At 54.7% G+C, this 57,671-nt stretch carries 47 protein-coding genes and 1 pseudogene (2 of these 48 cut by a window edge); 11 read left to right on the forward strand and 37 right to left on the reverse strand.

Features of this window, described 5'->3' with window-relative positions; all coding sequences use genetic code 11:
• The 6 genes in view from AB5Z02_RS14220 to AB5Z02_RS14245 are tightly spaced (at most 41 nt apart) and all read right to left on the reverse strand, a layout consistent with a single transcriptional unit that may run on beyond the window.
• A protein-coding gene (locus AB5Z02_RS14220) for an efflux RND transporter periplasmic adaptor subunit (RefSeq protein WP_368216233.1) crosses the window boundary here: on the reverse strand, positions 1-725 show its 5' portion. Its footprint begins 415 nt before the window's first position; only the first 725 of its 1,140 coding nucleotides appear in the window; it begins with the start codon at positions 723-725; the stop codon falls past the left edge of the window.
• Between the two features lie 27 nt (positions 726-752).
• Positions 753-3,917 carry an efflux RND transporter permease subunit gene (locus AB5Z02_RS14225; protein WP_368216234.1) on the reverse strand — a complete coding sequence of 1,055 codons (3,165 nt, stop codon included), beginning with the start codon at positions 3,915-3,917 and terminating at the stop codon, positions 753-755.
• Complete coding sequence (locus AB5Z02_RS14230; protein ID WP_368216331.1) at positions 3,910-4,947, reverse strand: efflux RND transporter periplasmic adaptor subunit; 1,038 nt, start codon at positions 4,945-4,947, stop codon at positions 3,910-3,912. The genes AB5Z02_RS14225 and AB5Z02_RS14230 overlap by 8 nt, the downstream gene beginning before the upstream one ends.
• Before the next feature lie 41 nt (positions 4,948-4,988).
• Positions 4,989-5,459, reverse strand: a complete 471-nt coding sequence (locus tag AB5Z02_RS14235; protein ID WP_163128095.1) for a YeeE/YedE family protein — start codon at positions 5,457-5,459, stop codon at positions 4,989-4,991.
• Between the two features lie 13 nt (positions 5,460-5,472).
• Positions 5,473-5,886 carry a YeeE/YedE family protein gene (locus AB5Z02_RS14240; protein ID WP_041202268.1) on the reverse strand — a complete coding sequence of 138 codons (414 nt, stop codon included), beginning with the start codon at positions 5,884-5,886 and terminating at the stop codon, positions 5,473-5,475.
• Positions 5,886-6,200, reverse strand: a complete 315-nt coding sequence (locus AB5Z02_RS14245; protein ID WP_005338008.1) for a helix-turn-helix transcriptional regulator — start codon at positions 6,198-6,200, stop codon at positions 5,886-5,888. Before AB5Z02_RS14245 ends, AB5Z02_RS14240 begins: the two co-directional genes overlap by 1 nt.
• An 88-nt stretch (positions 6,201-6,288) precedes the next feature.
• Between AB5Z02_RS14245 and AB5Z02_RS14250 the strand changes: the two genes are divergently transcribed.
• The 4 genes from AB5Z02_RS14250 to AB5Z02_RS14265 all read left to right on the forward strand — a co-directional run bounded on the left by AB5Z02_RS14250 (position 6,289) and on the right by AB5Z02_RS14265 (position 9,563).
• Positions 6,289-6,474, forward strand: a complete 186-nt coding sequence (locus AB5Z02_RS14250) for a DUF2892 domain-containing protein (protein WP_005338011.1) — start codon at positions 6,289-6,291, stop codon at positions 6,472-6,474.
• An 84-nt stretch (positions 6,475-6,558) separates the two neighbouring features.
• Positions 6,559-7,830, forward strand: a complete 1,272-nt coding sequence (locus AB5Z02_RS14255; protein WP_368216236.1) for an NAD(P)/FAD-dependent oxidoreductase — start codon at positions 6,559-6,561, stop codon at positions 7,828-7,830.
• Positions 7,831-8,212: 382 nt separating this feature from the next.
• Positions 8,213-8,617 (forward strand): hypothetical protein, encoded by a 405-nt coding sequence (locus AB5Z02_RS14260; protein ID WP_058055967.1) that lies wholly within the window; start codon positions 8,213-8,215, stop codon positions 8,615-8,617.
• Between the two features lie 217 nt (positions 8,618-8,834).
• Complete coding sequence (locus AB5Z02_RS14265; RefSeq protein ID WP_005350335.1) at positions 8,835-9,563, forward strand: MgtC/SapB family protein; 729 nt, start codon at positions 8,835-8,837, stop codon at positions 9,561-9,563.
• 90 nt (positions 9,564-9,653) lie between these two features.
• Here the strand turns inward: AB5Z02_RS14265 and AB5Z02_RS14270 are convergent, their stop codons facing one another.
• The 8 genes from AB5Z02_RS14270 to grpE form a co-directional block, all read right to left on the reverse strand.
• Positions 9,654-10,664, reverse strand: a complete 1,011-nt coding sequence (locus tag AB5Z02_RS14270) for a LacI family DNA-binding transcriptional regulator (protein ID WP_058055966.1) — start codon at positions 10,662-10,664, stop codon at positions 9,654-9,656.
• A gap of 27 nt (positions 10,665-10,691) precedes the next feature.
• A complete protein-coding gene (locus AB5Z02_RS14275; protein ID WP_368216238.1) occupies positions 10,692-12,107 on the reverse strand; it encodes a glycoside hydrolase family 32 protein in 1,416 nt (471 codons plus the stop codon).
• Positions 12,107-13,471, reverse strand: a complete 1,365-nt coding sequence (locus tag AB5Z02_RS14280) for a sucrose-specific PTS transporter subunit IIBC (RefSeq protein WP_042657031.1) — start codon at positions 13,469-13,471, stop codon at positions 12,107-12,109. The genes AB5Z02_RS14275 and AB5Z02_RS14280 overlap by 1 nt, the downstream gene beginning before the upstream one ends.
• 83 nt (positions 13,472-13,554) lie before the next feature.
• The gene (locus AB5Z02_RS14285; protein ID WP_335851575.1) at positions 13,555-14,511 is read right to left on the reverse strand and encodes an aminoimidazole riboside kinase; all 957 of its coding nucleotides are present in this window, start codon (positions 14,509-14,511) and stop codon (positions 13,555-13,557) included.
• Positions 14,512-14,626: 115 nt separating this feature from the next.
• Positions 14,627-16,132 (reverse strand): carbohydrate porin, encoded by a 1,506-nt coding sequence (locus AB5Z02_RS14290; RefSeq protein ID WP_368216239.1) that lies wholly within the window; start codon positions 16,130-16,132, stop codon positions 14,627-14,629.
• Between the two features lie 264 nt (positions 16,133-16,396).
• The gene (gene dnaJ, locus AB5Z02_RS14295) at positions 16,397-17,539 is read right to left on the reverse strand and encodes a molecular chaperone DnaJ (RefSeq protein WP_005338032.1); all 1,143 of its coding nucleotides are present in this window, start codon (positions 17,537-17,539) and stop codon (positions 16,397-16,399) included.
• A gap of 101 nt (positions 17,540-17,640) precedes the next feature.
• Positions 17,641-19,569 (reverse strand): molecular chaperone DnaK, encoded by a 1,929-nt coding sequence (gene dnaK / locus AB5Z02_RS14300; protein WP_042053028.1) that lies wholly within the window; start codon positions 19,567-19,569, stop codon positions 17,641-17,643.
• 298 nt (positions 19,570-19,867) lie between these two features.
• A complete protein-coding gene (grpE, locus tag AB5Z02_RS14305; RefSeq protein ID WP_005338036.1) occupies positions 19,868-20,443 on the reverse strand; it encodes a nucleotide exchange factor GrpE in 576 nt (191 codons plus the stop codon).
• Between the two features lie 291 nt (positions 20,444-20,734).
• On the opposite strand from grpE, the gene nadK reads away from it, so the two are divergent.
• The 6 genes from nadK (at position 20,735) to AB5Z02_RS14335 (ending at position 29,473) form a co-directional block, all read left to right on the forward strand.
• A complete protein-coding gene (gene nadK, locus AB5Z02_RS14310; RefSeq protein WP_005338038.1) occupies positions 20,735-21,619 on the forward strand; it encodes an NAD(+) kinase in 885 nt (294 codons plus the stop codon).
• A 232-nt stretch (positions 21,620-21,851) separates the two neighbouring features.
• Positions 21,852-23,516 (forward strand): DNA repair protein RecN, encoded by a 1,665-nt coding sequence (recN, locus tag AB5Z02_RS14315; RefSeq protein ID WP_368216240.1) that lies wholly within the window; start codon positions 21,852-21,854, stop codon positions 23,514-23,516.
• Between the two features lie 315 nt (positions 23,517-23,831).
• The gene (locus AB5Z02_RS14320) at positions 23,832-24,722 is read left to right on the forward strand and encodes a manganese-dependent inorganic pyrophosphatase (protein WP_040065992.1); all 891 of its coding nucleotides are present in this window, start codon (positions 23,832-23,834) and stop codon (positions 24,720-24,722) included.
• Between the two features lie 250 nt (positions 24,723-24,972).
• Entirely contained in the window at positions 24,973-26,136 is a 1,164-nt protein-coding gene (gene macA, locus AB5Z02_RS14325) for a macrolide transporter subunit MacA (RefSeq protein WP_368216242.1), read from the forward strand.
• The gene (locus tag AB5Z02_RS14330) at positions 26,133-28,106 is read left to right on the forward strand and encodes a MacB family efflux pump subunit (protein WP_368216243.1); all 1,974 of its coding nucleotides are present in this window, start codon (positions 26,133-26,135) and stop codon (positions 28,104-28,106) included. The genes macA and AB5Z02_RS14330 overlap by 4 nt, the downstream gene beginning before the upstream one ends.
• Positions 28,107-28,108: 2 nt before the next feature.
• Entirely contained in the window at positions 28,109-29,473 is a 1,365-nt protein-coding gene (locus AB5Z02_RS14335; RefSeq protein WP_368216245.1) for an efflux transporter outer membrane subunit, read from the forward strand.
• Between the two features lie 535 nt (positions 29,474-30,008).
• On the opposite strand, the gene AB5Z02_RS14340 is transcribed toward AB5Z02_RS14335, so the two are convergent.
• From AB5Z02_RS14340 to AB5Z02_RS14410, 15 genes are all read right to left on the reverse strand, one after another.
• Positions 30,009-30,419 (reverse strand): H-NS family nucleoid-associated regulatory protein, encoded by a 411-nt coding sequence (locus tag AB5Z02_RS14340; protein ID WP_005344269.1) that lies wholly within the window; start codon positions 30,417-30,419, stop codon positions 30,009-30,011.
• Positions 30,420-30,976: 557 nt separating this feature from the next.
• Positions 30,977-32,632 (reverse strand): Wzy polymerase domain-containing protein, encoded by a 1,656-nt coding sequence (locus AB5Z02_RS14345; RefSeq protein WP_368216246.1) that lies wholly within the window; start codon positions 32,630-32,632, stop codon positions 30,977-30,979.
• A gap of 178 nt (positions 32,633-32,810) precedes the next feature.
• On the reverse strand, positions 32,811-34,922 hold the full coding sequence (locus tag AB5Z02_RS14350) for a YjbH domain-containing protein (RefSeq protein WP_368216247.1): 2,112 nt from the start codon (positions 34,920-34,922) through the stop codon (positions 32,811-32,813).
• A complete protein-coding gene (locus AB5Z02_RS14355; protein WP_368216249.1) occupies positions 34,922-35,668 on the reverse strand; it encodes a capsule biosynthesis GfcC family protein in 747 nt (248 codons plus the stop codon). The genes AB5Z02_RS14350 and AB5Z02_RS14355 overlap by 1 nt, the downstream gene beginning before the upstream one ends.
• Complete coding sequence (locus tag AB5Z02_RS14360) at positions 35,665-36,309, reverse strand: YjbF family lipoprotein (RefSeq protein WP_100654156.1); 645 nt, start codon at positions 36,307-36,309, stop codon at positions 35,665-35,667. Before AB5Z02_RS14360 ends, AB5Z02_RS14355 begins: the two co-directional genes overlap by 4 nt.
• A gap of 57 nt (positions 36,310-36,366) precedes the next feature.
• Entirely contained in the window at positions 36,367-36,630 is a 264-nt protein-coding gene (locus tag AB5Z02_RS14365; protein WP_042080343.1) for a hypothetical protein, read from the reverse strand.
• Between the two features lie 280 nt (positions 36,631-36,910).
• Positions 36,911-39,085, reverse strand: coding sequence for a polysaccharide biosynthesis tyrosine autokinase (locus AB5Z02_RS14370; protein ID WP_368216250.1), 2,175 nt, complete (start codon positions 39,083-39,085; stop codon positions 36,911-36,913).
• Between the two features lie 62 nt (positions 39,086-39,147).
• Entirely contained in the window at positions 39,148-39,576 is a 429-nt protein-coding gene (locus tag AB5Z02_RS14375) for a protein-tyrosine-phosphatase (RefSeq protein ID WP_042018640.1), read from the reverse strand.
• Positions 39,577-39,811: 235 nt separating this feature from the next.
• Positions 39,812-40,927 (reverse strand): polysaccharide export protein, encoded by a 1,116-nt coding sequence (locus AB5Z02_RS14380; RefSeq protein WP_335827598.1) that lies wholly within the window; start codon positions 40,925-40,927, stop codon positions 39,812-39,814.
• Positions 40,928-41,118: 191 nt separating this feature from the next.
• Positions 41,119-42,297: a glycosyltransferase family 4 protein gene (locus AB5Z02_RS14385; protein ID WP_368216251.1), complete on the reverse strand. Its 1,179-nt coding sequence runs from the start codon at positions 42,295-42,297 to the stop codon at positions 41,119-41,121.
• Positions 42,298-42,331: 34 nt separating this feature from the next.
• Positions 42,332-43,417: a glycosyltransferase gene (locus tag AB5Z02_RS14390; RefSeq protein ID WP_368216253.1), complete on the reverse strand. Its 1,086-nt coding sequence runs from the start codon at positions 43,415-43,417 to the stop codon at positions 42,332-42,334.
• A 1-nt stretch (position 43,418) separates the two neighbouring features.
• The gene (locus AB5Z02_RS14395) at positions 43,419-44,591 is read right to left on the reverse strand and encodes a hypothetical protein (RefSeq protein ID WP_368216254.1); all 1,173 of its coding nucleotides are present in this window, start codon (positions 44,589-44,591) and stop codon (positions 43,419-43,421) included.
• A 39-nt stretch (positions 44,592-44,630) separates the two neighbouring features.
• Positions 44,631-45,710, reverse strand: a complete 1,080-nt coding sequence (locus tag AB5Z02_RS14400; protein ID WP_368216255.1) for a glycosyltransferase family 4 protein — start codon at positions 45,708-45,710, stop codon at positions 44,631-44,633.
• Between the two features lies 1 nt (position 45,711).
• Positions 45,712-46,536 (reverse strand): glycosyltransferase family A protein, encoded by an 825-nt coding sequence (locus AB5Z02_RS14405; RefSeq protein WP_368216257.1) that lies wholly within the window; start codon positions 46,534-46,536, stop codon positions 45,712-45,714.
• Positions 46,537-46,538: 2 nt separating this feature from the next.
• Positions 46,539-47,780: a hypothetical protein gene (locus tag AB5Z02_RS14410; RefSeq protein ID WP_368216258.1), complete on the reverse strand. Its 1,242-nt coding sequence runs from the start codon at positions 47,778-47,780 to the stop codon at positions 46,539-46,541.
• Positions 47,781-48,088: 308 nt separating this feature from the next.
• Between AB5Z02_RS14410 and AB5Z02_RS14415 the strand changes: the two genes are divergently transcribed.
• Positions 48,089-48,890, forward strand: a protein-coding gene (locus tag AB5Z02_RS14415; protein WP_368216259.1) for an IS5 family transposase whose coding sequence is annotated in 2 segments (ribosomal slippage) — positions 48,089-48,420 and positions 48,419-48,890 — 804 coding nt in all. Because the reading frame shifts where the segments join, the coding sequence is not laid out codon by codon here.
• 165 nt (positions 48,891-49,055) lie between these two features.
• Here AB5Z02_RS14415 and AB5Z02_RS14420 read toward each other — a convergent pair.
• The 8 genes and pseudogenes from AB5Z02_RS14420 to AB5Z02_RS14455 all read right to left on the reverse strand — a co-directional run.
• Positions 49,056-49,979 (reverse strand): annotated as a pseudogene (locus tag AB5Z02_RS14420) (IS5 family transposase).
• 107 nt (positions 49,980-50,086) lie between these two features.
• A complete protein-coding gene (locus AB5Z02_RS14425; RefSeq protein WP_368216260.1) occupies positions 50,087-51,109 on the reverse strand; it encodes an exopolysaccharide biosynthesis polyprenyl glycosylphosphotransferase in 1,023 nt (340 codons plus the stop codon).
• A gap of 770 nt (positions 51,110-51,879) precedes the next feature.
• Positions 51,880-53,865, reverse strand: coding sequence for a polysaccharide biosynthesis protein (locus AB5Z02_RS14430; protein ID WP_368216262.1), 1,986 nt, complete (start codon positions 53,863-53,865; stop codon positions 51,880-51,882).
• Complete coding sequence (locus AB5Z02_RS14435; RefSeq protein ID WP_368216263.1) at positions 53,862-54,887, reverse strand: glycosyltransferase family 4 protein; 1,026 nt, start codon at positions 54,885-54,887, stop codon at positions 53,862-53,864. The genes AB5Z02_RS14430 and AB5Z02_RS14435 overlap by 4 nt, the downstream gene beginning before the upstream one ends.
• Positions 54,887-55,843, reverse strand: a complete 957-nt coding sequence (locus AB5Z02_RS14440) for an NAD-dependent epimerase/dehydratase family protein (protein ID WP_368216265.1) — start codon at positions 55,841-55,843, stop codon at positions 54,887-54,889. The genes AB5Z02_RS14435 and AB5Z02_RS14440 overlap by 1 nt, the downstream gene beginning before the upstream one ends.
• Positions 55,843-56,649, reverse strand: coding sequence for a glycosyltransferase family 2 protein (locus AB5Z02_RS14445; RefSeq protein WP_155395856.1), 807 nt, complete (start codon positions 56,647-56,649; stop codon positions 55,843-55,845). The genes AB5Z02_RS14440 and AB5Z02_RS14445 overlap by 1 nt, the downstream gene beginning before the upstream one ends.
• Before the next feature lie 30 nt (positions 56,650-56,679).
• On the reverse strand, positions 56,680-57,585 hold the full coding sequence (locus AB5Z02_RS14450) for a glycosyltransferase family 2 protein (protein WP_368216266.1): 906 nt from the start codon (positions 57,583-57,585) through the stop codon (positions 56,680-56,682).
• Between the two features lie 21 nt (positions 57,586-57,606).
• Positions 57,607-57,671: the final stretch of a 3-oxoacyl-ACP reductase gene (locus tag AB5Z02_RS14455; protein WP_080768620.1), read on the reverse strand. It continues 646 nt past the right edge of the window; 65 of the gene's 711 nt are visible here — the last part of the coding sequence; its start codon lies off the right edge, out of view; the stop codon is at positions 57,607-57,609.

Here is a 57,671-nt window from a genome sequence, read left to right on the forward strand (position 1 = left end):
GCAGACTGGCCCACCTTGAGGCGGGCGGCATCCACCTCATCGATGGGGGCTGAAACATAGAGACAGCGATCGTCGATCAGATCGATCACCGGAGGCATGGCTACTCCGGGCGGTGAGGGGGTCATGTATTCACCCAACTTGCTGTTGACCTCAGCCACCACTCCGGCAAACGGCGCCAGCAGGCGGCGCTCGCTCAAGCGGGCCTCTACCTGGGCGACCTGCGCCTCGTCGACCCGCTCCTGCTGACGGGATGCCTGGCAGACATAGCGGCGGGTATCGGCCAGATTCTGGGCCTGCTCGGCGAGGGTGCGGGAGGTGAGGTTTTTGGCCAGCAAGGTGGCCAGCCGGTTGGCCTCCCGCTCGTAGTAGGCCGCCTCGCTGCAACGCTCCTCGCGCTGGGTCTTGCCGAGCGCCTGCTGGGCGCGGGCACGGGCAAGATCGGCGTGAATATCGTCACTCCAGAGGGTCAGCAGCAGATCTCCCTGGGCTACCCGCTCCCCGGCCTTGACGGCGATCTGCTCCACCACGCCGCCACCGGGCAGACTGAGTCCGGCCCGCTGACACGACTTGATGGTGCCGGCCCGGGTGTTGACCACGGTGACCAGCACATCCCCCCGCCCGACCTCAGCCAGCCTGATCGGCGTCGGCTGCGGTTGCCACCACCATGCCACAGCAGCCACCGCTACCACAGCACCACTTCCCCACCACAACCAACCTCTCTTCATCGCGCATCCTTTCGCTAGTGACTCCCGTCATGTGCGTCGGGAGAGCAGGGCATAATAGAGCAAGGGTATCACCACCAGGGTGAGCAAAGTGGAGACCAGGATCCCGAAAATCAGGCTGATGGCCAGTCCGTTGAAGATGGGGTCATCGAGGATAAACAGGGCTCCGATCATCGCCGCCAGCGCCGTCAGCATGATGGGTTTGGCCCGCACCTGCGCCGCTTCGATCACCGCCTGTTCGAACGCCACTCCGGCGCTGCGCTGCTGCTCGATAAAGTCCACCAGCAGGATGCTGTTGCGTACGATGATCCCGGCCAAGGCGATCATCCCGATCATCGAGGTAGCGGTAAACTGGGCTCCCAGCAGGGCGTGGCCCGGCATCACCCCTATGATGGTGAGCGGAATGGGAGCCATGATGATGAGTGGCACCAGATAGGAACGGAACTGCGCCACCACCAGCAGATAGATGAGAATCATCCCAACTCCGTAGGCGATACCCATGTCGCGGAAGGTCTCGTAGGTGATCTTCCACTCCCCGTCCCACAACAGCGCCACCTCCCCCAGCTTGTCGGGCTGCTGCACGTAATATTGGGGCAGGTCGATATCAGCACCGGCTGCAAACATGCCGTAGAGCGGGCTGTCGGTATGGCCACCCATGTCGGCCACCACCATCACCATGGGCTGCATGTTCTTGTGCATGATATAGCTGGGGGCCACCTCATCACGGCGACTCACCAGCTCGGAGACCCGCACCAGCTGGCCGCTCTGGCTGCGCACCTTGAGGGCCAGTACGCCCGCCAGATCCCGTTTGTCACCGGGTGCCAGTTCGATGCGGATCGGCACCGGATACTTGGCGCCGTGACCCTGCAGCCAGCTGGCATCCTGATAACCCACCCCGCCATTGAGGGTGTTCACCAGATCCCCGAGATCGACCCCGAGCAGGGCCGCCTTGCTGCGATCCACCACCAGCCGCCACTTGGGCTGCGGGTCGGTCAGATAGATATCCACATCCACCAGATCCGCCGTAGCCACAAAACGTGCCTGTACGGCGCGAGCGGCCGCTTCGCGGGCGGCCTGAGTCGGGCCATAGATCTCGGCAACGATGGGGGACCAGACCGGCGGGCCGGGCGGCACCTCAACGACTTTCAGGTTGCCCCCTGCCGCACTGGCGATGGCCTGCAGCGGCTCCCGAACCGACTGGGCAATCTGGTGACTGCTGCGATCCCGCTCATGCTTGTCTACCAGATTGACCTGAATATCCCCCACGTTGGCGCCGCTGCGGATAAAGTAGTGGCGCACCAGCCCGTTGAAATTGATGGGGGCGGCGGTGCCGGCATAGATCTGGTAATCCTTCACCTCCTCCACCTTGGCAAGCTCCCGCCCGACCGCCAGCAGGGTGCGCTCGGTCTGCTCCAGGGTCGCCCCCTCCGGCATATCGAGCACCAGCTGAAATTCCGACTTGTTGTCAAAGGGGAGCATCTTGAGCACCACCCACTGCACCACCGGCATGGCGGTAGCCGCCCCGACCAGCAGCAACACCACCAGCCAGAGCTTGCGTCTGGCCTTCTTGGCGCCATCACCGATCAGAAAAGGGGTCATCAGCCGGTGAAAGAGACCAGCCTTGGCTTCACCGTGGGCACCGTGCACCTCACCCTTGAGCAAATGGCTCGCCAGCCAGGGGGAGAAGATAAAGGCCACCAGCAGGGAGATAAGCATCCCCATGCTGGCATTGATGGGGATGGGGCTCATATAAGGGCCCATCAGCCCGCTGACAAAGGCCATCGGCAGCAGGGCCGCGATGACGGTCAGGGTCGCCAGTATGGTCGGCCCCCCCACCTCGTCCACCGCCCCCGGAATCAGATCCTTGAGCGCCCCCTTGCCCAAACCGCGATGGCGGTGGATGTTCTCCACCACCACGATAGCGTCATCCACCAGAATGCCGATGGAGAAGATCAGCGCAAACAGCGACACCCGGTTGAGGGTAAAGCCCCAGGCCCAGCTGGCGAAGAGAGTCAGCGCCAGGGTGATGACGATGGCAACGCCAACTACCAGCGCCTCGCGCCAACCCATGCTCACCAGTACCAGCAGCACCACCGCCGTGGTGGCAAAAATGAGCTTGCCGATCAGGGTGTTGGATTTGGTCTCGGCGGTGACGCCGTAGTCCCGGGTCACCGTCACCTCGACCCCGGCCGGAATAAGCCGATTCTTGAGACTCTCGACCCGCGCCTCCACCCGCTTGGCCACATCGACCGCGTTCTGGCCCGGCTGCTTGCCGATGGCCAGGGTCACCGCCGGATAACTGGCCTGTCCCAATCCCACCCAGCTGCGTTTGGTCGGAGTCTCCTGACCCAGAGAGACCCTGGCCACCGCCCCCAGATAGACCGGCTTGCCGTCGTGCAGCCCCACCACCAGCTCTCTAGCCTCCTGCTCACTTTGCAGGAACTGCCCCACCTGCACTTTAATCTCACTGTTGTTCTGCTCGATAGCCTGTGTCGTGCCAACCTGATTGGCGGCCGCCAGTCGCTGGCTCAGTTCGCCCCAGCTGATGCTGTGGGCGCTGAGGGCCGCCGGATCCGGCATCACCCGCAACACGGCACTCTGGCTGCCCAGCGTGTAAATATCGCGGGTACCGGGAATGCGCTTGAGCTCGGTCTCCAGCTCATGGGCGACCCGGGTCAGCTCGGGAGCCCCCAGTTGCTTGCTCCCCTCTTTGCTCCATAAGGTCAAACTGACGATAGGGACATCATCGATCCCCCGGGGTTTCACCAGCGGCTGACCGACTCCGATCCCCTGTGGCAACCAGTCACGGTTGGAGTCAAGCTGGTTGTTGAGATCGACGATAGCCTGCTCGCGACTCACCCCCACCTTGAACACCACCACCAGCAGGGCGCCATCGGGTTGGGAGAAAGAGTAGAGGGTATCAATGCCCTTTATCTGGGAGACCACCTGCTCGGCAGGGGTGGTGACGAGAGAGGCCACTTCAGCCGGGCTGGCTCCCGGGAAGGGAATATAGACATCGGCGAAGGTGACATCGATCTGCGGCTCCTCCTCCTTGGGGGTCACCAGCACTGCAAACAGACCGAGCAACAGCCCCACCAGCGCCAGCAGCGGGGTGATGGCCGAGCCCTGAAACAGCGCAGCCAGCCGACCGGCAGGCCCCAGCCTCTCCTTGTTGCCGTTCAGCTCGCTACTCATGGGTCACCTCCTGCTGCGCCCAGGCATCGGGAGCCAGCTTGTCACCGGCTTGCAGCCCGGCCAGGATCTCGCACTGTCCCTCGACACAATGGCCGACCCGCACCGGCGTCAGGGCCCAGCCCGCGGGCTGCTGCAGATAGACGCCGTTGAACTCCCCTTGCCGCAGCAGGGCGCGATCCGGCACCTGCAACACCTGACGCTCACCCTGTTTGAGCTGCACCTTGAGCCACATGCCGGGCAATACCCCGGCAGTTTGCGGCGGCAAGTCGAGGCGCAACTTGAAGGCGTGGCTCTGGCTGTCGGCATAGTTGAAGCGGGTCAATTGGACCGGGGTAACAGGCCTGCCATCCGGCAGCAGCACCTGCACATCCGCAGGCTCACGAGCCAGCGTCAGGGCGGATTGGGGCAACTCCACCTCCACCCGCAAGGTGTCGAGAGAGAAGCCGGAGAGCAGCGGGGTACCGGGGGCGACAGTCTCCCCCAGCTCCACCAGCCGTTTGGTCACAACTCCGGCGTAGGGAGCCAGAATGCGGGTATAACCGTAGGCCTCGCGGGCCTGAGTGAGAGCCGCATCGGCAGCGTTCACCTCGGCGCGGGCGGCGCGATCAGTCGCCTGGGCATTATCGAGCTGGGCGCGGGTGATCACCCCCTTGGCAATCAGCGCCTGAAAGCGGGCGAGCTGGCGCTCGGCTTCCACTTGCTGGGCCTGCGCCCGCGCCAGCCGCGCCTCGGCACCCGTGACGGCGGCAAACTGCTCTTTGCCGCTGATCTCCAGCAGCGGCTGCCCCGCCTGCACCTGATCGTTCACATCCACCAGCATGCGGGAGACCCGGCCGCTGGTCTGGGCCGCCACCGTCCCCTGATTGATGGCACTGACGGTGCCATCCAGCGTCAGCCAGTCGGTCACCGGCTGTGGCGCCACTGTCAACAAGGGCTCTGGCTCCCCGTCCGCGGCAAAGGCCCGGGGGGATGTCATGGCCTGCGATGTCATCACCAACAAGGTGATCCCCAGCAACCGGATCTTTTCCATCATTACTCTCCTTCCCTGGCGTAATCTGTCACTTCACGGGATCAGGCGGTATGGGACTGGCGCACCTTATCCACTCCCGGAACTGGCGCCTTGGTCAGCACCCTGGCCAGCCCTCTGTCAAACAGCAAGATCCCGGCCACCATGGCCGCTATAAACAACATTATCATGGGCTGCCCGCTGGAAATGAGACTCAGAGCAGGCCCCGGGCAGATGCCCACCAATCCCCAGCCGATGCCAAACAGCGCCGCCCCGCCGATCAGCCGGCGATCCAGCCTGGGGGCCGGTACGGCAGCGATGGGCTCCCCCAGCACACTCTGGCGACGGGGTTTCACCAGCAGAAAATAACCCGGCATAAAGACCAGCAGGGCCCCTCCCATCACGAAGGCGAGGCTGGGATCCCAGGCCCCGGCCAGATCGAGAAAACCGGTGACCCGGGCGGGATCCATCATGCCGGAGATGGCCATCCCAAGTCCGAACAACACACCCGCAAACAAACTTGTCAGCAACTTCATGGCGATCAGCCCCTTACAGCAGATGATGAGTAACGAAGACGGTGATAAAGCCTGCCGCCATAAAGGTCAGGGTGGCGACGATGGAGCGCAGGGAGAGCCGCCCCATACCACAGATGCCGTGACCGCTGGTGCAGCCATTGCCAAGACGGGTACCGATGCCGACCAGCAGACCTGCCAGCAACACTACAGGCCAGCCGGGCAAGGTGGTGAATGCGGGCATACTGGCCCAACCCAGAGTCAGCGCCAACCAGGCGCCCGCCCCTAGCCCCAACAGAAACAGCACCCGCCACGGTGCACGGTGTTGCAGCGCACCGGCCAGAATGCCGCTGATCCCGGCCACCCGGCCGTTGAACAACATCAGGATCAAGGCCGACAGCCCCGCCAGCATGCCGCCGCCCAAAGAGAGCAGCCATTGGCTTTCCATCATCAAGATTCCTTATTTTCTGAGTGACAAAAATGGGTTTGCAGCGCCCCCAACACATCGGCGGCCGCCTCGCTCACCAGCGAGTAGTAGATCTGCTGGGAAACCTTGCGCGAACGGATAAGGCCGTAGCGCTTCAATACCGAAAGTTGCTGGGAGAAGGCCGACTGCCCAAGTTGGCTATGGGCCAGCAGCTCCCCGACCCCCTTCTCCCCCTCCACCAACTGGCAGAGCACCATCAGGCGTTCGGGATGAGCCAACGCCTTGAGCAGGGAGGCGGCGGCTGTCGCATGTCTGTTCATCTCGTCGAATTGGCTCATAAGAGTAAATTAGCAATTGCTGATATTTGTTCTATTGTATAAAACAACACTAAATTAGCAATATCTAAAGTAGATAAGGAGAAAGACCATGACAGTAGATAACGGAGTCAGAATCGTCGCGGGTTGCATGTTGCTGCTCTCGCTGATCCTTACCACCTGGGTTCATCCGGGCTTTGTCTGGTTGAGTGCCTTTGTCGGGGTCAACCTGATCCAGAGCGCATTCACCGGTTTCTGCCCGGCAGCGATGATCCTCAAACGGATGGGGTTCAAATAGACAGAACAGGCGTGAATAGCAGTGTCATAACCGGGTCTGATGACCCGGCTCACACGGCCGTGTAATAAAGGCAGGAGGCTGAACATGGCAACAGTAGTCGTCATCGGCGCGGGTCTGGGTGGCATGTCAGCCGCTTACGAACTCAAGGCCGAGCTGGGCAAGCAGCATGAGGTGATCCTCGTCAACGACAAGCCCGACTTTGAATTCAATCCATCAAATCCCTGGATCGCCGTCCAGTGGCGGGAGCGCAAAGAGATTTCGATCCCCATCGAACCCCATGTGAAAAAGAAGGGGATCCGCTTTATCCATGCCGCCCTGACCGAGCTGCAGCCAGCGATGCAGCAGCTCACCCTCTCCGATGGCCAGACCCTGCGTTACGACTTTCTGGCGATCTGCACCGGCCCGGCCCTCGCCTTTGACGAGGTGGCAGGGGCTGGCCCCGAATCCGGTGGCACCACCAGCGTCTGTACCCTCTCTCACGCCGAAGAGTGCCGCCACAGCGTCAGCGCACTGGTCGACGAGCCCGGCCCGGTGATTGTCGGCGCCATGCCGGGAGCCTCCTGCTTTGGCCCCGCCTACGAGTACGCGTTCATCCTCGATCGCCATCTGCGCGACAAAAAGGTGAGAAAAAATGTGCCCATGACCTTTGTCACCAGCGAGCCCTACATCGGCCATCTGGGTCTCAATGGTGTGGGGGACTCCAAGGGGATGCTGGAGAGCGAATTGCGGATGCGCGACGTGCAGTGGATCTGCAATGCCCGTACCGTGGCGGCGCAAGATGGCCAGATGACGGTGGAAGAGCTGGACGATGAGGGCAACATCAAGCGCACCCACACCCAGCCCTACAAACACGCCATGATGCTGCCCGCCTTTGTCGGCATTGCGCCGCTGCGGGGCATCGAGGGGCTGGTCAATCCCCGCTGCTTTGTCATCGTCGACGAACACCAGCGCAACCCCGCCTTCCCGCAGATTTACGCCGCAGGGGTCTGCATCGCCATTGCGCCGCCGCACAAGACGCCGGTACCAACCGGGGTGCCCAAGACCGGCTACATGATTGAGGCGATGGTGCGCACCCTGAGCCACAACATCAAGGCGGAGCTCAGCGGCCAGCCGCCGGTGACCAAGGCGGTGTGGAATGCCATCTGTCTGGCGGACATGGGGGACACCGGCGCCGCCTTCGTCGCCATGCCACAGATCCCGCCGCGCAACGTCGCCTGGTTCAAGAAAGGGAAGTGGGTCCATCTGGCCAAGATCGCCTTTGAGAAGTACTTCCTGCACAAGATGCAGGTGGGGGATACCGAGCCCATCTACGAGAAACTGATGCTCAAATACCTCGGTATCGACAAGACCGAATGACCCCACAGACCCGGCCCTCGCCGGGTCTGCTTTTGGCGGCCCTGCGCGGCAAAAACGGGGCTTTCGATTATGTTTCAAGATGTTGCTGCCGGCAGCGCGGGGTTTACCCTGCCTGCCGCCTCGGCTATCATTCGAGCCTCTTATCAATAGCGGAGACCATCAGTGGGCAACTCATCAAGTGACAGTTGTAGACCGACCCTCATCGTCGGTACCAAGGTCGCGAGCTAGCCGCAGGTCTTTCTCTGCCGCATGCTCGCAACCCTGCGAGAAGCGGAAATCCACTCCCCTCTTCTCCCTTTTTACACTTGACGTCTGGTGACCTGTGGCCAACCGCCACGGTCGCCATGCCTGCATAGTTTCTGCTTCCCACAAGGAGGCTGCTATGCGTTTTATCTCAATCAAACCGGCTGCGGATCGCGCGGTCGCAACAGGTTCTGTTGCTACCCGGGTTCACCCCCTGTTGAGCCGGCTCGGCCGTGGCATACTGCCACGCTGGCTGGGCGGCAAACAGCGTCAACACCACTACCGGCTGCAGATCCGCTGTGAGGATCGCGCCGATATGGAGCAGGTGCTGGATATGGTGAACCACACCTTGCAACCGGCGGGGCTGCAACCGATGCAATCGATGAAGCCGGGTCGCGGCGGCGGGCGAGAGCTGGTGCTCAACCTGCAGTGCACCCCGCCCCAGCGCCGCTATCTGGTGCAGTTTGTTCATCAGGTCGGGGTGGCACATCCGGTGCGCTGGCAACTACGCCCACGCATCGACTGCGATCCCGAGCTCAACTGACCGCACACCTGCGTTAACCACAGTGAAAGGGGCCAGCCACGCTGGCCCCGCTTGTTGCGTCCTCTCCGAGCGTCAGGGCATCTGATGATGCTCGCGCCCAGGGACGCCGCGTTTTGTTTGTCTGCTGGCCATCCGCGCAATCATCCCCTGATCCATCCGCTTCCCGGCGTTTCATCATGGATTGCGTCAAGCCAGCGCTTATCAGAAGGAGTACGCCATGAAGATGTGGCAACAAATTGACATGATCTCCCTGCTCGACACCCTGGCCAGCCTGCTGCTCGCCTTTGTGCTCGGCAGTCTGGTCGGGCTGGAGCGCCAGTACCGCCAACGTACCGCGGGCCTTCGCACCAACGTGCTGGTCGCCGTAGGGGCCGCCCTGTTCGTCAGTCTGGCCCAGCGCATCTATGACCTGCACGGCGGCAACTACAACGTGGTCCATGTGGTGGCCTATATCGTCTCCGGCATCGGCTTTCTCGGCGCCGGCGTCATCATGCGCGAGTCGGGCAATATCCGCGGCATCAACACCGCCGCCACCCTCTGGGGTGTCGCTGCGGTCGGCGCTGCCTGTGGCGCAGGGCTGGCCATGGAGGCAATTCTGGGCGCCCTGTTCGTGCTCGCCGCCAACACCCTGCTGCGACCGCTGGTCAATCAGATCAACCGCCGCCCGGTGGACAATACCGACACCGAAGTGACCTACAAGGTGACGGCCTTGACCCAGCGCGAGCATCAAAAAGAGGTGCTGCACTGGCTCGAGGAGATGCTGGAGCAGGCCAACTACCCGTTGAGCGAACTCGATATCGAGCCGTTTGGCGAGGGGGATCTGGAGATCTCTGCGGTGCTGCTGGCTACCTCCATCGATGGCGACGAGCTGGATGCCCTGATGGTGAAACTCGGCATCCACCCCCATATCAAGCAGGTGTTCTGGCGCACCAGTACCACCGATTGAGCCGTTGGTCAGAGGAACGAGCCATCCGCCCGCAGCAAAAAGCCCCGCCAGCAATGGCGGGGCTTTCTCATATGGATGGGCGAAGAGTGGCTAGCGGCGACTGCGCCAGCGCACCCTGGGGGTGATCACCTGGGCGGTCTGTGCGGGAGGATTGCCCGCAATCAGTTGCTGCATCAGCTCGAAGGCGGCGAGGGCCAGCGCCGGACAATCCTGCGCCACCGAGTCGATACGCATGGGGATGCAGTCGAGCAGGTCGTGATCGTCGAAGGTGCACAGGCGCATCCCTGTCTCCATCAACCCCGCCTCGTTAAGGTAGCGCAGTACCCCTTCCAGCAGGGTAAAAGAGGCGGTAAAGAGCCCCCTTGGGGGCGCCCCCAGCTCGGCCACCAGCTCGGCCATCAGCTGATAACCGGAGCTCGGCTGATAGTCGCGATGGCGCACCCGGGCGGCATCGGCTTCAAAACCGGCGCGATGGAGCCCCAGCTCATAGCCCGCCAGCCGGTGACGACTGGGGGAGAGATCCAGCAGGCCGCCGAAGTAGTAGATCTCCTCGCCGCACTCGCTGGTCATGTCCCGCACCAGCTCGGCGGTGGCCTTGCAGGCATCGGAAATCACCATGGGCAGGCGCGACTCGCCAATATGGCGGTCGAGCTGCACCACCGGCAGGCGGTCGTGGATGCGGGCATAGATGTCATCGCTGTGGCCGCTGGAGGCGACAATCAGCCCATCCACCTGGCGGCTGATGAGGTTGTCCACCACCCGCTGCTCGAGGGCGGGATCATCCTCGGAACAGGCGATCAGCAGCTGGATGCCCGCCTCCCGGCAGTGGGCCTCGAGGGCACGGGCGATGCGGGCAAAACCGAAGTTGGTGAGATCGGGGATCACCAGCCCCCAGGTGTAGCTGCGGGTCTCGCGCAGGGAGCGGGCATGAAAGCTCGGCAGGTAGTGACACTCCTCCGCCACCGCCTGAATGCGCTTGCGGGTATCGTCGGCAATCCGGTACTCCGCACTCTTCCCGTTGAGCACCAGACTGGCGGTCGCCTTGGACACCCCCGCCAGTTCGGCGATCTGGGCAATCGTGATCCGTTTCTTCTTCTCCACCTGGCCTCCCGGCTGACTAGAACCGGGCTATTGTACTAGGCACGCCGACAGCGGCCAGTGATTGAGGCAAATTTTGCAGCCATCATCGCCGTTACCTGATGAAAGTTGCGGCTTGTCCCCGGGAAAATAGCGCGCAGACAGGCTGTGCCGCCCCTCATCGATGAAACACTCCAGACTGGAGCGATCGCACAGCACGGTGATCCGCCCGCCAGCCCATGGGCTGCTGCGGGTCTCCCACGCTCCGCTCTGCCAATTCTGGCGCCGCAAGGTGATACGGTCCGGCTGCCACACTAGCTCAGCCACGGCACCAAACCAGAGGCTCCCCTCACCGCAAAGATCCAGATCGAGCCAGGCCGAGTCGATGGCCAGCCCCGGAAATTCGCCGAGCGTCCCTTCGAAGCGGGTCAACTCTCCCTTCAATGCCGCAAGCTCCGCCACCGGCCGCTGGCAGAGCCACTCATCCTGCCAGAACAGCTCCCGCGGGCAGCTCATCTGGTGGATCCAGCCGTGAGCGACAGTGGGCTGGCTCATCTCGTTCTCCTCCGGCAGACCCAGCCAGCCAAACAGCAAGCGCCGACCCTGGCTATCCAGAGTGGTCTGGGGGGCATAGAACTCGAAGCCCCGATCCAGCTCGTGGAAAGCCCCGTGCTCGAAGCGCTCGCCGTCGAAGTTGCCAGAAAGCCAGCCGCACTGGTAGAGGTTGCGATAATCCTCGCCTGCCGGGGCAATCCCCTGCGGGCAGCTGATCAGCACATGGCGCTCCCCCAGCGAGAAGAGATCCGGGCACTCCCACATATAGCCAAACTCACCCAGCCCCCCTCGCCCGCTACCGGCGATGGGGCCCACCCGCTGCCAGCTTTGCAGGGTGTCGCCGCGATAGAGCAGCACTTCCCCCTTGTCATCCTGAGTGCGAGCACCCAGCACCATCAGCCACTGCCGACCGTCGTGCCACACCTTGGGGTCGCGCACATGGCCGCTGTAGCCTTCGGGCAGATCCAACACGGGCCCCAGCTTCTCGAAGCCTCCCTCACCATCGGCGCGGGCCAGACACTGATAGGCGGTGCGGCTGCCATCCGGGTATTTGACATTGCCGGTGTAGATAAGGGTCAGACACCCCTGCTCGTCGCTCACCGCAGAGCCCGAATAGCAGCCGTGGCTCTCATAGGCTTCGGTGGGCAACAGCGCCACCGGCTCGTGCTGCCAATGCAGCAGATCGGTGGAGGTGACATGGCCCCAGCCCTTGTTGCGGTGCTCGCAGCCCAGCGGATTCCACTGGTAGAAAAGGTGGTAGCGCCCGTCGTGCTCGATAAAGCCGTTGGGATCGTTAAGCAGCCCCACCGGGGCTGCCAGATGCCAGCGGGGCCGATGGGGATCGGCCGCCGCCTTGAGCTGTCCGGCCAGCAGCGACCGGACAATCTGGTTGAGAAGATCGCTTTCCTTCATCACTCCACCTTGTACTTGAGCAGGTAGGATGCGGCGAAAGCGGCACCAAAGGCGATCACCAGCCCGATGATGTAATGAATAAGGCTCATGGGCTGGACGATGGCCATGCCGGGAATACCGGTCAGCCCCACCGCCGTCATCCCCACCTTGGCCGCCACCACGTAGGCGCCGCCGCAGGCCCCGCCAAACAGACCGGCGAGGAAGGGTTTGATGTAGCGCAGGTTGACACCAAAGATGGCCGCTTCCGTGATGCCCAGCAGGCAGGACATGGCAGCTGGCACGGTAATGGCCTTGATCTTCACATCACGAGTCTTGAAGTAGACCGCGAGGCAAGCCCCGCCCTGTGCCACGTTGGCCATGGCCCAGATGGGCAGCAGGAAGTTGACGCCAATTTGCGGATTGGCCAGCAGCCCCGCCTCGATGGCATGGAAGCTGTGATGAATGCCGGTGATGACGATAAGCGAGTAAGTGCCACCAAATACCAGCCCGGCCAGCCAGCCTGCCTGCTCATAGAGGGCACTCAGACCAAACGAGATGCCATCCCCCAGCACCCGACCCGCCGGGCCGATAAAAAGCAGCGCTACAAAGCCGGTGATGATGACGGTGAGAAACGGCGTGAGGATCAGATCCAGCGCATCCGGAATGCGCTTGCGCAGCTGTTTCTCCAGATGGGACATAAACCAGACCGCCAGCAGCACCGGGAAGACGGTGCCCTGATAGCCGATCATCGCCACATCCAGCCCGAAGAAGTCCATGGTCTTGAAACCACCGGCCACGCCCCAGGCGTTGGTCAGCGCCGGGTGGGTGAGGATGCCACCGAGGGTCGCCCCGAGGTACGGATTGCCGCCAAACTCCCGCGCCGCCGTAAAGCCGATGAGGATCGGCAATATGATAAAGGCCGCCGAGCTGAACATGTCGAGCATCACAAACAGGGCGCTGTCGGCATTGACCCAACCGTAGGTGCGCACCATGCCGAGCAGCCCCATCAGCAGGCCCGAGGCGACGATGGCCGGAATGATCGGCACGAAGATGTTGGAGAGGGTTCGCGCCAACCGCTGGGCCACGTTGAGCTTGGCCGCCGCCATGTCGGTCAGCTCCGCCTTGCTGGCGGTGCCGGTACCGGTCAGCGCCACGAACTCCGCATAGACCTTGTTGACCAGACCGGTGCCGAAGATCACCTGAATTTGGCCCGCGTTGCTAAAGCACCCCTTGACCCCCTCCAGCTTGTCGATGGCGGCCTTGTTTACCTTGCTGTCATCGGCCAGCACCAACCGCAGCCGGGTGGCGCAGTGGGCTGCGCTGACGATATTCTCCTTGCCCCCGAGCAGGGGCACCAGATCCTTGGCTATCGCACTGATATTCATATTCTTCCTCTTATGACCCGCCACGCTGGCGGGCCCTTGTCACATGAGAGTAGGGGCTGTCGAGCCGGGCTTCTAGCCTCAGCTCAACAGCCGCTTGCGCTTGATCGCAAAAAGGCATCCAGTTCGGAGCGGGTCGGCAGCGCCGTCATCGCCCCCTTGGCGGTGGTGGCGAGCGCCCCGCAACCGTGGGCCTGAGCCAGGATGGCGGGTAGCTCGGCCAGAGTCGGCAGCGACGAGCGCCCGGCCAGCGCCGCCAGCAGACCGGCGACGAAGGCATCCCCCGCCCCCGTGGTGTCGATGGGCGTTACTTTCTGCCCCACCCACTCCAGCAACTCGCCATCAAGGCGAGCCACCAGCCCGGCCGCCCCCCGGGTCACCAGCACCAGCGCCGGGCCAGAGAGAGTCGCAAGCCCGGCAGCCAGATCATCCTCACCGCTCAGCAGTTGCAGCTCCTCGATGGAGAGCTTGACCACATCCGCTTGCGCAATGGCCTGACGCACCAGCGGCAGCATCTCGGCGGGGCTACCCCACACCTCGGGGCGCAGGTTGGGGTCGAAGCAGACCCGCCCGCCTGCCGCCTTGATGTCCGCCATGGCCTGCAGGCAGCTGGTGCGCACCGGCTCGTTGGCGAGCGCGATGGAGCAGGTGAGCAACCACTGACCGGCATCGAAGTGGGGCAAATCATCTGGGGTGAGGAACTGGTCGGCACTGGGGCGCACCATAAAGGTGAAGCTGCGCTCCCCCTCGTCATCCAGTGCCACCAGCACGGTAGAGGTGCGATGGTCTGGATCGAGCCGCAGCGCACCGATATCCACCCCCTCCCCGCTCAGGGTCTCGGCCATAAAGCGGCCGAACGGATCGGCACCGACCCGGCCGATAAAGGCCGCATCGCCGCCCAGCCGTGCCACGCCAACCGCCACATTGGCGGGTGCGCCACCCGGACACTTGAGGTAGTGCAACGCCCCTTCCGGGATCAAGTCCACCACCGCATCCCCCATTACCCACACACGATTCGTCACCTTGCTACTCCACTGCTGCATCGGATCGACTGTCAAACCCGAACTCTGTTCTGTTGGCCGGTATTATCAGCTAAACCGTTTTAGCCAACCAACAGATCTCGGTACCAGCTGCCATTTTTGTGATCGGGATAACGAACTAGAACCAGGTTTCCATCTGGACGCCAAAGTTCCACTCGCCACCGGCGGTGAAGTTGCTCTGGCCCATGGCATCGTCGCTGGCGTAGTTGTCGAGCTCGGAGGACCAGTCCATCCAGCTGGCGAACACCCGCAGTTCGGGCCGCTCGAAGAAACCGGCGGTCTGCGCCTTGAAGGTGGGGGCGAAGGTGAGCTTGGTAAAGTTGCCGTTCACCGCCTGGCGTCCCTTGTAGCCCTTGGGAGCGAGATCCATGTACTGCCAGGCTGCCTCGTAGACCAGCTCGACGTTCTGGCTCAGCACCTGCGCCACCCGGGTATTGACGGTGAGCCAGCGGTACTCGTCCCCTTTCACGTAGCGATCCTGACTCTGCTCGGCCAGCAGGGCCGGGGCAAAACGCCAGCGCGGATTAAGATCGGTAGCGCCAAACACGGCGACCCGCACCGCATCAGCGTCCGGCAACAGCTCGCTGTCAGAGCCCAGCCCCTTGACCTCGGCCCCCAGCCCATGACCGTACAGCACCGCCGCCTTGGCAAAACCGGGGTTGATGCCAAAGAAGCTCTCGCCGTGGTAGGCCAGCAGGGTGTGTGCCCCCTTGTCCGCTGCCTCGCTGCCCACCCCCTTGTCATTGATGCGGGCGTCATTGTCCTTGGCCGAGAGACCGTTCACCATCCACTGCCAGTTGCCGACGCGGTTGTTCATGGTAAGGATGTAGCTCTCGATATCGGAGAGACCACTGGCGCTGATGTCGCCGTAATCGCGGCCATAGAGAGAGAAGTTGGCCTTCCAGCTGTCGGCCAGCTGCACGTCGTAGACACCGCCGCCGGTACCGGCCAGGAACACCACGTCGGAGTCGAGCCAGTGGATGTCAAAGTTGTCCCGATCAAAGCGCTTGCCCGCCCACAGCACCGCATTCTTGAAGGGGCCGTCGAAGCTCGCCAGATTGCCGATCTCGGCAAACACCTGACGGGTATTGAGGCTCGAATCGCTGGCGGTCCAGTCGTTGCTGGTCTCCACCCCGTCAGCCAGCATCAGCTTGTAGCGGGCCCAGCTGCCATCCTCGAAGGTCTGGGTTTTCAGCAGGTTAGCCTCCATGTAGGTGTCATCCTCGTTGCCAAGGCGACCGACAGCCCCGCCTACCGAACCGGCCGGGGTGATATAGGGGCCACCGCGCCCACCGTTGCCATTGCTGTTGACCAGGAGGCCCGAGCGGGCGTAGCCGTGAAACTCGAAGCCCTGGGCACCAGCGGTCTTCTCATCCACCTGCTGGCTGCGGTTGTCGGCCACCTGAGCCTGCTCGCTCGCCGCGCTCGCCTTCACTTCCGCCTGACTGGCACGGCTCTCTGCCGCCTCGGCTCTCGCTTCGGCTGCCTGTACCCGCGCCTCCAGCGCCGCCAATCTGGCCTCGACACTCTCACCTGCAATACTCGCCTGCGCCGCCCACAGCGGGCTGCTCATCCCCAATCCCAGCGCTACCGCCAGCGCCAACTTGCTCTTGAACATCATCATCTTCCTCACCTGTCATCTGTGGCCCGGACGGGCGCTGTTGTTATCGACAGACGGAGCATAGCTAAACCGCTTTAGCCAACTCAATACAACAACTAAACCGTTTCAGCAACAGTGTGAGCGGGATAACATTTGTACAGCAGGAATTGGCGGGAGTTGTGAGGAGGATCCCTCATCAGGATCCACTCAATAGGGCGGATCCTGGCTAAACGGCGGGCAAAAAAAGAGCCGGCACAAGGCCGGCTCTGTTTATTCGGGTCGCTGAAATCAGCTGGTCAGATCGTCGAAGAAGCGTTTCACCCCTTCGAAGAAGCCTTCCGATTTCGGCTTGTGGGTCTTGGCAGCAGCACCGCTGAACGACTCGTCCAGCTGGCGCAAAAGCTCTTTCTGCTGCTCGGTGAGGTTGACCGGAGTCTCGATCACCACCTTGCACATCAGATCCCCTACCTGGCCGGAGCGTACTGACTTCACGCCCTTGCCGCGCATGCGGAACATCTTGCCGGTCTGGGTCTCCGGGGTGACCTTGAGCTTGACGCGGCCATCCAGGGTCGGCACTTCAATCTCGCCACCCAGCGCGGCTGCGGTGAAGCTGATGGGCACTTCGCAGTAGAGGTTGTTGCCGTCACGCACGAAGATCTCGTGCTCTTTGACGTGCACCTGTACGTAGAGATCCCCTGCCGGTGCTCCTGCTTCCCCCGCTTCCCCTTCGCCGGAGAGACGGATGCGATCGCCGGTATCGACGCCCGCCGGAATTTTCACCGACAGGGTCTTGGTGCGCTGGTAGCGACCTTCACCGTGGCACTTGCGGCACGGATCCTTGATGATCTTGCCGCGGCCGTGACAGTGCGGACACGCCTGCTGCACCGCAAAGAAGCCCTGACGCATCTGCACTTGGCCGGAGCCGTGGCAGGTCGGGCAGGTCTGGGCACTGCTGCCGGTGTGGGCACCGGAGCCGTTACAGACTTCACAGTGAACCAGGGTCGGCACCTTGATCTCCTTGGAGACCCCGCGTACCGCCTCTTCCAGCGTCAGCTCCATGGTGTAACGCAGGTCGGAGCCACGGGCCGGGCCACGACGGGCACCACCACGGCCACCGCCGAAGATGTCACCGAATACGTCACCAAACATGTCGGCGAAGTCGGCACCGCCGCCAAAGCCACCGTGGCCACCGCCACCCTGGCTCGGGTCGACACCGGCATGGCCGTACTGGTCGTAACGGGCACGCAGGTTGGCATCGGTCAGGACCTCGTAGGCTTCCTTGACCTCTTTGAACTTCTCTTCGGATGCGGCATCACCCTGGTTACGATCCGGGTGATACTTCATGGCCAGGCGCTTGTACGCCTTCTTGATCTCGCGATCGTCGGCATCTTTCGCCACACCCAGTACTTCGTAGAAATCGCGCTTCGACATACTCATCCTGTGGTTACGCAGACGGGCGTTGGTTACCCAACGCCCGTGAATTCATTGACCAAGCCGATGGGCGAAGCGGACTCCGCCCATCTGGGTAGGGCTTACTTCTTGTCGTCTTTCACTTCTTCGAACTCGGCGTCGACTACGTCGTCGTCAGCCTTGGCAGAAGAGGAGGACTGACCGGCATCAGCACCGGCTGCACCCTGGGCCTGAGCCTGCTGCTGGGCAATTTCCATCAGCTTCTGGGACGCTTCCAGCAGAGCCTGCTGTTTGGCTTCGATAGCAGCCTTGTCGTCACCCTTGATGGCAACTTCCAGCTCGCTCAGAGCAGCTTCGATCTTGGTCTTGTCGTCGGCAGGCAGGGCTTCACCGGCTTCGGTGATCTGCTTGCGTACGGAGTGGACCAGACCATCAGCCTGGTTGCGAGCCTGTACCAGCTCTTCAAACTTCTTGTCCTCGGCCGCGTTGGCTTCGGCTTCGCGTACCATGCGCTCGATCTCGTCATCAGACAGACCAGAGGAGGCCTGGATGGTGATCTTCTGCTCTTTGTTGGTCTCTTTGTCTTTCGCAGAGACGTGCAGGATACCGTTGGCATCGATGTCGAAGGTCACTTCGATCTGCGGCAGACCGCGCGGTGCCGGACGGATGCCTTCCAGGTTGAACTGGCCCAGAGACTTGTTGTCGCTGGCGCGCTTGCGCTCACCCTGCAGCACGTGAATGGTCACGGCAGACTGGTTGTCTTCGGCAGTGGAGAACACCTGGGACTTCTTGGTCGGAATGGTGGTGTTCTTCTCGATCAGCGCAGTCATCACGCTACCCATGGTTTCGATACCCAGGGAGAGCGGGGTAACGTCCAGCAGCAGTACGTCGGTCTTGTCACCGGACAGTACGGCACCCTGGATGGCAGCACCCATGGCCACGGCTTCGTCCGGGTTGACGTCTTTACGCGGCTCTTTGCCAAAGAACTCGGCAACGGTCTTCTGAACCAGCGGCATACGGGTCTGACCACCAACCAGGATCACGTCGTCGATCTCGCCAACTGCCAGACCGGAGTCTTTCAGGGCGACACGAACCGGCTCCAGAGAGTCTTTCACCATGTCTTCCACCAGGGATTCCAGCTTGGCGCGGGTCACCTTGATGTTCATGTGCTTCGGACCAGTGGCATCTGCAGTGATGTACGGCAGGTTGACGTCGGTCTGCTGGGCGGAAGAGAGCTCGATCTTGGCTTTCTCGGCGGCATCTTTCAGACGCTGCAAAGCCAGCTGGTCGTTGCGCAAGTCGATGCCCTGCTCACGCTTGAACTCGTCTACCAGATAGTTGATGACGCGGTTGTCGAAGTCTTCACCACCCAGGTGGGTGTTACCGTTGGTCGCCAGTACTTCGAAGGTGGTTTCGCCTTCCACTTCGTCGATCTCGATGATGGAGATATCGAAAGTACCGCCACCTAGGTCATATACGGCAACCTTGCGCTCGCCCTTGACCTTGTTCACGCCATAAGCGAAAGCAGCAGCAGTCGGCTCGTTGATGATGCGTTTTACATCCAGACCGGCGATGCGACCGGCATCCTTGGTAGCCTGACGCTGGGCGTCGTTGAAGTAGGCCGGAACAGTGATAACGGCTTCGGTTACCGGCTCGCCCAGGTAATCTTCGGCGGTCTTCTTCATCTTCTTCAGCACTTCGGCAGAGATCTGCGGCGGTGCCATTTTCTTGCCCTTCACTTCAACCCAGGCGTCGCCGTTGTCAGCTTTGGCGATGGCGTACGGCATGATTTTCAGGTCACGCTGCACTTCTTCATCTTCAAAACGACGACCAATCAGACGCTTGATGGCGAACAGGGTGTTTTTCGGGTTGGTGATGGCCTGACGCTTGGCCGGCTGACCAACCAGGATCTCGCCATCATCGGCATAGGCAATGATGGACGGAGTAGTACGATCGCCTTCTGCGTTCTCGATCACGCGAGCAGTGTCGCCATCCAGAATAGCGACGCAGGAGTTGGTAGTACCCAGGTCAATACCGATGATTTTACCCATTTGACGAATCTCCAAATACTTTGAATAAACCGGCGAGGAACTCGCCTTAATGCGTTAACGGCTAGGTGGGGGCTGCCAATCTGGCTTTCAAGCTCCCGGCATCAAATTTTTTGTGCCGCCGCGGCCTTGCTACCTATATGGGGTCGCCAGACGCAGCTTCAAGCCCCAACCCTAAAAAACCACACCCTTTGTCATGGTTGCGCGGTCACGTTGAGCCGTTAAACCGGGCAAGATGAGCAGGTGCTGCACTGCGAAACAAAAAGCCCGCCACAGGGCGGGCTCGGGCACCCACAGCCAATCAGTCGACCGCTTTGGCGATCATCACCATGGCCGGACGGATCACCCGACCGTTGAGGTCATAGCCCTTCTGCATCACTGCAATGACGGTGTTCGGGGCCACATCGGCACTCGGCACCATGCTCATCGCCTGATGGGCGTTGGGGTCAAACGGCTGGTTGATCGGGTCGAGCGCCACCAGACCAAACTTGGCCACGCCGCTCTGCATGGATTTCAGGGTCAGCTCGACACCTTCGATCATCGGCTTGAGGGCTTCGTTCTCCTTGTCGGCCAGTTCGATGGCTCGCTCAAGGTTGTCCAGCACAGGCAGCAGTTCGTTGGCGAACTTCTCCAGAGCAAACTTGTGCGCCTTCTCCACATCCAGCTCGGTACGACGACGCAGGTTCTCCATCTCGGCGGCGGTACGCAGGGCGCGTTCACGCTCTTCCGCCGCTTTTTGGATGGCGGTTTCCAGCTGCGCTTCCAGTTCGGCAATGCGGGCCTGCTCGGCTGTCACTTCACTGTCTACATCGGTCGGCTCGACTGGCTGGGCTTCCACTTGCTCCATCGCTTCAACCTTTTGCTCTTCGTGGTTCATGACATCTCCAATTCCGGGGTTACTTATGAGGGCCCTGACGTCTGGTTGAGCGACCGGACGACAACAGACCGACTATGTTGGCGCTATTATGGGGATGCATCCCCGGCTTTCAAGGGGTAAAGGGCAATCTGGGTTGCTGAATAGCCGCAACCGTCGGTTTATCAGGGTTGCCGCTCACCGTTTAACCAGTAGCCTCAAGGGGATCGCCACCCCCGTCACACGGGAGAGCGTCACAAGCGGAGCAAAGCACTGTATACTGGCCCGCAATACCCATCCCAGATCTGACTGACTATGGATTCTCCGTTCAAAACCATCGCCCTGATTGGCAAACCCCACCATGAGGGGGCCAACCAGACGCTGACCGGCCTGCATCAATACCTGACCGCCCGCGGCTTTCGGGTTCTGGTGGAGAGCCGGGTCGCCCAGACCCTGAGCATCCTCGATGAAAACGTGATGGATCTGGTGCAACTGGGCCAGCAGGCCGATCTCGCCATCGTGGTCGGCGGTGACGGCAACATGCTGGGGGCGGCGCGGGTACTGTCGCGCTTCGATGTGGCGGTGATCGGGGTGAACCGGGGCAACCTCGGCTTTCTGACCGATCTCTCGCCACAAGATTACCTGCTGCCGCTGGAGCAGGTGCTCTCCGGTCACTACAAGAGCGAACACCGCTTCCTGCTGGAGGCTTCGGTCTATCGTCACGGCGAGCGCAAGTCGAGCAATCTGGCGGTCAACGAGGCGGTGCTGCACCCGGGCAAGATCGCCCACATGATCGAGTTCGAGGTCTATATCGATGGCAGCTTTATGTATAGCCAGCGTTCGGACGGCATCATAGTGGCCACCCCGACCGGCTCGACCGCCTACTCCCTGTCGGCAGGTGGCGCCATCCTCACCCCCAAGCTCAACGCCATCACGCTGGTGCCGATGTTCCCGCATACCCTCAGCAGTCGCCCCATCGTACTCGATGCCGACAGCGAAGTGCGGCTGCTGGTCTCGCCTGACAATCAGGACGATGCCATGCAGGTGAGCTGTGACGGCCAGGTGACGCTTGCGGTCCACCCGGGGGATGAGATCCTCATCAAGAAGAGCCACCACCAGCTTCATCTGGTACATCCCCTCGACTACAGCTACTTCCACGTGCTGCGCAACAAGCTCGGCTGGGGCAGCAAGCTGTTCTAATCAGCTTTGATCGACAACGGCATTACCAGAGAAGGGCGCCTGAACTGGCGCCCTTCTCATTTCTGTCGTGGCAACGTCCCCTGCACTCTCATATCAGTGCCGCGCGCCAATAGTCAGTACCGCACTGGCGCGGCTTTCCTTTGTTAAAAATGACGGGGCCCTCTTTACTGTATATAAGACCAGTATATACTGGATGCATACACAGTAATGTTGACCTATACAGGATGAGACCATGCTGACCCAGCTGACCGTCAACAACTTCGCCATCGTCAAGTTTCTCGAACTCGATCTGCAACCGGGCATGACCTGCATCACAGGTGAGACCGGCGCCGGTAAATCCATCGCCATCGATGCTCTCGGTCTCTGCCTTGGAGAGCGGGCCGAAGCCGGCATGGTGCGACCCGATAGCGACAAAAGCGAGGTCAGCGCCCGCTTCCTGCTGGACAACAACCCGGCCGCCCGCGCCTGGCTCGCCACCAACGAACTGGAAAACGAAGGTGAATGTATCGTCCGGCGAGTCATCTCAGCCGAGGGGCGCTCACGCAGCTATATCAACGGCGTGCCTGTCCCCCTCACCCAGCTCAAGAATCTGGGCCAGCTACTGGTCAACGTGCACGGTCAACATGCCCACCAGATGCTGCTAAAACCGGACTACCAGCTCGCCCTGCTCGATGGCTATGCCGGTCACCATCTGCTGCTCGACGAGGTGCGCCAGCACTATCAGCAGTGGCGTCAACTGCAAAACGAGCTCAACCGGCTCAAGGCCGAGCAGCAGCAGCGGGAGGCCCGTCGCCAGCTGATCGAGTATCAGGTGCAGGAGCTGGACGAATTCGCCCTGCAGCCGGGGGAGTTTGAAGAGATAGAGGAGGAGCACCAGCGTCTCGCCAACGGCACAGAGCTGATGCAAGAGTGCGGGGCTTGCCTCGATCTGCTCTATGACAACGAAGAGACCACTATCGCAGGGCTGCTGCAATCGGCCGTCGATCGGGCCGAGGGGCTGGTCAGCATGGACAGCCGCCTCACCCCGGTACTGGAGATGCTGAACGAAGCGCTGATCGGGGTGCAGGAGAGCCACAGCGAACTTCGCAGCTACCTCGATCGGCTGGAGCTGGATCCCGAACGTTTCAACGAGCTGGAGGCCCGCCTCTCCAAGGCGATCAATCTGGCCCGCAAGCACCACGTCAAACCGGCGGATCTGGCCCAACACCATCAGGAGCTTGCCTCGGATCTCGCCCGCCTCAACTCTGACGAAGAGCGGTTAGAGGGGATGGAAGATGAGCTGGCCGAGGCCCGTCAGGCGTTTGTCCAGGCCGCCGAAGCCCTGAGCCAGAGCCGTCAGCGTTACGCCCAGGAGCTGGGCGCCAAGGTGACCAGCAGCATGCACGAACTGGCGATGCCCGATGGCCGCTTTGCCATCGAGGTGCGCCCCGATGCCCAGAGTAGCCTCTCTCCGCTAGGTATAGATCGGGTGGAGTTCATGGTCACCACCAACCCGGGCCAACCGATCCAGCCGCTTGGCAAGGTTGCATCGGGTGGCGAATTGTCGCGCATCAGTCTCGCCATCGTGGTGATCAGCGCTCGCAAGGTCTCCACCCCGACCCTGATTTTCGACGAAGTGGATGTGGGGATCAGCGGCCCGACCGCCGCCGTAGTAGGTCGCCTGCTGCGCCAGCTCGGGGAGTCCACTCAGGTGATGGTGGTCACTCACTTGCCGCAGGTGGCGGGCAACGGCCACCAGCATATGGTGGTGAGCAAGCATACCGATGGCAAAACCACCGAAACCCAAATGAGTGCCCTTAATGAGGCTGCCCGTCTCAATGAGCTGGCACGCCTGCTCGGTGGCGACCAGATCACCGACAACACCCTGGCCAATGCTCGCGAGCTGCTGCGTCGGTGAATCAGACAGCAGCGATAACGACTGCTGACAGCGCAGGCACAGGCGAGTGCCATGGTCTGCAATAGCCAATAGCCAATAGCCAATAGCCAATAGCCAATAGCCAATAGCCAATAGCCAATAGCCAATAGCCAATAGCCAATAGCCAATAGCCAACTGTGATAACTGAACTCGCGTCAGGATTACCGACCCAGATCAATAAAATGGCGAGTTAGGCGAAGCTGGCAGCAACATGGGCGTGGATCCGGTTGCCTTCATGTAGCGGATTTCGCATAGTGTTGCCCCCCTTTATGGGTATCCAATTGTGAGGCTTTGTCTATGATCCACGTTTTTGGTCACAAGAATCCTGATAGCGACAGTATCTGCAGTGCGCTGGTTATCACCGACTGGCTCAATGGCCAGGGCCGTCAGGCCACCCCATGGCGTCTGGGTGACCTGCGCACCGAAACCCGTTTTATTCTGGAGCAGGCTGGCGTCAGCGAACCCGAGTTGCTGACCAAAGATCTGACCGGTGAAGATGTCTGGCTGGTGGATTTCAGTGATCTGGAACAGGGCCCTGCCACACTGGCACAAGCCAATGTACTGGGTCTGGTGGATCACCACCGTCTCGGTACCCTGGTCACCCAGTCTCCGCTGGATGCCTGGATCCGTGCCGTCGGCTGCACCTGCACCATCGCCTTCGATCTGCTGAGCCAGCAAGGCACTGTGACCCGCAGCCAGGCTCGCCTGATGCTGGGCGCCATCATGAGCGACACCCTCTGTCTCACCTCGCCGACTACCACCGAGCAGGACAAGATCGCCTGCGAGCGTCTTGCGCCGCTGGCCGAAGTATCGCTGGCCGAATTCGGCCAACAGCTGCTGATGGCGAAAACCGACCTGAGCGGCCTGACTCCGGCTCAACTGCTGCAGCAGGATGAGAAGGCATTCCAAGCCGAAGGTCTGAACTTCATCATGAGCCAGATTGAAGTGGGCAGCGAGCAACAGCTGGCCGAGCACCTGCCAGCCCTGCAGCAGGAGATGGCCCAGCGCGTGGCGAGCGAAGGGCTCGACTTCTTCGTGCTGATGGTGACTGACCTGACTGCGGCTGCCAGCCGTATCTACTTTACCGAGCACGCCAAAGTACCGGCCGAGTCCAGCTACCACCCGGGCTTTGTCAGCCGCAAGAAGCAGGGTCTGCCCTGGGTGATGGATCTGCTGGCCAAGGCCTGATCCTCCCTCGCCATCACCCATTCCAAAGCCCTGCCTCAGCGCAGGGCTTTTTCATCGCCACCGCTAGCGGCACTCCCTATCCTCTTGCTGACCATCTTGCTCACCACTGCGGTCTCTCGCTTACTCCTTTCACGGCTTATTGACAGTTAACGCCATAACTTTGCTTACATATTTGCGGCTGTTATTTATCAGGGCTTTGCTGCAGGATAATCGCCGCGCACAACCTTTTCCGTTTCCATTCAGGTGATCGATGAACATAACCCCCAAGCAGAGAACACTGGCCATCACCATGTTGATCGCCGGGGTGCTCCTCGGCTGGCTCCTCTGGCCCAGTCAACCACCCAAGACGATGCTGACCGCTCAGGTGACCCGCGAGGATATTGCCCAGACCGTACTGGCCAGTGGCGTGCTGCAGGCCGTGGAGCAGGTGGATGTGGGGGCACAAGTCTCCGGTCAGGTTACCAAGCTAGCCGTCGAGGCCGGTGATCAGGTCAAACAGGGAGACCTGCTGGCCGAGATCGATCCCCTGATTGCCCAGAACAACCTCAAGACGGCCGAGGCGGAGCTTGCCAGCAACCGCGCCCAGCTCAAGATCAAGCAGGCGCAACTCAAACAGAACGAGCTCGCCTGGCGGCGCCAGCAGCAGATGTTCAAGCAGGAGGCGAGCTCACGGGCCGATCTGGAGAGTGCCGAGGCACTGCTGGCGGTCACCCGCGCCGAACTGCAGAACAGTCAGGCCAATATCGACAACGCCCTGATCAAGGTTGATCGGGCCAAGACCGAGCTGGGCTACACCAAGATCCTGGCACCGATGGATGGCACCGTCATCAGCATTGTGACCCGTCAGGGCCAGACCCTGGCGGCCAGCCAGACGGTTCCGACCGTGCTCAAGCTGGCCAACCTCGAGACCATGACGGTCAAGGCGCAGATCTCCGAAGCCGATGTCACCAAGGTCAAAGCCGGCATGCCGGTCTACTTCACCCTGATCGGCGATCCGGATACCCGCTATCAGGGTACGCTTCGCGCCGTGGAGTTAGCGCCTACCAACATCAACGATCAGGCCACCACAGGTACCACCACCAGCAATGCGGCTGTCTACTACTACGCCCTGTTCGATGTACCCAATCCCGACCATACCCTGCGGGTCGCAATGACCACCCAGGTGACCATTGTGCTCGGCGAGCGCAAGCAGGTGCTCACTGTGCCGCAAACCGCCCTCGGCAAGTCGCTGGGTGACAACGAGTATGAAGTCACCGTGATCAAGGACGATGAGACGACCGAAACCCGCCATATCAAGACCGGTATGAAGGATGAGATCCGCATTGAGGTGATCAGCGGGCTGAGTGAGAAGGAGGAGGTGCAGCTCAATCACGGTGCCCCCGCCGACAATGATGAGATGGCGGTGATGCTATGAGTGAGCCCCTGAACCAGCTGCCGTTGATCCAGCTGAAAGGGGTCGAGCGACGCTACCAGAGCGGCGACAGCGAAGTCACCGTGCTCCACCCTCTTGACCTCACCATCTCGGCAGGAGAGATGATCGCCATTGTCGGCGCGTCCGGCTCCGGCAAGTCGACCCTGATGAACCTGTTGGGTTGTCTCGATAGCCCAAGCAGCGGCCAGTATCTGTTTCGCGGTCAGGACACTGCCACTATGGATGCGTTGGCGCTGGCCCAGCTGCGCTGCCACCACTTCGGCTTTATCTTTCAGCGCTACCACCTGCTGCCCCATCTCGATGCCGCCGCCAACGTGGAGATCCCAGCTGTCTATGCTGGCACCAGCCGCCCGGATCGCCAGGCGCGCGCGCGTCAGCTGCTGGGCAGACTGGGGCTGGCCGATCGCAGCCACCACACCCCGGGTCAGCTCTCCGGCGGTCAGCAGCAGCGGGTCAGTATCGCCCGGGCACTGGCCAATGGCGGCGAAGTGATCCTCGCCGATGAACCGACCGGCGCACTGGATAGCCAGAGCGGCAAGGAGGTGATGGCGATCCTCAAGGAGCTGCACGCTCAGGGCCACACCATCATTCTGGTCACCCACGATATGAACGTGGCCAGCCATGCCGACCGGATCATCACTCTCAAGGATGGTCGGATTGAACAAGATAGCGGCCCCTGCCAAACGGCCATGTTGGCGCCAGTCACCGCCACAACCCCTCAAAAAATAGCGCCCACTAAAGGCGCCATGGGCCACGACTGGGATCGTTATCGGGAAGCGGGACGGATGGCAATCCATGCCATGCTAGCCCACCGGATGCGCACCTTCCTCACCATGCTCGGCATCATCATCGGCATCGCCGCCGTGGTGAGTGTGGTGGCGCTGGGGCAAGGGGCGCGCGCCAAGGTGATCGACCAGATCAATGCGATGGGCACCAACACCATCGAAATCTTCCCGGGTAAAGGATGGGGCGATGAGAAGATGGCCAGCATCCAGACCCTCAACAAGGGGGACCTCGATGCTCTGCTGGGGCAACCCTATCTTGCGGGCGCCAGCCCCGAGATCGGCAGCTCAGGCCAGTTGCGCTATCGCAACAAGACCAACAGCGGCAACGTGACCGGGGTTGGTAACGACTATTTCAAGGTAAAGGGGATGACGCTGGTCAGTGGTCGCTTACTGGAGTGGCAAGATATCCAGCAGCGTGCCGCCGTTGCCGTGGTGGACAAGAAAAGTATCACCAGCCTGCTTGGCAAGGAGGAGCCGGTCGGCAAGGTGGTACTGGTCGGCACCTTGCCGGTGCGGATTGTCGGTGTGGTTTCGCAGGAGACCGGCTTCGGCCCCACCAGCCAGTCGGTCAATATCTGGCTGCCCTACAGCGCGGTGATGAGTCGCCTCATCTCGCAGCACCACTTCAGCCAGATCACCATCCGGGTCAAGGACGGGGTACAACCGGCGCTGGCCGAGCAGGCGGTGATCGAGCTGATCACCAAGCGCCACGGGGTGAAGGATTTCTTCACCTTCAGCAGCGACAGCATCATCAAATCGGTGGAAAAAACCACCGCCACCATGACCCTGATGGTCTCGGCCATCGCAGTGATCTCGCTGATCGTCGGTGGGGTGGGCGTGATGAACATCATGCTGGTGTCGGTGGTGGAGCGCACCCGCGAGATCGGCATTCGCATGGCCGTGGGCGCCCGCCAGTCGGATATTTTGCAGCAGTTCCTGATTGAAGCTGTGATGGTGAGCCTGCTGGGAGGGATCTTCGGCGTCGGCCTCTCGCTGGGCATTGGCGCGCTCTTTTCACTGCTGGTGGACTCCATCAAGATGCAGTTCTCGCTCTTCTCCATCCTGATGGCCTTTGGCTGCTCGTCACTCATCGGGATCCTGTTTGGTTACCTGCCGGCACGCAATGCGGCGCGGCTCGACCCTGTTGTCGCACTGGCGAGGGAATAACAATGCTCAAACTCTCCTGGCTGGCTCTCTGCATGGCCCTCAGCGGCTGTAGTCAGCACAGTACCTATCAAGGACCCGAGCTGGCGATCGCCCCCGCATGGCAACAAGCAGAGGGCGCCCAACTGGCTGCTCAGGCCGGCCAATGGTGGCAGGAATTTCATGATCCCCAACTCGACAAACTGGTCGAGGCGGTACTGACCGCCAACCCGGATATGCATGTGGCGGCCCTCAAGCTCAAAAGCGCCAGACTGGGCGCCGAGCAGGCCGATACCAACCTCACCCCCTCGGTCAATGGCACTATCGCAGCCAGTGGCAACAAGGATCTGAAAACAGGCAAAGGCACCAACAGTCTGGGCCCCTCTCTGAGCCTCAGTTACGAAGTGGATTTGTGGGGCAAGCTCGCCTCGGTACGAGATCAGGCAAGCTGGGAGGCAGCGGCAAGCGAGCAGGATCTCGCCAGCACCCGACTGCTGCTGATCGGCAATACCCTGGAGCAGTATTGGCAGCTCGGCTATCTCGGCTCTGCCATCACCCTTGGGGAACAGCAGTTGGCCAACCTGTCCCGAACCGAGCAGCTGACCCAGACCAAATACCAGGCTGGCGCCATTACCCGGCTCGATCTGGCGCAGGCACGCCAACTGTTGGCAGGAAAACAGGCTGAGCTGGCCTCCCTCAAGGCGCAGCAGGAGCAGGCCCGCAATGCCCTGCGTCTGTTGCTAGGCCGCAGCAGCGGGCCGCTGGAGTATGCACCCGCTTCCCTTGCAAAGCAGACTATTCCTGAACTTGCGGTGGGTATTCCGGCCGATGTGCTGGCTCGCCGCCCCGATGTCAAAGCGGCCGAATTGCGGCTGCGCAAGACGCTGGCAAAGGGGGACGAGATCCGCACCAGCTTCTACCCCAGCCTGACCCTGACCGGCAGCGCCAGCACCGCATCCGATAGATTGGCGCAGGTGCTGCAAAATCCGGTAGGTACGCTGGGAGCCAGCCTCGCCCTCCCCTTCCTTGAATACAACCGCACCCAGCTTGCCATCGAAAGCTCAGAGCTGGATTACCAGATCGCTGAAACCGAGTTTCGCAAACAGCTCTACACCGCACTGGTGGAGGTGGAAGACAATCTGGCCGCACGCCACTATGGCCAGCAGCGACTCGATTATCTGCAGGAGCAGCTGAGTTATGCCCGGGAGGCCGAACGACTGGCCAAGGCTCGCTTCCAGGCAGGTGCGACCGGCGTGCAAGCCTGGCTTGATGAGCAGAACCGGCTGTGGGATGCCCAGCAGAGCCTGCTGGCCCAGCAAAAAGAGCAGCTCACCACCACTGCCAAAATCTATCGCGCCCTGGGTGGCAGCGATAGCGTGGCGCCCCGATAACGCCTCCCCCCAATATTCCCCACTCTGCCGGCAGAGTGGGGAATGCAATCACCATAGACCATACAGAATTCCCTCTCCCACACTGCAGCCGAACTCCATTGCCCATTATCAGAGGCAGTCATGGCAGCGCAGCCAATTACATGCATCGGCGACCCAGAATATCCCGGCCATACCTTGAGACCACCTCTATACCTCACGCACCCTGTGGAGATAACGATTACCGGATATTCCATCAGCAGAGAGCTCGACTCTCGCCGAGCGGCGCCCCGTGAATCGTGAGAGACATATCCGAAGCGCATATCTGCACGACGCACACAAATAGCGATATCACGCAGTTAATCCTGCACGACAAAATTAATCGCAAACAACGAGTGATATTGAGAAAAGAAACAGTGTGGTGAAACGACGGAGAAAAGGATACAAGCGAGGATGTAGATAACAGTGGGGCAAAAGGGCGGATTGGATAACCACGAGTGACAAGGCAAAAAATAATGCCGCCCAAGGGCGGCATTATTCAATCTCTGAACCTGACGAATTAGATCAGGAAATCGTTCAGGTCTTTACCCAGTGCTACTTGAGCAGCAATGGCTTTCGGCATACGGCCTTGACCGGTCCAGGTTTTTTCCTGACCATCTTCTTCGTACTTGTATTTAGCCGGACGCGGAGCACGCTTGCTCTTGGCAGCGCCAGTCGCAGCAGCCGGAGCAGCGGCAGTCGCCAGCAGCTCGCGAGGATCAATACCAGCCTGCTGCAGCATTTCGGTGAATTCATTCAGCTTGCGCTGACGCTCTTCCTGTTCAGCACGCTCCTGTTCAACAGAATCGGCGCGCTCTTGGTAAACCAGGTCAAACTTCTCTTTAGCTTCCAGCAGTTGCTCAAACGGCAGCTCACGAATAGCCGCACGCAGACTGCGAATGTTCAGCAGAACTTTCAGAAACTCGTTCATTATTTCCTCACAAAAAAGTCGGTTACAGGGATAACTGTTTCAGAATAGCATGGACAATTCATAACTACATGCAATTTTTACTATCAGGGGATACTTGGAAAGAATATGAAAATAAACTTGCCAACAAACTCACGCTTTCACCCATTAAACCTATCTCGCCTAGGCATCTCTTTTGATATCACCACCAAATCGAACATACACATCTGAAACTATTAATATGAGGTTCAGGGTAATTGCCATCAACATTTTTCAGAAAATGCAACTAGTGCGTCAAACGATTCCTGAGTAATACCTACATAAAAAAATAGAACGATGCCTGCTCGCATCATGAGCAGATTAAGACCATGCGTCATATTACCCAATCGATCGTGCCAGGGATTAAAACCATTTATAAACAACAAGTTAAAAGCAGTCCAATGAACATAAAAAAGGCGCGTGACTAAAGGTGTGTTTCCCCTCTACCTTACCTTTTGCACGGAAACCACAGGTTCATTCCTACAGCTATAACGGGATAGAGACAAGCCGCTATGATTGCCTCATATCCCATTTTCCAAGCCTTAGTTGGCAGCTCCAGTAGGTAACGTATCCACACCACTGACCATTGGTTTAGAGGTTGCCTCAATCAGCAATGGTTCTTTTGGATACCAGCGGAGCGCTTCGGCTCTTAAATTACGAGCCTCGTCAGGACGCCCCAACGCATTCAATGCAACAACCATGTTCGCGTAGATATTTGCTCTGGGCGTATGGCGAACAAAATCTTGCCCCCATGCCAGGTAAGCTTCCAGTTCGGTCTTATTCTGAGTCTGTAAACCCACCATCAATCGTACCGCATTTACATCAAACTCAACCCGCGTCAACCAAGCCATTGGATTAATAATATCCAGCAACAATGCTGGCTCCTTATACCCACCCCGTTCGTATTTGGTGACGACCCAGGCAGTATGAAGCGCAGTCAACATGAATGGTACGATAAACAAGGGGATGGAAACCGCCAGAAAGCGTAACAACAACTTATGGGGGTAACGGTATACGGCTATCCCTCTGGCCGCGTCTGCCCCACAGGTTTCATCGATATACCAGACCAACATCAATAAAAAAATCCAGTGAGCAATGGAGTGATAGAGGGGATATTCGACCTGGGTATGAAGTGTAATGGGTACGACTAATGCCAATAAGGCCAATCCATGCGACCAGGATTGACCCGCTACACGCCATATCACAGCGGCCCCCATCACCAAGAGCCCGATGACAGGCAAGATACCCCCTTCAACAGCCCAATAGAGCAACTCATTATGAGGATGATCAAGGTTGTACTCAATCTGTGGCATTGCCGGATTCAATAACTTGTCTGCCATATAGTTATGCAGGAATACAGATTCGAAAGAACCATATCCCCATCCGGTAAAAGGATGTTGTGACAGCAGGTGCAATGCATACGACCAATAAATCGTACGATATCCCCCCGACTGATAGACAGAAAGACCCCGCTTGACCCCTTCCACACCATACAGAGATGCGAGTCCGAACAGAACGCCCAATAAGACACATGAAAGAGTCACCTTCAAAGCGTGGTTTCTCTTCAACCAGGGAAGCATCATCAGCAAAGCCAATATTCCACCCAATTGCCCAACTCTGGATTGAAGAACAATCAGCAACACCACTGAACCAACGATCACATACCCCTGAAGTGCCTTCAGCCATCGATGTTGGTTGAGGGTATTTAGCCAAGCAGCCAGAGACAAACCGGTGGCCATAAAACTGGCCATCACATTGGGTTGCTGAAAAATGCCATAGGGACGATTTGCTTTGGTGTCATAGCCAAGCCAATTGCCCGGTGTTAGCAGGTAATACTGCACCAGACCCAAAGTCATTTCGATAGCTATCGCGACCAGCATAAGCGTCAATAGCTGTTGACGCGCCTTCGGTGCAAGACGGAACTGATAGAGCGAGAAGAGAAATAATCCGCCGCCGACAAGACCACCGAGGCGAGGAAGTGCGTAATCACGCAAGGTGGCGTCAGACCACGCCATGGGTAGCAGCATCAATACAATCGCGCCCCCCCAAACTTGCAAGAGCCTGCTGGATACCAATTCGCCTTTCGACGTGATATGCCACAACCCCAGACAGATCATCAAAGAAGCAAATATCCATCCCCATGCGTTGAAAGGAAGATAGAGACCAGCCCCACCCGGGTTATGCATGAAAAAATGCATTCCAAGTCCCAACCAAAGTATGCTTATCCCCCAGAAGAGAAAAAACTCTCGCTTTTCCCGATGGGCTGATGGCACTGATGACCCGGTGGACGGAAATGTAGGCATAAAAAAAGCGCTCTGAAAAAATGGTGTTTCATACAACCATATTCAGAGCGCTTTACTCAAGCTATAGCATTAATTAGTCAGGAAATGACGCGTTGCTACTCAAACTGTAAAGACTGTATTTTCTGGCCAACATCTGGCCCCCATCTCTGGTCAATGGCATCCAGCCAATCGAGCCTTTGCTGGTTGTCGGGCGGAGCAGCATCAAGTCGAAGGGAATCGTCACATAGATACCTTTAGTGAAACTCCCCTCTCCATACTCATCAGCAGACACATCAGTCAGCGTTGCAAACACCCCTGCCACAACGCCGGATGAGAAGCGTTTGGACAGATCCAGTGTCGCCCCGACATCCCCTGCCAGATAACGGCCAATAGAGAGCTGGGCAGTCACATCATCAACATAGGGCAGTTGCCAATAACCGGTCACATGGCCTGTTGCCACATCGTAATCGGCCATCCGCAAAGTATTGTTCCAATCCCGTTGCTTGACCCAGTTCACATCAGCCGCAATCGCCCATGAACGACCAAAAGGACGATACAGCAGTTCGGCACCACCACCGGCGTACATCATCTCCAAATAGCCGGCATAAGCCTGACCATACCACTCAGGTGAGAACTGCTCGAAATGGGTCGCTTGCAGGTTGTTAAGCAATACATCGGAAGCGCTGACATATTCCCGGATCCAGGTTCTCACCCTGGGCAAAGCATCCCCGTCCTGCGGTGGATTCTTGTAATTGAACTTGTCGTAGTTATCGGCCAGGTTCACAAATACTGTGCCCCCCAGCCAGTTCTTCTCGGTCACCCGCCAATCACCATTGAAGTTGAGACCAAGCTGATACATGTAGAAAGACTCCGGCCCCCCAACAGACTGGTTCAACACCGGATCCACGCTGTAACTCAGCGCCGAGCTGCGACTTTCATAGCGAACAGGTGCCGGCGGTGCATTGGCTGCGATGACATCCGACTTATAAGTAGTCTCTTGTCCCAATGGGAGGTCACTGTTTGCCAACCGTACAGAGTCCATGTCCACTACAGTCTCACGGATATCGAGCCCTTTCTTCTGCTCAACGATATGCAGAGAGTGAACCGAAGCGGGCAACGCATTCGCGGCCAATAATGACATACGATCTTCGGCTTCATCTGGCTTGCGATACTTCAGCTGCTCACCGCTGACAAAAACACGATCGTCCGTGCCATACCAGACAAGATCACGATATCCGGCATTGCTTTTCGTCTGCGCACTGAGTGCAACCCAATCGACATCATCCAGTTGGGCCGGACTCTTTTCCGGTTGATACTCAGGCCGGGGCTCATCCAGATGGGTCTGCTGCAACTCATTAAAGTTGGTCCGCATAGTAATACCCCACATCAGGGTATTCCCACGCTGATAGCTGAGATGAGTATCCATATTATCGAAAATACGATACACGGCACCGATGTTGACAGGTGAGCTATGCGGCAAGGCTCCATAGCTGCCTTTGCTGTTACGGGCCGCATACTCGCGGCTGTAATCATTACCGTCATATTCCAGTTTCAGACGCAAAGGGCGCCATGGTGTCTGATACTCGATACCGCCAAACAAGGCCGCCGGGCCGTGGAACAGACTATCGACCTCAAATTTGCCGCCATTGCCCGCATAACCATCATTACGCTGGCACCAACTCTCTTTGAATTCACAGAAGGGGTTCTTGATATTGCCGCTCTCGGCCATATTCCCCCAGCCCATTCCAAGGGTGAAATCAAACGGGCCATAACGTTTACTGGCCACAACGTACTCGCTATCGAACAGGCCAGTCCCCATCAAGTCTCTGAAGCCCAATGATACTTGGGGTAAGTAATCAGACTCTTGCCAAAGTCGGAATTTAAAATCCATCGACTTGTCTTTATAAGTCTGATCCCCACTGAACTGCTCGTAAGGGCTATACAGACGAGTTCTGACATCGGTATAACGCAGCGTGGCCTCAAACCAGTCAAAGGGCTGCATGGAGATCGACCAGCGTCGATACTCTTCGTTATCCATGTAGTTGAAACTGAACTCGCCTTCTGCGGCCATTCTGGCACTGGGCATCTGCAGCAGACCTGCCCCACCGAAATCACTTTGCGATGGGCCATAGGGATCATTCGCCCCGGGTGCAGCAACACAAACGATCGAGACGGCCAGGGCAATATATGAAAGTTTTGGAATCATTAATGAGGCACCCTGTTTGCAATTATCTCGGCGATCCGCTGATTTATTCTGGCAAATGAAGAGGGCAACAGGTCAGGATCAAACCCGACCAGCAGTGCAGCCCCCGCCATGGGTTCACGATGAAGCTTGTTCCAGACGGCAACGGGGACCATCTCGATATCACCGGTTGGCTGGATCAACAGCAGATGAGCCGAGTCGGCCCCCTCCAGCAGCGCATCACGCTTCCAGTATTCATCGACACCTGCACCGGGAACCAGAGGCAACGTGGGGAGCGCTTCCATCAGGCCAAACATGGCAACCTGAGGCTGGCGGGCAGCAACAAACAGTCGGTAGTTGCCTTCCAGGCGAGGGTTATCCTGCGGGGAGCGCAGGGCATTGTCAGGATCAACTATCACAGGCAAGCGGCCGGTAACGGTGATGCCTTCGAGTTGATGTGCAAGACGAGTAGCAGAAGAGGCACGTTGAGCCTCACCTTCGCTACGCCATATGCTCGCCAGACTCTCCAACTCACGGATCACCGCCGCCTGCTTGAGCTCAAACTCATGTTGACGAGCCGGCGTCGTAATCTGGGCAGAGCGCCAATAGATGGGTGATGGCAGCAGCTTGTTTCTCAGCAAGGCGTCAAGGCGTGCCCCTTCACTCAAGGTGATGGGATCTTGAAGACGCCCCTGATAGTAAATGCTGACACTGGTATCCGCGAAGCAAGCACCGGACAGCAATAAAAGAGATAGGGTCAGTTTTTTCATGACGAGAATGGCTTCAAAATGGTGAGTTCAATGACCGGCAGATCAGGGCCGAGATGTTGCTGGGTTTTTACTACCTGTCCATTAACCGGATCTCGCCAGAAAACGTTGGTCCAGGATTTCCCCCCCGGGAACATTGAAACCGTCTCTTCAAAACGCGTAGCTGAAACTCGGCGCGTCACCAGATCCAGCTCATCCTGTCCGGCACGGACCATCTTCCCTTCAAGACGGTAGCCGCTGAGATAGCGCTGTTCCCACTCTGACAAGGCACTCCAGTTGGCAGATGAGGTAGCAGCCATCGACAGTGGGTCGGCAGAACCACTCTCGCTCATGACCAGGTCATTTTCCATACCGACAGTTTTAATGACCCGACCGTGGCGGGTAATAATCATGACCCGGTCGGCTGTCAGCCAAGAGAGTTCATCTCCATTGACATAAGCCAATACCACGAAGATCCGCGGGTTATCACCGATTTTCAGATAAGCGCTTGCATAAGGCAGTTTATTGACATGCTCGGCACTGACGGTCACATCATCAGCCCCCAACACGGCATATTTGATAGTTTCGCTCGTCACAGAAGCAGTATTTGAACAACCGGTGAGAGATAACAAACCAAGAAAAACAAGATTGCGCGATAAAGACATAGAGTGACCACAGTGACATATAAAAAAATAAGGCTGCCAAAGCAGCCCTATATCATATTAACGAGTACTGGTTGTGGTTCCGGTACCACGGCCGGCATCATCGTTGGAGTTGGCATTTGCAATGGCAACACCAGCAACAACCGCAGCACCTACACCAACGGCAACAATGGTGCCAGTCCCGATGGCAGCAGCACTGGCAGCACCAGCACCTGCGGCACCGGCAGAACCGGTGGATGCAGTAGCAGCAGCAGCTTCTTCAGCAGCCATCACACCATGAGAGAATGCCATGGCAGCAGCCAGAATCAGGGCGGTTTTTTTCATTTCATCTTTCCTTGTTTATTGTCTACTTGTGGCTCGGAGAAAATATGGCATGACAACAATGCTATTACCATATATCCCTTTACCAGCGCATTGCCATGTTCACAAAAAGTTAAGTAACTCATTGTAAACATAGATAATTGCAAATATAGCATACCATCGGGACGCTATTATTGCACTGAAATACAGGTTGCATTCGAAAACTATTTTATGGTGGTCATAAAAAAGGTGCGCCATGAAGACGCACCCTGCATTGACCTATTGCGGTTATCCAAACAGAATGTCAGGCTTTTTCCTTGCTGCCATAACTGTATTGATAATATCCGTAGTTACCGTAATAACTGCTCGCCTTCTTCTCGACCGCGTTGAGCAAGATCCCCTTGATAGCGACCCCATTTTGCTCGAAGCGGCGAATGGCCACCTCCACCTCTTTGACCGCAGTCTTGGCGAAGCGGGCAACCAGCAAGGATGCCCCCACATGCTGACCAACGATGGCCGCATCGGTGACCGCCAGGATGGGAGGGGAGTCAACGATGACAAAATCGTAGTGCTCGCTCGCCCAATCCAGCAGCGCTTTGAAACGAGGGTGCATCAACAGCTCGGAAGGGTTGGGTGGCACAGCCCCACGGCAGACAAAATCAAGGCCATCAAACCCGGTCTGGCTCACAACGTGTGCCAGCTCTGTTTGACCCGCCAGATAGGCACTCAGACCAGCGCCCATCTCCTGCCCCATAACCTTCTGCATGTAGCCTTTGCGCAAGTCGGCATCGATAACCAGCACCTTCTTGCCGCCCAGAGCCAACGTGGCAGCGAAGTTGGTCGACACGAAGGTTTTGCCAAGACCCGGGCCGGGGCCCGAGATCATCACTATGTTGTTTTTGGCTTCCATCATGGCGAAATGGAGGCTGGTTCGCAGACTACGCAGTGACTCCATCGCCAGATCGGCCGGATTTCGCGCAGCCAGCAAAGCCTCTTTGAGAGGCATTGCCTGCCGCCGCTTCTTCTGCTGCTGCTCGATGGTGGCCTGCTCAGAGGAGTAGGGGATGGTGGCATAGACAGACAGCCCCATCTCTTCCAACTGTTCCGGGCTTTCCACACCACGGTGGAAGGCTGCGCGCACCAGGATCAACCCCACCGACAGCATGCCACCCAGCAGTGTCGCCAGTACCACGATCAGCGGTTTCTTAGGCTTGACGGCACGGGTTTCAACAGCGGCATCATCGATGATCCGCACATTGCCGATAGTGCCCGCCTTCATGATGTTGAGCTCCTGCTGCTTGTTGAGCAGCTGGACGAAGATCTCCTGACCGACCTGCACATCACGGGTCAGACGCAAAATCTCCTGCTGGGTTTTTGGCAGACGCTTGATCGACTTGTTGATCGCATTTTTGGTATTCATCAAGGTCTGGCGCTTTTCCATCAGGGCGATGTAAGCGGGGTGCTGACGGGTATAGAGTTGCTGCAACTCAGCTTCCCGGAAGGTCAGCTCATTGAGCTGCTTCTCGAGGCCCACCATGGTATCCAGTGCGGCTTTCGCTTCCAGCGACAGATCGACCGACTCATTCTGCTGGCGATAAACATTCAACTGCTCTTCAGAACGATTCAGCTCCTCTTTAACCTGAGGCAGATGCGTCTGCAAGAAATCCAGGCTCTTCTGGGCCTCTTCGGTCTTGCGTACCACATTCTGCTGCAGATAGTTCTGGCTGATGTTGTCGAGCACCGCACGAATGCGGCCCTTGTCATCCCCTTCCAGCGCCAGCGAGATGATCCCGGTATTTTTGCCCTTTTCACTGACCTGAAGAGCACTTTGCAACTCGGCAATCACATCCAGAGCCGGTTGTTTGACCAGCGTGAAGACTTGCCCCTCATCGGCAGCCACATCAGACAACAGCAGGGTGACATCCTCTTTCTCAAGCAGCTTGCCTACCTGACCTTCCAGCACCCGCCCCTCAACCTCAAGGGTAAAGTGTTTGTCTGCGTCAACCGTCAGTGTCAGCGGCGTCCCCAGCAATTCAGACGCCACTTCAAAGCGGCTTACCGCCATCTTGGGATAGGGATGCCCCATCAGCCGTGACAGACCACGGCCAACCAGCGGGAAGAAATTGGGTGTCACTACGGTGTCGAGGTGAAGCTCTTGTACCGTACGGCCAAGCACCATACGAGAAGTCAGCAGCTCAATCTCGGCAGCCGCATCGGGCTGTTCACCGCCCAATACATCAGCCATATCCCCGAGCAACGCGGCACCACTGGCTTTTTTCTCCACCTGCAGCAAGGCGTTTGCCTTGAAGACCGGGGTCGCCAACAGAGCGTATGCAACGCCAAGAACCATAAACAGAGCGGTGATCGTCACAATCCACCAACGGCCATCGATCAGGTAACCCAGCAGGCGCCCCAGATCGATCTCGTCATTCTCCACCGCGGCACTGCTCTGCCGGGACGAAACAGAAGAAGTCGTCATTAAACACAATCCATTTTTATAGTCAGATACAACCCAAACACCACCAGACGCTGCGGATGTCGTTACAGTTTTTTCGCCCACCCATCGGCGCTACGCACCAACAGCTGGTAAACATGTTCGTAAGCTTCCCGGCTCAGACGATAGGGATCGGGCACTTCACTCTCCCCCTGCCAGTGGCCAAACAGCATGGTTTTGCCACGGGCCCCCGGGTCAATGGCCGTGACGGCAGAGATATGTCCTTTCTCCATCACAAGGATCAGATCGGCATCCTGACAGAGCTCGCGGGTCAGTTGGCGCGCCGAGTGTCCCTCTAGGGAAAGCCCATGCTGCTGTGCCACCTCGCTCGCGACCTTGTCGGCCGGCTTGTCAACCAGGGCACTGACCCCGGCAGAACTGACCTGACGGCCGGGCAAACGCTCGCGAAGCAGTCGTTCACCGGTTGGGGAGCGGCAAATATTGCCCACACACACCACAAGAATTTTTTCAAACATATCGCTGTCGCTCTTTAAAAATAAAATCTGCAGCCACCGCCCCTCACTACGTGCATCTTCCTGAAGGTAGGCGGGTAGAGGGCATAGCCCTCTGCCCTATCCTCCCCGTTTGTCACCGTATCAAGGCAACAAACAACCGGAGATAAGGGAGGCATCAGCCCCCCTCAATGCCGTCACCCTGAGGGAGTACGGCTACACGTCAATCAAGTGGGAGAGGTTAAGCAACATCACGGTCTTACCAGTTGCGAACCCGCAGCATGCCTTCGGTCAGCTCGTTAAAGCCGTTGATGGAGGGCACCAGCTGACTCAACACGCGATTCCAGCGCGTCACCGGCGCCGTGGTGACATAGACCACGTCATAAGGTTGCAATGCAAACTCGGTCCCCATCACCAGCGCGGTGGCATCACTCAGGTCGAGCTGATAAATGGCGGCTTTCTCTTGGGCTTTGGCGGCGGGGCGCAATACGAAAATGCCGGTCGCATTGGCGGCATTTTGGTTAAGGCCCTCGGCACTGCTCAGTGCTTCGGTCAGGCTCATCCCCTCACGACCAATGGTCAGGGTCGATGCCTTGTTGACCTCACCCATCACAAAAACTTTCTGGGCATCGTTGCGCGGCACATAGAGCATGTCGCCGTCACGCATCAACTGATTGTGAGAGAGATCCCCATACTGCAGCAGATCCTGCATGGAGAGCGGGAACTCCTTACCCTGGCGGGTCAACACCACATGGTGCCAATCTGCGGTCGGGGTCAGCCCGCCAGCCAGATTGAAGGCATCAAGCAGGGTCATTGGCACATTGGTGATGGGCTGGGCGCCCGGCTTGGTCACCTCACCGGAGATATAAACCTTCTGGGAGCGGAATGCCGCAATGCTCACATCCACCTGCGGGCTCTCGATAAACTGGGCCAGGCGCTTGGCGATATCGGTACGGATCTCCGCCACAGTTTTACCCACCACGGCCACCTTGCCGATATAGGGGTAGAAGATGGTGCCATCGGCGTGGACCCAGTTGCCCGCTTCGCTGGCACTGCGATAAGAACCGGCCGGGATGGTCAACTCGGGGTGATCCCACACGGTGACATTGAGGATGTCGCCCACACCAATCCGGTACTCGTAACGGCTGATCTCGCTATTGAGCTCGGGGTTGGCCTTGCCCACCACCTGCGCCTTGCGCAGTTGGCTGATCAACGCGGGGGTAACCGGATAGACATCTGCCAGCTGATCAACATCAACGGAACCTGTAGCCACCTCGGTTTTGCCACTGGTGGAAAGATTGGTACCGGGCACCACAGTGCATGCACTGAGCAGGGCCACGGCCGACAACAGAGGAATGAGCTGAATCCTTTTCACTACCACACCTTATTAAGCTTGCCATCAAGAACTGAACGGAAAAATCGCCGTATGATAGCGGATTTTATAAAAACTAGAGAGCATTATCTCTCAGAATGAACTCTCTAACTCACATCAATTAAATATATTCCTGGCTTCTATGCATACAGCTAAAGCAACATGAGAAATATCCAAAACAGACGCAAGCATAGCTAACTAAAAATGCTATCAATACGACCATCACTGTTTTTCTTTATAGGTATTCCATCGGCACTAAAATTATATTTAGATAGCATATCAATATATTTTTCTATCACGACTCGCTCATCAAATTTTTGAAGCACTAAATTTCTTCCTGCAACCCCCATATCAACGCGCTCTTGTATCGATTGGTTAATAATCAGCTCCATTGCTGCGGCAAGTGAATCCCGATTTTTAACTTTGCATAAGAATCCGGTCTTGCCATGAATAACAACATCTTTGCAGCCAGGTGCATCAGAAACGATAAGCGGCTTGGCCATCGCAGCAGCTTCTAACATCGTTCTCGGAATACCCTCACGATAAGATGGCAGCACCACACAATCAACATTGGCAATAACAGCTCTTACGTCATCTGTTGTTCCCAAATACTCAACAATCCCTTCTGACTCCCATATGCTTATTTGTTCACGACTGATAAGACTGGGGTTAGGAACATCGCAAGCACCAAGCAATTGAAAATGTGTCTTTGGATATTTACTTTTAATCACTCTCGCAGCTTCAATATATTCTCCAATCCCTTTATCCCACAACATTCTTGCAATCAGCAAAAATGTTGTGGAATTGTTAACGGACGAAGAAGATATGGGTGAAAAATGTGATACATTTACACCTTCGCCATGCAGTAGTTTAGCCTTATTTTCACTAACCAAGCTATACGCTAAAAATGCTTGACGATCATCTTCATTTAAAAACCATACTTCTTTAGGGTAACGAAATGCCATTTTATAGAGCAGCCGTGCAATTTTGGCAATAAAATTGTTATTGACAAATGTATACCCTAAGCCAGTTGTAATCGCCAACGATGGAATACCGGCTATTTTAGCAGCCAAAGAACCATAAATATTTGGTTTAATTGTATAATGAATAATAAAATCTGGATTTAGCTTACGATAGTAACGATACAATAAAGTCACTAACTTTATATCATCGAAAGGATTGACACCTTTGGCAGATATGGGCAGATCAATAACATCACAGCCCATGTCTTTAAGTTTACCAGAAAATTTATCATTAGGGGCGACTACCGATATATGATAACCATCACTGAGTAATCGCTTTAATAAACCATAGCGAAAATTAAAAACAGACCATGCGGTATTGGCCACGATGACTATATGATTTTTATTCACAGATACCTCTGAAAATCTAGATTTGACGTCAACATTACTGATATAAAGATATCCAACTCTCCGCCTGAGCACTCAACGAATAACGTGTGACTATTCTATCTCTCGCTGCAACACCTATCATTTCAATCTCATTACTGCTCATCTGCAGCGCTTTTTTAATTCCATCTGCCAACGCAAGATGATCTCTTGGAGGCACCAAAATGCCACATTCTCCAACAACCTCTTTGACGCCACCACAATCAGTTGCAACCACAACCCGCTGACATGCCATAGCTTCGGCAACCACTAAACCAAATCCCTCCCAGGCAGATGAGAGAACAAAGAGATCTGCCGCACTCATCCAGTCGTGTACATTCCGCTGCAGCCCCAAAAAATGTACTCGTGCGCTTAATCCTAATTGCGCAGTCAGTTCTTCAATTTTTGCTTGCTCTTCACCAATGCCAATAATCGCCAAATGCGCAGGTTTTACATCGTGAGGCAACTGGCGAAAAGCAGCTAATAAGTTGGGATAATCCTTAGCCTCGGAAAAACGGCCCACCGCCAAGATAAGTGGAGTGTTCTCAGCCAGTTGTAATTGTGTTCGTAAACTAGAACGACTTGTTGGATTAAAAGTAAAACGCTCACTATCAATACCATTTGGCATTGCTACCATTCTCTTTGCAGGTACCGCACCTTTGACAATAAAAGCATCAACAGCTTCTTGACTAACATTAGTGCTGAGATCGCACACCCCATCCGTTACGCGATACGCCAACATGCGGCCACGCCCCCCCTCGTTCGAACTGTGGGCAGTACAAATTAGTTTTCGCATGGGGGTGCTGATACGTAGTAAACGAGTGAAAATGTTGGCATGTACCATATGGCTATGCACCACATCAGGCTTAAATTGTTTGATTAATCGCCGCGCTTGCCAATACGCTTTAATAAATCCCAGAGGGGTTTTGGCCATATTGAGTTCAGCGACGTCAACCTTGACCGATTGTGGTCTATTAACCGTTTCGCCTGTGATCGACATTAACAATACCTGGTGACCCTTATCGGCAAATTGTTCGGCTAAGTCACAAACTTGGCGCTCAGCCCCCCCCATTCCCAAGCCTGTAATAATCAGTAATATATTCATGTCATACCATCACACTATCAGAGTTTTTAAATTTAAAAACTGCATTCCCTCTTATGATAAAAACAAGAGCAACAAAAACATTAAAAAAAAGGAACATTGGAGAAGTTAGCTTTATTAAAGATATTAACAATAGGATTTTAATAGTGAAATCAACTGGCATTTTCATAAAAAATAAAAATATAGCAACATCGAATAATATACCGACTGGAATACCAAAAATAACTATCATTGCGCCCCATAGCGTCACATCATACAAACCTTCATAGTATGAAGGTGCACTCTCACTTTTCCCAACCAGACCATAACCAGAATACATAATTTGGTCTATTGATAACATATTTTTAAATGTCTCAATTTTTGTGCTATTGCTGGAATCATCACCTGTAATTAAACGCTCATAACGAGCTTCAAACAATGGATACACAGCCATCAATACGAAACACAATGCAACAAAAACAAATGAAAATTTCATTATTGTTGGTTTGGAAAATATAATAACCAAAAAATAAAGACTTACCATTATAATACCAGCAATTGACTGGGTTAAGAAAATACTACCGCCACCAGCTAAGATGACAGAATCTATTCTTTTTAATATGCAATAGTAAATTGATAAGAGGCCCATCATAATGCCAGAGTAAATCGCAGGTTCAGTTGTCAAGCCTGATGGTCGAAAAACTTCAAATAATATTCTAGATGGCACACCGCCTAGCAGCAAAGAATAATCAATGACGTTTTCACCTATAAAATAATAAGCAACGACTTGTATGAGCACTGAAATACTCATTGTCAATATGACATATTTCAAAGCCGTTGATATTGACGATAATGATTGAGTTCGTAGGTATAAAAATACAATCCATCCATATACAACCCAAAATACCACTCTAACATACTGCATAGCTAATAATTCTTGATATTTCAAATAACTTTGCTGAAAAAGAGTGAATAACGTTAACACAAACAAAATAAAAAACAAAAACAAAAAATCTTTATTATTAAAACGTGAGATCTTTTTCGTTAAAAGGAGCCAGCATGATATAAAAAACAAAAATATAATCTGCAATCCATATACAATAATAGGCGCGGATAGTTCAATACAGCAACTAAAAATAACGATAAAAACTATCAGTGGGTTATCTTTAACCTTAGCTATTGACTTACTACCTTTCACCTTATAAATCTCATTATTTATATTCCATAACATTTGCTATCACACTCTGCTGAGAAGTTTTATCCATAAAGAAATAATGTTATCCAAAGTGAACCTATTAGTATTTAACACCGCATTCTCAGATAGCCGTTTATAAACAGGAGTTTGAAAAATGTTGACTGCATTCACCATTTCATCTGATAGTGATAAATAGCTCTCTGGCTCACACAACCATCCAGTCTCACCATGAGAAATAATTTCTGCTGGTCCGACATCACAATTGAATGATATTGCAGGTAAACCATACGACTGAGCCTCAACCAGAACCAACCCAAAACCTTCGAAACGTGAGCTCATTACAAAAAATGAAGCCTGTTGATAATGAACGGAAATATTATTAGTCTTTGGCAAGATCTCGACACTGCCTTCAATATTAAAATTATGAATAAGCGTCTCAAGCATATTCTTGTCCTCTCCATCACCAACAATACGCAACCGCCAATCTGGGTGCACATTGACAACCAGCTTCCAAGCTTGCAGTAATAAATCAAATCCTTTTTGATACGTTAAGCGGCCGACAGCTAAAAATAGCTTCTCCTTATGTGGATTTATTCTAGCCGGGGGGGGGATCGTGACAGGATTCGTGATAGCAGTAACATTAGCTTTACAAAAAGTATTAGCTAGCCAAAGTTGTTTATCACGCTCGGTTAGGGTCACCACATCATCGGAAAAAAAAGCAGCCAATTTGCGAGCCAAACGGCGGCTGGCTTTACCTAAATCCACATTGTAATTAAAGTGTTCCCAACAAATATGACGCAAATTCAATCCCACAACAGCAGGAATAGCATAAATTGATAGCATTGACTCAACATCAATTAGAATATTAATATTATTTTTCTTTAAATATTCACGTAACCTAAATACTGCTATCGGTAATCGCCTATTCCCCCGGCCCTCAGTGGTAAATAGTTGGCTGATGCGTATACTCTCAGCCACGTCAAAAAAAGGCTTATCTCCACATTGCAAACTTAACAAATGAACTGAATAACCTTTATCATGTAACTCATTAGCAATCACCGTAGCTACGCGCTCAGTGCCTCCAGCTAGATTAATATTCCCTAAAAAAAAACATATATTCATTTTACTTTCTCATTAAAAAAACATATATATTACATTGAATAAAACGAATGAGAGTCTTAATCAATGCAAGCGGATTTTTAAAAAAAACAACTATAGGAATATATCTTAACATCGCACTTCTAGCTATTAGATGACCTTTAGCATGCTTTCGTAATGAGCTTCGACTGAGACGTAGATGATTATGATCATCAAAAAATAATCGAACAGGTTCATCAGCATATATGAACTTGTAGCCATTCGATGCAGTAACAGCATAAAACCATATTTCAGGTATGAACTTAACGTCTCGTGAAACTGGATATGGAAACTTCTTTATCTCACTTGTATTTAATATATCTATTCGTTCACCAAATATCTTACTTGCGAACTCATCGAACCATGATGCGATACCACCTTCAATAGAGAAGTTACTATCTGCCATTTGACTATTGATATTAATTGCGATAGCTCTAACGCCAAGTATTTTTTTATTTAACTTATACTGTGACATTACCCCCAATGCTTTATTTAATGAGCCTGGCACAAGGCCATCATCAGAGTCCAAGCATATAAATAACTCACCATGGGCCTCTTGAATAGCACGATTCCAAGCTGCCTGCTTCCCTGCATTTTCTTGATAAAGATATCTTATTTTTATCTTCGCATCATGAATAAAGCCATCCACGATAGGCTTCGTATTATCTGTCGATCCATCATCAACAATTAACCATTCAAGCGATTTTTCATGTTGTTCAACAATACTTTTATAACATCTCTCCAGTGTATGCGCTCTATTGTAGGTCGGAGTAAATATTGTGAATCTTATCATTTCATTCATGTCAGTCATATTTAAAAATCTCGGTTCTTATTATGAGAATAATAAACAACTAGTGTTATAAACAACATAGCAAGATAATTAAAGTTAAATATGTAAACTACTGAGGTTTGCTCAAAAACAGCAAACCAAAAATAATATGCAGAAATACTTATGACCAGCATAACTAACCATTTAACTAAAACTAGCTCATATAATCCTTTTCGATAAACATATTGCATATATACAGTGTCAATGCTATAAAAAATCAACGCTGGCAACATATTAATAACCATAGAGGCCGCTTGGTTATAACTTTCGCCATAGATATAATTTATAAATGTTGGCAATAATAGTGCCGAAAACAACTGTACACATATAGTTATTAATATGACAAAAGAAATCACCTTCCATTTTGGTAGTGCAACTTTTTTAAAGATTAATTTAGGCCCTATTGATTGAATTACAATGCCAATGAGTAAGCCTAGTTGTTCAAAAATTTGAATCGCAATACCATACATGGCCAAATCATCGAAACCAAGAAAGTGCTCAACAAAAAATCTGTCTGAACGCATATAAACGTACATAAATACTAGTGGAACCCATAGCCTTAGACCTCTATAAAAGATTAAGCGGGTTATTTTTTTTGAAAAAGTCCAAATTGCCCCTTCTCTAATTATTAAAACGCAGAGAAAAAATGCAAGTAATATAGCCTCAATGCTTCTCGAACAAAAAACAAGCCAGTTATAACTTAACCACGAGGCTAGCGTTATCACCAAAGCTCTTGTTATCAGAGCAAATAATCTAGCTAAGACCACAAAACCGATATCAATCTTTGCTTGATAATAGTTAATTATTACTCCAAATGGCTCATTAAACAACAAAACAAAAGATAATAATGCAACCATTTGTTTAATAACTTCATCTTTAATAAAAAGAAAGTTATACGTATTTATGATTGCAAATGCCATAATCGAGAATGTAATTCTCACGAGAAAGGCACTTGTTAATATAGACCAGCGTAATTTTTTATTTTTTGATAATGCAGGAACCACAATCTCCGTGCCAACTACTAGAGCAAGTGAAGATACAAGCAGAACAAAATTAACTGCATAAAACCATTTACCATAGTCTTCCACTCCAAGAGTTCGACTAATTACCGCTTCACTATAGAATATTAGCACTATGAAAGCAGCTTTTTCAAATAATAAAAAAACAACATTTTTCAAAATATCAAAATGCCTACTAATAACAAAATTCATCTTTTTTAAGATCATAAGTTGTAACCATGAAAAGGTTCAAAAAACAGCATAACTAAACTAGATAAGAACATTCATCATAAAAGCCATGCTGTTGTCAAACCGCATTTTTAACTAAATCTCCCTCGACAAAGCCGGAGGATTTAATTTATGGGCCATCAAAGATGACAATAAATGGCACCGCCTGAGGGTGGTCTCACATCCCTAGCTTCAGCTGTTCGTAATGCTCATCCGCCTGCTCTTGATGCCGGATGTATGCCCTCACCATTTAGAGCAGCTAACAAAACCAAGTTGATTCGAACGATGCCAATCCCCACATAGCCGGCATGACACGAAAAATCATCAGTAACCAGCTATGGAAGTCCTTGCAGCCACTTCTGCCACCTCACCAGCCTTCGCCACGGGGTGGCCGTCCACGCCTCGATGACTATGCCGTTCTCAACGGTATTCTGTTTGTCCTTACTACCGGGATCCCGTGGGAGGACTTACCCCAGTCTTTGGGTTTTGGCAGCGGAATGACGTGCTGGCGTCGCCTACGTGATTGGCAAGCTCAAGGCATCTGGCAGCGACTTCACGTGGCGCTCCTGAGCCAGCTACATCAAGCTGGCCACATCGACTGGAGTAGAACAAGCCTCGATGGCGCGAGCGTAGCCAGCCCCCGGGGGCCAGGAAACAGGACGTAACCCGACAGACAGAGGCAAGCTGGGCAGTAAACGACACATAGTGGTGGACCGTCAGGGCATACCGCTCGCAGTGCTTGTCTCAGGCGCCAATCGCCATGACTCGATAATGTTTGAGCCCTTGTTGGATGCACTTCCGGCGTTAGCAGGCAAGAGAGGGCGACCACGATGTCGACCTGACAAGCTACACGCAGACAAAGGGTATGATTTTCGCCGTTGCCGAGATTATCTGAGGCGACGGGGTATCAAGGTTCGTATTGCCCGGCGAGGCATCGATAGCAATGAGCGATTGGGTTGTCATCGCCGGGTTGTAGAACGCACTCATGGTTGGTTGGCAGGCTTTGGGAAGCTACGAATACGTTTCGAGCGACGGCTGGATATCCATCTCGCCTTGTTGACGCTGGCTTGCGCCGTTATCTGCCTACGCTTTGTTGAACGGTTTTGTTAGCGGCTCTTACTCGTCCAAACCAACTGTTGATACAAGATATCCTCGAGCCTAAAAACTCTCCCCAGTAAAATTTCTGCTATTACCCATAGAACGCGCTCTTACCTTTGATGACGTTGTTTCCCAAAACAACCATCATGCAGCAACGGTCTCAGCCCTTGGTGACCGCTACAATCGGGGCTTTCTGACTGGTAAACCCAGGGGATTGAGTCTGTTTATGGCGCTGACATACGCCATGACTTCTTCCACTTGGCTGTTGTAATTACACAGACTGATTTTCCCCGCCAGCAACTGCTTGAATCGATACTCGCCGTCTCTGCCAGCGAGCAACGGTTATATCCCGATATCTTCTTCCAGTGCGCTAGCCCTTCCTTGCGCATTACCAGCACAACCTCATTTCTTGGATTCCCCTTTTTCCATAAACCAGCGCTTTTGCGAGGCGGGATACAGGCTGTCGCCCCTTTGCGCGTGATAAGCTGATCGCTGGCTTTGTTGTCATAGGCGCCATCCGCATAAACACGTCCCAGCTTACGCCACAGTGGGTTGAGCAAGGTGGGCAACACCTCTACGTCATGGATATTTTCCAACGACACTTCAGCCGCCAAGATATCGTGGGTCACCCGGTCTACTGCCAGATGCAATTTGCGCCAGACACGGCGCTTCTCAGCGCCGTGTTTTCTGAGCTTCCACTCGCCTTCGCCAAGTACCTTCAGGCCAATCGAGTCGATGACCAAGTCGGTGATACGCCCCTTGGCAGTTTGTCGATAGGCCATTTTCACCGTGCACCGTGCGAGCGCGCTTGCTGACACAACTGTAGTCCGGTGCGCACAACGGCACATTCATCAACTCGAACAGAGCGTCGAGTAGTCCCTGAGTGACCCGCAGAGTGAGGTTGAAAATCCCCTTGAGCATCAGGAAGGTACAAATGGTCTGGTCGGTGTAGAGCTGGCTGCGGCCCCGCCGTCCGTAATGGTCGTGGTGAAACCAGTTGTTCATGGCCTCGGTATCAACCCAGAAGGTGAGTGAACCACGGTTAATCAAAGACTTGTTGTATTGAGGCCAGTTGGTGATGGGATGAAGCGATATGCCCATGATGCAGACTTGAAGAGGATGGTGGTGATCAGATCACCAAGCCCTCAGTTAGTTCCATTCAAGCGGCATCAATTTGGGAAACAACGCCCATTAGATTAAAACACTATTTACCGCCCCATCCCAAATAGCACAGTCTTGACTGTCAGCAGCAGGATCTTGATATCCAACATCAGGCTTTGATGCTTGATATAGAAAATATCGTATTTATGCTTCCAAACAGCATCTTCAATAGATGCTCCGTAGGGATATTTGACCTGGGCCAGGCCGGTAATGCCGGGCTTGACCGCATGACGGAAGCGATAGTATGGAATCACGGCTTCCAGCTCTTTGATAAATACTTCCCGCTCGGGTCTTGGGCCAACCAGAGACATTTCGCCTTTAAAGACGTTGATCAGTTGCGGCAGTTCATCAATACGGGTCTTGCGAATGAAACGGCCTACACGAGTGACTCGGGCGTCGTTCTTGCTTGCCCATTGAGCACCATTTTTTTCGGCATCGTTTCGCATAGAGCGGAATTTGATTACGTCGAATTCCTGGTTGAACAGGCCAACCCGGGCTTGACGATAAAAGATAGGGCCAGGTGATTCCAGTTTGATCGCCAGCGCAGCCAGCAAGCCAATGGGAATGGCAACCAGACTGAGCGCAATGGCAGAGACCAGATCCAGCGCACGCTTGACAATGCGATTGGATGGACGGGAGAGGATGGAGAAAGATTTCATGTGCAGGAAGTAGCCGCTGTGCAGCAACTCCACTTCAGTGCGGCCGAAGCGACGGTCCAAATAACTGACCAGCGGTTCAACGTAGGCGCCATATTTGGTGGCAAGCACCAGCATTGCTGCCAGTTCATCGGGAAGGTCACCACTCTTGTAATGGACAAGGGTTTTGCCTTTCAGGGCCGAGAGGTCTGTCACATTGAAGTTCAATGTGAACGGATAATCAGCAAGCACCCGTTCGATAAGCTTTTTGTCATTGTCACTGCAGTAAACATAAAGCTCATCACTTTTCATGTGAACCCGCTTAAGCTCATACACCAGATTACCAATATCCAGTGAATGGTTCTCGGCCGTCAACTGTTCATTCGCAGCAATCCCGAAGGCTGCACTACTGTCTATTTTATTATGCATTCCCATAAGCTCTCTTCATGTCTATACCCAGAGAAACCACCATTGAGGTTTGTCTCATCGGCATTCGACTGCCACGTCACGTAGATTTTGTGTTTCCCTCCGGCAGCTTGTTGAAACGAGCCGCAGTGAGAAACGAACAAAGAAAAGAGATTGATTTTTATTTGAAAGCGAAGAGCTGGACAGGAGGAGCTCGGCAAACTCGTCGAGTTGACGAGTCCGGCAGTAAAAACATTTCAATTACAATCGATTGCCAACCAGTGACAGACACCCGAATGATTACACTCCGGCGTTGTCACACTCTCTATCCCGTGCCATGTATCTGGGGACTACTGACGGTCCCTCTTGTATCGATATCATCGCTATCGCTAAAGCGCCGAATTGCCTACAAAGAAGTCAGTTGCGGGCTAAAAAACAATCCAATCTATAAAAAAAATAATGGCTACCGCCCCTGAGTTACAGCTCCCAGTGTGCATGCAGTCTTTTTATATTGTTAAAAGAGTTATTAAATGGCGTTGTGATTTACAATCGCCAACCTCTGGCAAGAGGGGCGACAAAACCAGTCGCCACACCAACTATTCGCCATAACCCCTACACTGTGCACCAATATTTCACGCCAAAATGTAGGATAATTCCGAAATAGCGGGGGCGGATTGTACCTATGGTTCATCAAAATGAGTAGCCAATCTAGTCCACGACTGGCTCGATCGATCAAAAAACAAACAACAAAGGCAGGGGAGCAAAAAAAAGCGCCCAATAATGGGCACCTATATAAAAATTTAGTGATTAGCAAGCAAAAAATCTATGTTATGTGAGGGCAATTTAACAACATTATCACTTGGTGGTAGCTGCTGTTTGGCCAGCCACACCAGATCACAAATACCATCCGTCGGTTCGAAGGCTGCCGGAGCATGCATCAGGATGTCGCGCACTTGCTGTTGATCAAAACGGTGACAAGCATCATCCAATGAGGCCAGCAAGGGGCGCAGTCGCGACCAGGGCAGCCAGCTCTCTTGTGCCACCATGATCCTGGGATGCTCGGTTCCTCTGGCATCATCACCAATCAGTAACTCTTCGTAGAGCTTTTCGCCCGGCCGCAAACCCGTCACCTCGATGGCGATATCACCATCGGGCAGCAGCTCATCACGCAGTGTCAGGCCGCTGAGGCGTATCATGCGCTTGGCCAGCTCCATGATCCGTACCGGTTGACCCATATCGAGCACAAAGACGTCGCCCCCCTCCCCCATGGCGCCAGCCTGGATCACCAACTGGGCAGCCTCAGGTATCGTCATAAAGTAACGGATGATATCGGGGTGAGTCAGGGTGATAGGCCCCCCCTTATCTATCTGCTGTCTGAATAACGGCACCACTGAGCCGGAAGATCCGAGAACATTGCCAAAACGCACCATACAAAAACGGGTGCTGTGTTTCTCGCGGGTCAAGGCTTGCAAGATCAACTCGGCTAGACGCTTGCTGGCCCCCATGGTGTTGGTTGGCCGCACGGCTTTATCGGTAGAGATAAGCACGAATGTTTCTACCCCTGCCTCAATGGCCGCCTGTGCCGCATAAAGAGTGCCGAATACGTTGTTACGAACCCCTTCAATGATGTTGAACTCAACCAGCGGGACATGTTTGTAAGCAGCCGTATGGTAGACGGTCTGGATCCTGAAGCTCTGCATCACCGTCTTGAGACGATGCTGGCGCTGCACTGACCCCAGTAACGGCACCAGATCCGTTTCGATTTCTTCACGCTGACACTGCTCCCGCAGGTTCTTGTGCAGGACATAGAGGGCGTATTCGGATAGTTCGAACAGTACCAGAGTGGATGGCCGGCACCGCAAGATCTGGCGACAGAGCTCAGAACCAATAGAGCCACCGGCACCTGTCACCATGACCGCTTTGCCTGTGATATTGGCTTCCATCAAGGTGGCCACCGGCTCTACCGGATCTCTGCCCAACAGATCGTCGATGGAGACCTCATTGAGCTGATCTATGCGGGCAGAGCCATTGACCAGATCTGCCATCCCCGGGATAGAGAGCACTTCGCAAGAGAGGGGCTCAAGTGCATTGATCACCTCCTGACGACGAGCCCTGGTGCTGCTCGGCATAGCCAGCAAGATCTTCTGTACCCCATGGTGGTCAATCAAGGTTGGCAGCTGGGCGCTGTTATAGACAGTACACCCCTGGATTACACACCCCTGCTTGGCTGGATCATCATCAACAAAGGCAACGGGATAAAACTCATTGCCTTGCAACAAGGCCATTTGCAGCTGTCGGCCCGAAGAGCCCGCGCCGTAAATCAACACCTGGGTGCGAGCCAAACGGGTGGTATTAAGGAGCGCCCGGAAAAACAGCCGCACACCGCCAACCAGTAACACCAAAAAGGAAAGATAGATAACCGAGACCGTTCTCGGCAGAAAGATATCGAAATAAAACGCAGAGAGAACAAAGAAACAGGTTGAAAGAAATGCCCCTAGCGAGATTGTCCATAGCACCCGAAAGCTGACATATCGGAGCACTGCGCGATAAAGCCCCAGCCTTACAAACAGACCGATGCTGACAATGATAATTGCGCCAAGCAGTGCCCAGTGATGCGGGCTATCGATTGGCCAGTTGTGTTCAAGCCGGATCCAGTACGCTCCCCAATAGGTCATGGTGATCAGGATCATATCAACGGTGACAGATACGGCACGCTTGCTGGCTCGTGACAGGGAGCCCAGGCAAGTCAGTAGCCAGCTCCCACCGGGTAAAAGCCCATTTCTCATTCTGGTACTCCTGCATTCAGGTGATACGCAAGAAAAGCTAACGGCAAGTAGGCAATGACCAGACCGCTCACACCATCGAGCTGGCCCAATACAATCATGACAGCGATCGGCGCAAGCCAGAGGCTATTTATAAGAAGCACAGCCAAGGTCACGTTTCGATGACTTTGCCAACGTCTCGCCAGATATTGATAGCCATGAGTACGATGAGCCTCACTCAGACGACATTTCAGGCGAAAGCGATTCAGTAACGTCCAAGTCGCATCAACCACAAAGACTCCGAGCATGACGAGCCATGCCCAAAGGAATTGAGGTGAAGAAGTAGCATCCAGCAGCATCAGGGAAGCCAGCATCAAACCAAGAAATCCGCTGCCACCATCCCCCATAAAGATCCTGGCGGGCGGAAAATTCCAGCACAAGAAGCCAGCCGCCGAAATCCCCAGTAGTAGGATCAAACTGGCAGACGACCACTCCCCCCCAACCAGATAGTGAAATAACGTCATGAACAGACAGACGACAACGGCTTCACCTGCCGCCAAGCCATCGATGCCATCCATAAAGTTGTACAGGTTGATAAACCAGATCACCCCCAGCCAGGCCAGCAGGTAACCAAACCAGGCAAGATCCAGCTGCCAACCAAAGAAGGTCAGCGCTGGCAAACCATCAACCGCAGAAACCACCAAAGCTGCCGCCATGCTCTGCACAATCAGGCGGGTTCGGGGCTTGAGAGAGATGTGGTCATCGATAAAACCAACCAAGGCAATCCCCAACGCCGCAGCCCATATCAATGCAAAGCTGCTCTGGGACATACCGGAGGGCAGTGGGATAAGGGTGACAAATAACGGGGCTGCCAGCAGAAAGGTCGCCACGATAGCCATGCCACCGCCTCTCGGGGTAGGCACCTGATGCGAACTGCGATGATTGGGTTGGTCAAGCAAGCGGGTCTGTGCGTAGCGCCTGAGCAGGCCGGTCATGGTGATTGAAAGAAAAAGACAAAATATCGACAACAAAACAAATGCCAGCATCAAGACGACTCACTATGGATCGACGCCATCAGAGATAGGGTCTGAGAGAGCGAATAGGGTGCCGACCATTGTAATCGGCTCTGAGCCTTGCGGGTATCCATTTCCAGAGAGCCATAAATCCGTTGTAGCTTGGCATCAATTCCCAAACAGCGTCCAAGCCCTCTTATTACTCCTGGTGGGAGATAAAAAAGCCGACAGCTAACCCCTTCTGCTTCTGCTATCGCCGCTAACAACTGAGACGTCGACACAGCGACAGGATCTGCGACTAAAAAGACCTGATTCACTGCAGCAGGGTGCGCCATCACATGGGCAATGAAGTCACACAGATTAGGTAACGCCAACAGGCTACGCGCATTAGTCAAACGGGCAAAAGGGAGCGGGATCCCTTTGCGCATCCACGTCATCATGCTGGCAAAGTTAGCCTTCACCCCTTCCCCGTAAATAAGAGGAGGACGGATGATGGTTACAGCCATATCACACTCTTTCGCGAGTGCCATCAACCCCTGTTCCGCCTCATACTTCGAGCGTCCATAGGGATCTTCTGGCGGACTTTGCACATTCTCATCAAATGGCTTGCCAAGCTCGGTCTGCTCGCCATTCACTTTGATCGAGCTGATAAAGATGAAGCGCTTCACCCCAGCCTCAGCCGCTTGTCGAGCAAGCGTGAGGGTGCTCTCTGTATTCACCGCTCGAAATGCAGCCAGGGGATCTGTCGCGGTATCCGACATCACATGCACCCTGGCAGCACAGTGAACAACCACATCCACCTGTTGCAATTGGGCTGTCCAGTTGGCATCCGCAGTCAGAGAGGGAGCCTGAACATGGTAAGAAGCAAGCGGGTGACTTCGCACCGCTCCTTTAACATTCGCCCCCTGCGCCAGCAAGTGTTCACAGACCGCTTTGCCTACAAATCCGCTGGCACCTGTGACCAAGACTGTACTTTTGATATCTGCCATTACCACCAACGCCAACCGTGAATATTGAAGAAAGTCACCATGGAACGCCCAAACATCCAGATATGACGCCAGCCTTTGCGGGATGCATGCCCACCGTGATGAACGACCTTCACCTGAGGGACATAAGCAATCCGGCTGATCTTTCCTGCCCGCAAACTGATGTCAAAATCTTCAAAATAGAGGAAGAAGCGAGGGTCAAATCCTCCGAGCTGCTGCAAAACATCTGTGCGAAACAGCATAAAACAACCACTGACAATGGGTGGGTCCCACAGCACGTCATGATTATTAAGCTGATCTGCCATCTCATATTTTGCCAAGCGCTTCTGGAATAACTTCTTCACACTCGCAGGAGCAAATCCACGCAGCAATAAATCAAATACGGTTGGATAGTGTTTGCAAAGCCGCTGTACCTCACCATCTTCCCACGTAGCGAAAGGTGTCAATAATCCACAATCCGGATGTAGCTCCATAAACTCGAGCGCATTTTTCAGTGCATCCGGGGCAACTTCCAAGTCGGGATTGAGGATAAGGTGGTATTTGGAATCGATCTGTAATGCTTGATTATGCCCTTCACCAAAGCCCAAGTTATCCGGATTATGTCGATAAATCACGCTAGCCTTACTAATCAACTCTGCAGATATATAGTCCTCAACTTGCACCCTAGAGCTGCTTGGTGAATTGTCAACAATGGTCAATTCAATGGCCGAGTACTGCAAGGCTGCATTAAACAAACTCTGTAACGTAGCATATAAATCTTGTTTGACTGGCTTATATACAACAAGACTGACACTTATCACATTACTCATTAAAAAATACCGCTAAGTAATTTATAGGAATCACAGATAGGGACCTGACTTAGATAAAATCCCATCCAGCACCCCCTTACTCATCTTAGTAATGTGAGACAACTTGTTTTTTGTGAAAAATGCATAGACAAAAAATCGAATCGGCAAAAAACAAAGTTCTCTTACTTTAAAACCTGTGGGTATATAATCTCTACGCAGTAAAGAAATACAATTTCTGAAAAAATAATAATGCCTGATTGGTGAATGTACAGGTAATTTTTTACCAAATACGTTTATTGGCTCATCTCCAAGTGTATGCTCCATAACTACGTATGGAACGCCAATAACACGCCACCCAAGACTTTTAGCCCGCAAACACCATTCAATATCAACATAATCTATAAATAGCGAGTCATCATGAGGTCCTATGCATTCCCAAGACTTACGACTGATGATGCTGCCAGACGTAATAATATAATCGGCCTCAATCAGCTTGTCCCCTTCAGCAGGAACCCTACATAACCTACCTTGTTTAAACGTGATGAATGGCGCTTTCTTGGCTAAACGCGTATCAAAATATGCAGGACCGACAACTGCAATTTTTTGATCTATAGCAAATTCTGTAATTACATCAAGCAATGAATCGATTAAACTTTGACTTATATTGCTGTCTTGATCAAAGAAAGCAACAAACTGACAACCAGAATTAAATGCATATTCAGCGCCTACATTTAAAGCCTTGGCAATCCCCCCATTTTCATTCATATAAATAACTTTACATAAATGCTCTACTTTAGACAAAATCAAAGCAGGTGCATCTGTGTTATCTACCACAATTAAATTACTAACAAATCTAGCTGCAGTTGCAATTCCATTTATAACATCATCATTGGGATGATATGTAACAATAACAACAGCATGATTTTCCTTCATCTTATATTCATTAGTAATACTCATAATCCCTCTTGTCAAGAAACATTATAAATACAACCCTCCATTTATATTATAATTAGCACCGGTAATATACGCTGCCTCATCAGACA

This window comes from Aeromonas sp. R2-3, assembly GCF_040908375.1.
Lineage (GTDB): Bacteria > Pseudomonadota > Gammaproteobacteria > Enterobacterales > Aeromonadaceae > Aeromonas > Aeromonas veronii.

Coding starts and splice junctions, on each gene's coding strand:
- AB5Z02_RS14225 (WP_368216234.1), bottom strand. CDS start 3,917: ATGAGTAGCGAGCTGAACGGCAACAAGGAGAGGCTGGGGCCTGCCGGT.
- AB5Z02_RS14230 (WP_368216331.1), bottom strand. CDS start 4,947: ATGGAAAAGATCCGGTTGCTGGGGATCACCTTGTTGGTGATGACATCG.
- AB5Z02_RS14235 (WP_163128095.1), bottom strand. CDS start 5,459: ATGAAGTTGCTGACAAGTTTGTTTGCGGGTGTGTTGTTCGGACTTGGG.
- AB5Z02_RS14240 (WP_041202268.1), bottom strand. CDS start 5,886: ATGATGGAAAGCCAATGGCTGCTCTCTTTGGGCGGCGGCATGCTGGCG.
- AB5Z02_RS14245 (WP_005338008.1), bottom strand. CDS start 6,200: ATGAGCCAATTCGACGAGATGAACAGACATGCGACAGCCGCCGCCTCC.
- AB5Z02_RS14250 (WP_005338011.1), top strand. CDS start 6,289: ATGACAGTAGATAACGGAGTCAGAATCGTCGCGGGTTGCATGTTGCTG.
- AB5Z02_RS14255 (WP_368216236.1), top strand. CDS start 6,559: ATGGCAACAGTAGTCGTCATCGGCGCGGGTCTGGGTGGCATGTCAGCC.
- AB5Z02_RS14260 (WP_058055967.1), top strand. CDS start 8,213: ATGCGTTTTATCTCAATCAAACCGGCTGCGGATCGCGCGGTCGCAACA.
- AB5Z02_RS14265 (WP_005350335.1), top strand. CDS start 8,835: ATGAAGATGTGGCAACAAATTGACATGATCTCCCTGCTCGACACCCTG.
- AB5Z02_RS14275 (WP_368216238.1), bottom strand. CDS start 12,107: ATGAAGGAAAGCGATCTTCTCAACCAGATTGTCCGGTCGCTGCTGGCC.
- AB5Z02_RS14280 (WP_042657031.1), bottom strand. CDS start 13,471: ATGAATATCAGTGCGATAGCCAAGGATCTGGTGCCCCTGCTCGGGGGC.
- AB5Z02_RS14285 (WP_335851575.1), bottom strand. CDS start 14,511: ATGCAGCAGTGGAGTAGCAAGGTGACGAATCGTGTGTGGGTAATGGGG.
- AB5Z02_RS14290 (WP_368216239.1), bottom strand. CDS start 16,132: ATGATGATGTTCAAGAGCAAGTTGGCGCTGGCGGTAGCGCTGGGATTG.
- dnaJ (WP_005338032.1), bottom strand. CDS start 17,539: ATGTCGAAGCGCGATTTCTACGAAGTACTGGGTGTGGCGAAAGATGCC.
- dnaK (WP_042053028.1), bottom strand. CDS start 19,569: ATGGGTAAAATCATCGGTATTGACCTGGGTACTACCAACTCCTGCGTC.
- grpE (WP_005338036.1), bottom strand. CDS start 20,443: ATGAACCACGAAGAGCAAAAGGTTGAAGCGATGGAGCAAGTGGAAGCC.
- nadK (WP_005338038.1), top strand. CDS start 20,735: ATGGATTCTCCGTTCAAAACCATCGCCCTGATTGGCAAACCCCACCAT.
- recN (WP_368216240.1), top strand. CDS start 21,852: ATGCTGACCCAGCTGACCGTCAACAACTTCGCCATCGTCAAGTTTCTC.
- AB5Z02_RS14320 (WP_040065992.1), top strand. CDS start 23,832: ATGATCCACGTTTTTGGTCACAAGAATCCTGATAGCGACAGTATCTGC.
- macA (WP_368216242.1), top strand. CDS start 24,973: ATGAACATAACCCCCAAGCAGAGAACACTGGCCATCACCATGTTGATC.
- AB5Z02_RS14330 (WP_368216243.1), top strand. CDS start 26,133: ATGAGTGAGCCCCTGAACCAGCTGCCGTTGATCCAGCTGAAAGGGGTC.
- AB5Z02_RS14335 (WP_368216245.1), top strand. CDS start 28,109: ATGCTCAAACTCTCCTGGCTGGCTCTCTGCATGGCCCTCAGCGGCTGT.
- AB5Z02_RS14340 (WP_005344269.1), bottom strand. CDS start 30,419: ATGAACGAGTTTCTGAAAGTTCTGCTGAACATTCGCAGTCTGCGTGCG.
- AB5Z02_RS14345 (WP_368216246.1), bottom strand. CDS start 32,632: ATGCATTTTTTCATGCATAACCCGGGTGGGGCTGGTCTCTATCTTCCT.
- AB5Z02_RS14350 (WP_368216247.1), bottom strand. CDS start 34,922: ATGATTCCAAAACTTTCATATATTGCCCTGGCCGTCTCGATCGTTTGT.
- AB5Z02_RS14355 (WP_368216249.1), bottom strand. CDS start 35,668: ATGAAAAAACTGACCCTATCTCTTTTATTGCTGTCCGGTGCTTGCTTC.
- AB5Z02_RS14360 (WP_100654156.1), bottom strand. CDS start 36,309: ATGTCTTTATCGCGCAATCTTGTTTTTCTTGGTTTGTTATCTCTCACC.
- AB5Z02_RS14365 (WP_042080343.1), bottom strand. CDS start 36,630: ATGAAAAAAACCGCCCTGATTCTGGCTGCTGCCATGGCATTCTCTCAT.
- AB5Z02_RS14370 (WP_368216250.1), bottom strand. CDS start 39,085: ATGACGACTTCTTCTGTTTCGTCCCGGCAGAGCAGTGCCGCGGTGGAG.
- AB5Z02_RS14375 (WP_042018640.1), bottom strand. CDS start 39,576: ATGTTTGAAAAAATTCTTGTGGTGTGTGTGGGCAATATTTGCCGCTCC.
- AB5Z02_RS14390 (WP_368216253.1), bottom strand. CDS start 43,417: ATGAATATATTACTGATTATTACAGGCTTGGGAATGGGGGGGGCTGAG.
- AB5Z02_RS14400 (WP_368216255.1), bottom strand. CDS start 45,710: ATGAATATATGTTTTTTTTTAGGGAATATTAATCTAGCTGGAGGCACT.
- AB5Z02_RS14405 (WP_368216257.1), bottom strand. CDS start 46,536: ATGACTGACATGAATGAAATGATAAGATTCACAATATTTACTCCGACC.
- AB5Z02_RS14410 (WP_368216258.1), bottom strand. CDS start 47,780: ATGATCTTAAAAAAGATGAATTTTGTTATTAGTAGGCATTTTGATATT.
- AB5Z02_RS14425 (WP_368216260.1), bottom strand. CDS start 51,109: ATGGGAATGCATAATAAAATAGACAGTAGTGCAGCCTTCGGGATTGCT.
- AB5Z02_RS14430 (WP_368216262.1), bottom strand. CDS start 53,865: ATGAGAAATGGGCTTTTACCCGGTGGGAGCTGGCTACTGACTTGCCTG.
- AB5Z02_RS14435 (WP_368216263.1), bottom strand. CDS start 54,887: ATGCTGGCATTTGTTTTGTTGTCGATATTTTGTCTTTTTCTTTCAATC.
- AB5Z02_RS14440 (WP_368216265.1), bottom strand. CDS start 55,843: ATGGCAGATATCAAAAGTACAGTCTTGGTCACAGGTGCCAGCGGATTT.
- AB5Z02_RS14445 (WP_155395856.1), bottom strand. CDS start 56,649: ATGAGTAATGTGATAAGTGTCAGTCTTGTTGTATATAAGCCAGTCAAA.
- AB5Z02_RS14450 (WP_368216266.1), bottom strand. CDS start 57,585: ATGAGTATTACTAATGAATATAAGATGAAGGAAAATCATGCTGTTGTT.